52 protein-coding genes and 2 pseudogenes (2 of these 54 running past the window's edge) are annotated in these 56726 nt (G+C 63.5%); 26 read left to right on the top strand and 28 right to left on the bottom strand.

What is annotated here, in order from left to right; all coding sequences use genetic code 11:
- Window positions 1-540, top strand: the 3' portion of a protein-coding gene (gene ubiB, locus NKI46_RS02210; protein ID WP_023755055.1) for a 2-polyprenylphenol 6-hydroxylase. The gene continues 1035 nt to the left of window position 1, outside the view; the window shows 540 of its 1575 coding nt (coding positions 1036-1575); its start codon lies beyond the left edge, outside the window; it ends in the stop codon at window positions 538-540.
- Between the two features lie 67 nt (window positions 541-607).
- Entirely contained in the window at window positions 608-2074 is a 1467-nt protein-coding gene (gene coaBC, locus NKI46_RS02205) for a bifunctional phosphopantothenoylcysteine decarboxylase/phosphopantothenate--cysteine ligase CoaBC (RefSeq protein ID WP_023735051.1), read from the top strand.
- 120 nt (window positions 2075-2194) lie between these two features.
- Here coaBC and NKI46_RS02200 read toward each other — a convergent pair whose 3' ends face one another.
- The 8 genes from NKI46_RS02200 to NKI46_RS02165 all read right to left on the bottom strand — a co-directional run bounded on the left by NKI46_RS02200 (window position 2195) and on the right by NKI46_RS02165 (window position 8392).
- Window positions 2195-3631 carry an MFS transporter gene (locus NKI46_RS02200; RefSeq protein ID WP_352744515.1) on the bottom strand — a complete coding sequence of 479 codons (1437 nt, stop codon included), beginning with the start codon at window positions 3629-3631 and terminating at the stop codon, window positions 2195-2197.
- A 193-nt stretch (window positions 3632-3824) separates the two neighbouring features.
- Window positions 3825-4304, bottom strand: coding sequence for a DUF992 domain-containing protein (locus NKI46_RS02195; RefSeq protein WP_023671135.1), 480 nt, complete (start codon window positions 4302-4304; stop codon window positions 3825-3827).
- Window positions 4305-4393: 89 nt separating this feature from the next.
- Window positions 4394-4867, bottom strand: coding sequence for a DUF992 domain-containing protein (locus NKI46_RS02190; RefSeq protein ID WP_023671136.1), 474 nt, complete (start codon window positions 4865-4867; stop codon window positions 4394-4396).
- A gap of 259 nt (window positions 4868-5126) precedes the next feature.
- The gene (locus NKI46_RS02185; protein ID WP_023700994.1) at window positions 5127-5981 is read right to left on the bottom strand and encodes a tetratricopeptide repeat protein; all 855 of its coding nucleotides are present in this window, start codon (window positions 5979-5981) and stop codon (window positions 5127-5129) included.
- 203 nt (window positions 5982-6184) lie between these two features.
- Window positions 6185-6463, bottom strand: coding sequence for a 30S ribosomal protein S21 (rpsU, locus tag NKI46_RS02180; RefSeq protein ID WP_023671138.1), 279 nt, complete (start codon window positions 6461-6463; stop codon window positions 6185-6187).
- Window positions 6464-6639: 176 nt separating this feature from the next.
- Window positions 6640-7026, bottom strand: a complete 387-nt coding sequence (locus NKI46_RS02175) for an SET domain-containing protein (RefSeq protein WP_023671139.1) — start codon at window positions 7024-7026, stop codon at window positions 6640-6642.
- Between the two features lie 105 nt (window positions 7027-7131).
- The gene (locus NKI46_RS02170) at window positions 7132-7890 is read right to left on the bottom strand and encodes an SDR family oxidoreductase (protein ID WP_023671140.1); all 759 of its coding nucleotides are present in this window, start codon (window positions 7888-7890) and stop codon (window positions 7132-7134) included.
- Window positions 7891-8023: 133 nt separating this feature from the next.
- Entirely contained in the window at window positions 8024-8392 is a 369-nt protein-coding gene (locus NKI46_RS02165) for a YrdB family protein (RefSeq protein WP_352744512.1), read from the bottom strand.
- A gap of 198 nt (window positions 8393-8590) precedes the next feature.
- Between NKI46_RS02165 and NKI46_RS02160 the strand changes: the two genes are divergently transcribed.
- Genes NKI46_RS02160 through NKI46_RS02135 form a run of 6 tightly spaced genes read left to right on the top strand, consistent with a single transcriptional unit; the run spans window position 8591 to window position 14440 of the window.
- The gene (locus NKI46_RS02160; protein ID WP_352744509.1) at window positions 8591-9844 is read left to right on the top strand and encodes a sarcosine oxidase subunit beta; all 1254 of its coding nucleotides are present in this window, start codon (window positions 8591-8593) and stop codon (window positions 9842-9844) included.
- Window positions 9844-10266 carry a hypothetical protein gene (locus NKI46_RS02155; protein ID WP_023671143.1) on the top strand — a complete coding sequence of 141 codons (423 nt, stop codon included), beginning with the start codon at window positions 9844-9846 and terminating at the stop codon, window positions 10264-10266. Before NKI46_RS02160 ends, NKI46_RS02155 begins: the two co-directional genes overlap by 1 nt.
- Before the next feature lie 12 nt (window positions 10267-10278).
- Window positions 10279-10590 (top strand): sarcosine oxidase subunit delta, encoded by a 312-nt coding sequence (locus NKI46_RS02150; protein WP_023683197.1) that lies wholly within the window; start codon window positions 10279-10281, stop codon window positions 10588-10590.
- Window positions 10587-13580, top strand: coding sequence for a sarcosine oxidase subunit alpha (locus NKI46_RS02145; protein WP_352744506.1), 2994 nt, complete (start codon window positions 10587-10589; stop codon window positions 13578-13580). Before NKI46_RS02150 ends, NKI46_RS02145 begins: the two co-directional genes overlap by 4 nt.
- Window positions 13573-14157, top strand: a complete 585-nt coding sequence (locus NKI46_RS02140) for a sarcosine oxidase subunit gamma (RefSeq protein ID WP_352744503.1) — start codon at window positions 13573-13575, stop codon at window positions 14155-14157. The genes NKI46_RS02145 and NKI46_RS02140 overlap by 8 nt, the downstream gene beginning before the upstream one ends.
- A gap of 52 nt (window positions 14158-14209) precedes the next feature.
- Window positions 14210-14440 (top strand): hypothetical protein, encoded by a 231-nt coding sequence (locus NKI46_RS02135; RefSeq protein ID WP_023691851.1) that lies wholly within the window; start codon window positions 14210-14212, stop codon window positions 14438-14440.
- Window positions 14441-14580: 140 nt separating this feature from the next.
- On the opposite strand, the gene NKI46_RS02130 is transcribed toward NKI46_RS02135, so the two are convergent.
- Window positions 14581-14814, bottom strand: coding sequence for a DUF680 domain-containing protein (locus tag NKI46_RS02130; RefSeq protein WP_023671148.1), 234 nt, complete (start codon window positions 14812-14814; stop codon window positions 14581-14583).
- Window positions 14815-14998: 184 nt separating this feature from the next.
- Complete coding sequence (locus NKI46_RS02125) at window positions 14999-15643, bottom strand: TetR/AcrR family transcriptional regulator (protein ID WP_023671149.1); 645 nt, start codon at window positions 15641-15643, stop codon at window positions 14999-15001.
- 247 nt (window positions 15644-15890) lie between these two features.
- Between NKI46_RS02125 and NKI46_RS02120 the strand changes: the two genes are divergently transcribed.
- A complete protein-coding gene (locus tag NKI46_RS02120; protein WP_023691850.1) occupies window positions 15891-16592 on the top strand; it encodes a hypothetical protein in 702 nt (233 codons plus the stop codon).
- 250 nt (window positions 16593-16842) lie between these two features.
- On the opposite strand, the pseudogene NKI46_RS02115 reads toward NKI46_RS02120, so the two are convergent.
- The 3 genes and pseudogenes from NKI46_RS02115 to NKI46_RS02105 form a co-directional block, all read right to left on the bottom strand.
- Window positions 16843-17878 (bottom strand): annotated as a pseudogene (locus tag NKI46_RS02115) (phosphotransferase family protein).
- Window positions 17875-18390, bottom strand: coding sequence for a MaoC family dehydratase (locus NKI46_RS02110; protein ID WP_280791431.1), 516 nt, complete (start codon window positions 18388-18390; stop codon window positions 17875-17877). Before NKI46_RS02110 ends, NKI46_RS02115 begins: the two are co-directional and overlap by 4 nt.
- Window positions 18387-19202: an SDR family oxidoreductase gene (locus NKI46_RS02105; RefSeq protein WP_023710918.1), complete on the bottom strand. Its 816-nt coding sequence runs from the start codon at window positions 19200-19202 to the stop codon at window positions 18387-18389. The genes NKI46_RS02110 and NKI46_RS02105 overlap by 4 nt, the downstream gene beginning before the upstream one ends.
- Window positions 19203-19329: 127 nt before the next feature.
- Between NKI46_RS02105 and NKI46_RS02100 the strand changes: the two genes are divergently transcribed.
- Together NKI46_RS02100 and NKI46_RS02095 are read left to right on the top strand one after the other, a co-directional pair.
- The gene (locus NKI46_RS02100; RefSeq protein WP_352744500.1) at window positions 19330-20571 is read left to right on the top strand and encodes an acyl-CoA dehydrogenase family protein; all 1242 of its coding nucleotides are present in this window, start codon (window positions 19330-19332) and stop codon (window positions 20569-20571) included.
- Window positions 20572-20786: 215 nt separating this feature from the next.
- Window positions 20787-21824, top strand: a complete 1038-nt coding sequence (locus tag NKI46_RS02095; RefSeq protein WP_023737616.1) for a zinc-binding dehydrogenase — start codon at window positions 20787-20789, stop codon at window positions 21822-21824.
- 181 nt (window positions 21825-22005) lie between these two features.
- Here NKI46_RS02095 and NKI46_RS02090 read toward each other — a convergent pair whose 3' ends face one another.
- From NKI46_RS02090 to NKI46_RS02080, 3 genes are all read right to left on the bottom strand, one after another.
- Window positions 22006-25137, bottom strand: a complete 3132-nt coding sequence (locus NKI46_RS02090) for an efflux RND transporter permease subunit (RefSeq protein ID WP_023737617.1) — start codon at window positions 25135-25137, stop codon at window positions 22006-22008.
- Window positions 25134-26297, bottom strand: a complete 1164-nt coding sequence (locus NKI46_RS02085) for an efflux RND transporter periplasmic adaptor subunit (RefSeq protein ID WP_352744496.1) — start codon at window positions 26295-26297, stop codon at window positions 25134-25136. The genes NKI46_RS02090 and NKI46_RS02085 overlap by 4 nt, the downstream gene beginning before the upstream one ends.
- Window positions 26298-26468: 171 nt before the next feature.
- Entirely contained in the window at window positions 26469-27296 is an 828-nt protein-coding gene (locus tag NKI46_RS02080; RefSeq protein WP_023737619.1) for a MurR/RpiR family transcriptional regulator, read from the bottom strand.
- A 147-nt stretch (window positions 27297-27443) separates the two neighbouring features.
- Between NKI46_RS02080 and NKI46_RS02075 the strand changes: the two genes are divergently transcribed.
- The 15 genes from NKI46_RS02075 to NKI46_RS02005 all read left to right on the top strand — a co-directional run bounded on the left by NKI46_RS02075 (window position 27444) and on the right by NKI46_RS02005 (window position 44250).
- Complete coding sequence (locus NKI46_RS02075; RefSeq protein ID WP_023686445.1) at window positions 27444-28262, top strand: N-formylglutamate amidohydrolase; 819 nt, start codon at window positions 27444-27446, stop codon at window positions 28260-28262.
- 17 nt (window positions 28263-28279) lie between these two features.
- Window positions 28280-29824, top strand: a complete 1545-nt coding sequence (locus NKI46_RS02070; RefSeq protein ID WP_023691842.1) for an amino acid permease — start codon at window positions 28280-28282, stop codon at window positions 29822-29824.
- 78 nt (window positions 29825-29902) lie between these two features.
- Complete coding sequence (locus tag NKI46_RS02065) at window positions 29903-31459, top strand: amino acid permease (RefSeq protein ID WP_023691841.1); 1557 nt, start codon at window positions 29903-29905, stop codon at window positions 31457-31459.
- A gap of 80 nt (window positions 31460-31539) precedes the next feature.
- A complete protein-coding gene (locus NKI46_RS02060; RefSeq protein ID WP_023701008.1) occupies window positions 31540-32910 on the top strand; it encodes a glutamine synthetase family protein in 1371 nt (456 codons plus the stop codon).
- Between the two features lie 113 nt (window positions 32911-33023).
- Entirely contained in the window at window positions 33024-33479 is a 456-nt protein-coding gene (locus NKI46_RS02055; protein WP_023671165.1) for a DUF7662 domain-containing protein, read from the top strand.
- Entirely contained in the window at window positions 33476-33895 is a 420-nt protein-coding gene (locus tag NKI46_RS02050) for a type II toxin-antitoxin system VapC family toxin (RefSeq protein ID WP_027049802.1), read from the top strand. The genes NKI46_RS02055 and NKI46_RS02050 overlap by 4 nt, the downstream gene beginning before the upstream one ends.
- A gap of 13 nt (window positions 33896-33908) precedes the next feature.
- Window positions 33909-35294 carry an aldehyde dehydrogenase family protein gene (locus NKI46_RS02045; RefSeq protein ID WP_023756310.1) on the top strand — a complete coding sequence of 462 codons (1386 nt, stop codon included), beginning with the start codon at window positions 33909-33911 and terminating at the stop codon, window positions 35292-35294.
- A gap of 18 nt (window positions 35295-35312) precedes the next feature.
- Window positions 35313-36485, top strand: a complete 1173-nt coding sequence (locus NKI46_RS02040) for an iron-containing alcohol dehydrogenase (RefSeq protein WP_023755042.1) — start codon at window positions 35313-35315, stop codon at window positions 36483-36485.
- Window positions 36486-36726: 241 nt separating this feature from the next.
- Window positions 36727-37833: an ABC transporter substrate-binding protein gene (locus NKI46_RS02035; protein WP_023671169.1), complete on the top strand. Its 1107-nt coding sequence runs from the start codon at window positions 36727-36729 to the stop codon at window positions 37831-37833.
- Window positions 37834-37896: 63 nt separating this feature from the next.
- A complete protein-coding gene (locus tag NKI46_RS02030; protein WP_023671170.1) occupies window positions 37897-38811 on the top strand; it encodes an ABC transporter permease in 915 nt (304 codons plus the stop codon).
- Window positions 38808-39599, top strand: coding sequence for an ABC transporter permease (locus tag NKI46_RS02025; protein ID WP_023671171.1), 792 nt, complete (start codon window positions 38808-38810; stop codon window positions 39597-39599). Before NKI46_RS02030 ends, NKI46_RS02025 begins: the two co-directional genes overlap by 4 nt.
- A 30-nt stretch (window positions 39600-39629) precedes the next feature.
- On the top strand, window positions 39630-40694 hold the full coding sequence (locus tag NKI46_RS02020) for an ABC transporter ATP-binding protein (RefSeq protein ID WP_023683214.1): 1065 nt from the start codon (window positions 39630-39632) through the stop codon (window positions 40692-40694).
- Window positions 40695-40846: 152 nt separating this feature from the next.
- Window positions 40847-42400: a cation:proton antiporter gene (locus NKI46_RS02015; protein ID WP_352744489.1), complete on the top strand. Its 1554-nt coding sequence runs from the start codon at window positions 40847-40849 to the stop codon at window positions 42398-42400.
- An 88-nt stretch (window positions 42401-42488) separates the two neighbouring features.
- Entirely contained in the window at window positions 42489-43397 is a 909-nt protein-coding gene (locus tag NKI46_RS02010) for an endonuclease/exonuclease/phosphatase family protein (RefSeq protein WP_023671173.1), read from the top strand.
- A gap of 7 nt (window positions 43398-43404) precedes the next feature.
- Window positions 43405-44250, top strand: coding sequence for an EamA family transporter (locus NKI46_RS02005; protein WP_023755041.1), 846 nt, complete (start codon window positions 43405-43407; stop codon window positions 44248-44250).
- A 12-nt stretch (window positions 44251-44262) separates the two neighbouring features.
- On the opposite strand, the pseudogene NKI46_RS02000 reads toward NKI46_RS02005, so the two are convergent.
- The 12 genes and pseudogenes from NKI46_RS02000 to NKI46_RS01945 all read right to left on the bottom strand — a co-directional run.
- Window positions 44263-45481 (bottom strand): annotated as a pseudogene (locus NKI46_RS02000) (MFS transporter).
- A gap of 89 nt (window positions 45482-45570) precedes the next feature.
- Window positions 45571-45888, bottom strand: a complete 318-nt coding sequence (locus tag NKI46_RS01995; protein WP_023683219.1) for a Dabb family protein — start codon at window positions 45886-45888, stop codon at window positions 45571-45573.
- Between the two features lie 20 nt (window positions 45889-45908).
- On the bottom strand, window positions 45909-47537 hold the full coding sequence (locus NKI46_RS01990; RefSeq protein ID WP_352562637.1) for a GMC family oxidoreductase: 1629 nt from the start codon (window positions 47535-47537) through the stop codon (window positions 45909-45911).
- A gap of 12 nt (window positions 47538-47549) precedes the next feature.
- On the bottom strand, window positions 47550-48311 hold the full coding sequence (locus tag NKI46_RS01985; RefSeq protein ID WP_023825461.1) for a 3-ketoacyl-ACP reductase: 762 nt from the start codon (window positions 48309-48311) through the stop codon (window positions 47550-47552).
- The gene (locus NKI46_RS01980; RefSeq protein WP_352562636.1) at window positions 48308-49810 is read right to left on the bottom strand and encodes a GMC oxidoreductase; all 1503 of its coding nucleotides are present in this window, start codon (window positions 49808-49810) and stop codon (window positions 48308-48310) included. The genes NKI46_RS01985 and NKI46_RS01980 overlap by 4 nt, the downstream gene beginning before the upstream one ends.
- Window positions 49811-49815: 5 nt before the next feature.
- A complete protein-coding gene (locus NKI46_RS01975) occupies window positions 49816-50931 on the bottom strand; it encodes an ABC transporter ATP-binding protein (protein WP_023671180.1) in 1116 nt (371 codons plus the stop codon).
- Between the two features lie 4 nt (window positions 50932-50935).
- Entirely contained in the window at window positions 50936-51880 is a 945-nt protein-coding gene (locus NKI46_RS01970; RefSeq protein WP_023704034.1) for a carbohydrate ABC transporter permease, read from the bottom strand.
- A complete protein-coding gene (locus NKI46_RS01965; RefSeq protein ID WP_023737628.1) occupies window positions 51877-52827 on the bottom strand; it encodes a carbohydrate ABC transporter permease in 951 nt (316 codons plus the stop codon). Before NKI46_RS01965 ends, NKI46_RS01970 begins: the two co-directional genes overlap by 4 nt.
- Before the next feature lie 256 nt (window positions 52828-53083).
- A complete protein-coding gene (locus tag NKI46_RS01960; protein ID WP_023737629.1) occupies window positions 53084-54337 on the bottom strand; it encodes an ABC transporter substrate-binding protein in 1254 nt (417 codons plus the stop codon).
- A gap of 58 nt (window positions 54338-54395) precedes the next feature.
- A complete protein-coding gene (locus NKI46_RS01955) occupies window positions 54396-55907 on the bottom strand; it encodes an aldehyde dehydrogenase family protein (protein WP_023737630.1) in 1512 nt (503 codons plus the stop codon).
- Window positions 55908-55917: 10 nt separating this feature from the next.
- Window positions 55918-56694 carry an enoyl-CoA hydratase/isomerase family protein gene (locus NKI46_RS01950; RefSeq protein ID WP_023737631.1) on the bottom strand — a complete coding sequence of 259 codons (777 nt, stop codon included), beginning with the start codon at window positions 56692-56694 and terminating at the stop codon, window positions 55918-55920.
- Window positions 56687-56726, bottom strand: partial view of an acyl CoA:acetate/3-ketoacid CoA transferase gene (locus tag NKI46_RS01945; protein WP_023737632.1) — the end only. The gene runs 1562 nt beyond the window's last position; the window shows 40 of its 1602 coding nt (coding positions 1563-1602); its start codon lies beyond the right edge, outside the window — the gene reads right to left on this strand; the stop codon is at window positions 56687-56689. Before NKI46_RS01945 ends, NKI46_RS01950 begins: the two co-directional genes overlap by 8 nt.

The following is a 56726-nucleotide window of genomic DNA, read 5'->3' as shown; positions in this document are numbered from 1 at the left end:
GGCTACGTGCCGCGTCAGCACAATGTCGCGGCTTTCGCGCAGGCCATTCGCGCGATCGGCGAGCCGATCCATGGCCAGCCGGCTGAAACCATCTCGATGGCGAAGCTTCTGACGCTGCTCTTCGAGGTCACCGAACTGTTCGATATGGCCACGCGGTCGGAACTGATCCTGTTGCAGAAGACCATGGTGGTGGTCGAAGGCGTCGCGCGCACGCTCGACCCGGCCTTCAACATGTGGAAGACGGCCGAGCCGGTGGTCGGCCAGTGGATCGCCGGCAATCTCGGGCCGAGCGGCCTGCTGATGGACGCGCGCGACGGCGCCAAGGCGCTGCTGGCGCTGGCCCGCCAGGCGCCCGATCTTGCCGCCCGCACCGAGCGGCTGTCGCGCGAGATCGATTTTATGGCGGAGCACGGCCTCCGCTTCGACGAGGCGACATCGCGCGCCATCGGCAAGGCCGAAGCCCGTTACACCCGCTCGGGCCGGCTGGCGCTGTGGGTGATCGCGCTGACGCTGGTTTACATCGCGTGGAAGCTGCTCTGATCGCTTGCAACGCTAGCAACGGTGGTGCTAGCGTTGCAGTCGCGCTATTGATGTCGCGGAGCAAGTCATGGGCACCATTACTGTCCGCAATCTAGCTGACGACGTGAAGCAGAAATTGCGTGAGCGCGCTGCGGCGCGCGGGGTGTCGATGGAGGAAGAGGCGCGTGATGCGCTTGCCAAAAGCGTGCTGTCGGCGGAAGCCGGCATGCCCGAGAGCGAAACCCTCTATGCAACAATCCGCCGCTTGGTTGAGCCTCATGGAGGTTTTGACATCGATCTGCCCGAGCGAGGTCAATCCACAAAAACGCACAAAACCCTCGACGGCAAGCGCATCCTGCTGATCATCGGCGGCGGCATCGCCGCCTACAAGGCGCTGGACCTGATCCGCCGGCTGCGCGAGCGCGGTGCGGCGGTGCGCGTCGTGATGACATCGGCGGCGCAGGAGTTCGTCACCACGCTTTCGGTCGGCGCGCTTTCGGCCGACCATGTCTTCAGCGAATTGTTCGACCGCAATGACGAGCACGATGTCGGCCATATCCGCCTGTCGCGCGAGGCCGACCTTCTGGTAGTGGCGCCGGCCACTGCCGATCTGATGGCCAAGCTCGCCAACGGCCATGCCAACGATCTGGCCTCGACGGTGCTGCTCGCCACCGACAAGAAGGTGCTGATGGCGCCGGCGATGAACCCGAAAATGTGGTCGCATGCCGCGACGAGCCGCAACCGGGCGACGCTCGCCAAGGATGGCATCGCCTTCGTCGGCCCGGCCAAGGGCGAAATGGCGGAAAGCAACGAGGCGGGCGAGGGCCGCATGGCCGAGCCGCTGGAGATCGTGGCAGTGATCGAGGCACTGCTCGACAGCAGGCCGAAGCCGCTGGCCGGCCGCAGGATCATCGTCACCTCGGGGCCGACGCATGAGCCGATCGACCCGGTGCGCTACATCGCCAACCGCTCTTCGGGCAAGCAGGGCCATGCGATTGCGGCAGCGCTGGCAAGACTGGGCGCGGATGTACGCCTGGTCTCCGGTCCGGTTGGCATTGCCGATCCGGCCGGCGTTGTGACGACGCATGTGGAGACCGCGGCCGAGATGAAAGCGGCCGTCGAACAGTTGTTGCCGGCGGACGCCGCGGTCTTCGTAGCTGCCGTCGCCGACTGGCGCACCGCTGGCACGGCCGGCGAGAAGATCAAGAAGGTGGCGGGCCAGGGCCCACCGGCGCTGCAAATGATCGAAAACCCCGACATTCTCGCCGGCGTCGGTCATCACGGGCAACGCCCGGGGCTGGTTGTCGGCTTCGCCGCCGAGACGCAGGACCTGATTGCCAATGCCGAGGCCAAGCTGAAGAAGAAGGGCGCCGATTTCATTGTCGCCAACGATGTCTCGCATGAAAGCGGCGTCGGCCCCACCGGCGTCATGGGCGGCGACCGCAACAAGGTGCGCATCGTCTCGAAGGACGGTGTCGAGGAATGGCCTGAGATGGGCAAGGACGAGGTGGCGGCGCGGCTCGCCGCGCTCATCGCCGAGCGTTTGCAAGCCTGAGCGGCCGCCGGTTCCGCAATCGGGCAGGCCATGGTCTTGCTGGCAGCCTTGTGGCCGAGGGCATTTGACGCCGACAGTGCCGGCGGAATGCTGTCGCCAAATTCTCGATCGGCCGTGCCCTCAGCCTGGCGCCGGTTGCGGCCGGCGTGCCTTCAAAGCCATCTTCAACGCCGCCAGGCAACCGACAATGCCGAGTGGCACGAAGGCCAGGTACAGCCAGCCGGCGACGTGCGCTGCTGCCTCGCGGTTCAGTCCGTCCGAAAAGCCGCTGGCATTGGCGATGATGCCGGCCATGGCGGCGCCCACGGCGTAGCCGATGCGCTGCATGGTCGGCACGGCGGCCGAGGCGATCGTCTGCTCGCCGTCGCGGGCCGAGGCGACGATGATGCGGGTCAGGAAGGGCCATGACACGCCGAAGCCACCGCCTTGCAACAAAGCGCAGAGCAGGATCAGCGGGATCGAGCCGGCGGGGATGGCATAGGCGAAACCGGCGAGGCCGGCTGCAATCATCAGCGCGCCGATGACGAGGATCTGCCGTTCGCGCTGCAGCGGCGCATTGGCGACGGCGATCGACAGGATCGACCAGGCGATCGATTCGGCGGCGATGATGTAGCCTGTGGTCAGGATCGGGATGCCGTGCAGCGTGGTAAGCAGAAGCGGCCCGTAGATGGAAAAAGAGACTGTCGCCACCGAGAAGGCGGCAACCATGCTCATGCCGCTGCCGACCGGCGAGCGCCATGAGAACAGGCCCGACGGGAACAGTCGCGATTGCGGCTTCATGGCGTCAACGAAAACGAACAGCGCCAGGCCGGCGAGGCCGAGGACCAGCAGCAGCGACGAGCGCAGCAAGGCGACGTCGACGCCTGCGGTGGCGATCAGCACGACGGCGATGGCGAGGCAGCCAAGTGCTGCAAGGGGGAAGGGCGGCGAGGTGCCGGCGGCGGCTTGCGGCTTCGTCGCTTCCGGCGTGTTCAGGACGATGAAGCTTGCCGATGCCATGGCGATGCCACCCAGCACGAAGACGCCGAAGGCCCAGCGCCAGGACAGGAGCTCGACCATGATCGCGCCGAGCATCGGGCCGCTGAAGGCGGCGACGCCCCAGATCGCCGACATTATGCCGAACAGCTGTGGCCAGATGCTGCGGTTAAACAGCCGCTCGACCGAGACGAAGGCCAGCGACACCAGCGCACCGCCGCCGAGACCCTCGACCAGACGGCCGCCAAGAAACACCGGCATGGACGGCGCGGTGGCGCAGATCAGTGCGCCCACGGCATAGAGCAGGGCGGCGACCGTGACGTTGGAGCGTAGAGCGACATAGCTGACCAGCCGCCCGGCCGCTGCGCCGGCGACAATGGCGCCGAGCTCGTAGACGGCCAGCGACCAGCCGACGAACTGCACACCGGCGAGGTCCCCGACCATGGCCGGCATGACCGTCGCCACCATCGTTTCGTTGGTGGCGTGCAGCAGGATGCCGAGGCTGATGAAGCAGAAGCGCGCGAGGTCGCCGCTTGCCCACAATGCCCGCCAGTCGACCTTGTTGCTGGTGATTTCAGTCATTCTTTTACCCTGCCTTTGCATATCTCGATGCCGGCGCATGGCGCCAGAAGCCAGTCGGGCTTTCCGGCGGGGCCATGCGCGCTGTTTCAGTCAGGCGAGTTGTAAAACCTCAAGCGCAGTTGAGCTCAAGTGGCTTTTTATCGAAGTGCAAACGGTCGAGATTGGCCGGAAGCCTCTCCGCTTGATGCGCCGGTCAGTTCTCAATGCTGCGCAGCTGAAACTGGCTGACGCCGATCGCAATGTTGATACCGGTCTGCGTCTGCAGGCTGAGCGGCTGCAGGGTGAAGGCCTGCGAGGAGCCGCCGACCAGGAGATTGGCGCCGGCGCCGACCGCCGCGGTCACTTCGGCGCTGGCGCCGATATAGTCGCCGGCCAACGCGCCGGGCGCATAGATGTTCCTCAGCGGCGTCAGCACCAGCCATTGCATGACGGTCTGCTTGGTGGTGCCGATGTCGAGCCCGTATTTGTTGACGGCGCCGAAATAGGCTTCCGGCGAAAAGCTCTTGTCGGCCGGCGTGAAGGTGCAGCTCAGATCCTTGCTGGAGCCGAAGATGAAGCCGGTGCCGCCGCCGATGGCGCAATCGAGCACACCGAGTTCGATACCCTGGCCTTGCGCTTGGGCCTGGGCGGTACAGATGATGGTGATAGCGGCGGCGATGGCTGGTTTCAGCACGGCGGATCCCCCAAAAAGCATGCGGCGCGAAACAGTAACCTGTTCCGCGCCGCGCGTAGAGGGATCAGTCGATCCTTATTTGCCGATGCTTATTTGAACGAGTGGATCAGCTCCAGGGAGGTTACGGCGACCGCTACATTGACGCCGGTCTGCGCCTGGACGCTGAGCGGCTCCAGCACAAAGGCGCCGTCCAGCCCGCCGACCAGCAGATTGGCGCCGCCGCCGGTCACCACGCTCGCCTCGGCGTTGACGCCGTAATAATGGCCGGCAAGGTCGCCCTCGTCATGGCCGCGGGTGGCGGCCAGAACCGCCCACACCAGCTGGCCCTGATGCGTCTGGCCGAGATCGACGCCGAGCTTGGAGATCATCCCCGTGTATTTCTCGGACGGCCCATGGTGATAAGGGCGGAACGTGCAGTCGACGCCCTTGTTCGACGTGATGACGTAACCGACGCCGCCGTCGATGGTGCAATCGAGCGTGCCGAGCTGAAGCTTGCCGGCGCTGGCGGGAACGGCAAGCAGCGTCGTGGCAAGTGCCGCGGCACAGATGATTTTCTTGATCATGGGTCAGTCCTTTCGAAAATGCCTTCAACAACGGTTGAATGGCCCGGAGCGTTCCGCTGAAAACTTGGCGCGATCAAGGCAGGGGTTAACGCTTTGCCCCCGGTGGTTAAGATTGGGTGATAGTGGGGTTTTCTGGATACGCAATCTCAAGGGGAAGCGCTCTGCGCTTTCCCTTGGGAGAAACCGCTCACGCGGCGCACTGCATCAGGAATAGAACGTTGTTATAAAAGGCCGCCGATGGCGGCGCGCCGGCTGCATCTCAGCCGGCGGTGGCGCCCGATGTGCGCGACAGGCCGTCCTTGGCCGGCTGGTAGGTCGGGTCGAGATGGACGGCTTCGCGGTAGGCCTTCGAGGCCTTGACCTTGTCGCCGCGGCGCTCGTAGATCAGCGCCTGGTTGGACCAGGCTTCGGCGTTCTTGCCGTCGAGCTTGATGGCCATGTTGAAGTCGGAGAAGGCGTTGTCCTCGTCATTCATGGCGAGATAGGAGAGGCCGCGGCCGTTATAGGGTTCGGCCGCGTCCGGCGCCAGGGAGATGGCGGTCGAGAAATCCTCGATGGCAAACTTGTGCTGGCCCTGGCTCTGATAGATCAGGCCGCGATTGTGATAGGCGCGGGCATCCGTGGTGTCGAGCTGGATCGCCTTCTGGAAATCGTTGAAGGCCTGCTGGGTCTGGCCGGCCTTGCGATAGAGGTTGCCGCGGCCGATATAGGCGGCGTCATAATTTGCATTGATCTGGATCGAGCGGTTGTAGTCGGCAAGGGCGGCCGCCTGGTTGCCGAGGAAGCGCTGGATCAGTGCCCGGTTCGAATAGGCCTGGTAGAAATTCGGGTTGAGCTGGATGGCGGTGTCGAAATCCTTCAGCGCCGCCTGGTACTGGCCGCCACGGCCATAGGCCGAGCCGCGCACATTGTAGCCTTCCGGATCCTGCGGATTGCGCTGGATCACCGCCGACAGCGAGGAGATGTTCTCGCTTGAGCCTTGCGCCTTGTCGATGTTGTTGAATTCGCCGGTCGGAACGCTCTGGCAACTGGCAAGCACCAGGCCGGACATCAGGGCTGCCGCCAGGGCCAAACCGCGCATTGTGGTTCTGCGCTCTACGCCGATTGCGTTCATGTCTGCCCTGTCCTCACTTCAGCCGCGCCGTCCAGGTCCCCCTCCGGGCCGGGTCACAGATTGTCGTAACAAAATCTAGAACGCCGTTTGCGCGTTCAAGGGAACGGCCTCCAACAGAATGGCGGCGCTCCAAACAAAAAGGTGGCGGCGATTCCGCATCGCGCCACCTCAGAGTATCCTTCGAAAAGGACGAAAAATTGGCGTCAGAACCGCGGCGGACGCGGAGCACCACCAGGACCACCGGCGGCGCCGGCAGCAACCGGGCGCGGCGTCATCGGCAGCAGGCCTTCGCGCTGGGCGCGCTTGCGGGCCAGCTTGCGGGCGCGGCGAACGGCTTCGGCCTTTTCACGGGCGCGCTTCTCGGAAGGCTTCTCGTAATGGCCGCGCATCTTCATTTCGCGGAAAATGCCTTCGCGCTGCATCTTCTTCTTGAGAGCGCGAAGCGCCTGATCAACGTTATTGTCGCGGACGAGTACCTGCACGGGCAATCCTGTCTTTCGGGTTTGATATCAACAGGCAAGTGACCATAGTCACATGCCTCCGCGGCGCTTTACACCACGAATTGTGGCGGCTGATAGCAGAATCAGGCCGCGCTGTCCACACTGGAAATGAAGGACAACCGCCAATTTGCCACGGCAGCCCCGAGATAGGGCGCCAACTAGGCGCTGGCCAGATGGAGCCGTGCGAAATCCTCGAAGAATTCGCCGTAATCGCAGGTAATTTCCTCGCCGGCTGATATATCTCGAGTGGCGGTGGCGCCGCCATATTGCGAAAAATCCGTGTTCGGCCGCTCGGCGTGGTTCATGAAGCGGCCATTATCGACTTCATAGACCATGAAGCCGGGACGGTCGGGGCTCGGATAGGCATAGCGGTCGAGCAATTCCTTGAGGTGCGGCGGCGCCGCCTCGTATTTGTCCATCGGGATCAGCCGGTCGAAATCCGGATCGAGCCGCCAGATCGAGGCGCCCTTCCTGATCGGCTCGGCGGCGAACACGCCGACGCCTTCGATTGCGCTCTGGGCGACATAGGTCCTGATCAGCAGCATGTCCGTCCTCCTCACCCGAAACCGAATCGCCAAATCGCGTGGAAAAAGCAAGTCCGGTTTCGGGTTCTATGGCTGATCGGCGCGGGCGATGACCCGCGAAATGCTTCACGTCCGGGTGATCGAGACGCCGCCATCGGCAAACAGCGCCGATCCTGTGGTGAAGCTCGACGCATCCGATGCCAGGAAGAGCGCAGCGCGGGCGATCTCTTCAGGCACAGCGACACGTTTCAAGGCATGCAGGTTTTCCACGAAAGCGCGTGATTCCGGCGTCTTGAATGTTGCCGACGGGGTGTCGGTGCCACCCGGCATCAGCGCGTTGACCCGCACGCCCCTGGGGCCGTATTCGGCGGCCAGTACCTGCGTCAGGCCGATCAGTCCGGCCTTGCTCGCGGCATAGCTGGTCATGCCCGGCATGCCGACTGTGTGACCGACGAAGGTCGAGGTGAAGATCAGCGATCCGCCGCCGCGTTCGACCATCGCCGGCACCTGGTATTTCGCGCCGAGAAAGGCGCTGGTCAGATTGGCGTCGAGCGTCTCGCGCCATCCGTCCAGCGACAGTTCCGAAATCGGACCCATCGTTCCGACGGAGCCGACATTGTTGAAGGCGATATCGAGCCCGCCGAATTTTTCGACGGCGAGATCGACGAGGGCTTTTGCATAGGCTTCGTCGCGGACATCGCCGGCAAGCGCGACTGCCGTGCCGTCGGCGTCCTCGATTTCGACGACCAGCGCATCGAGTTCGGCCTGGCGGCGGGCGGCGATGACGACCCTGGCGCCTTCTTCGGCGAAGAGTTTTGCGGTGGCGCGGCCGATGCCGGAACTGGCGCCGGTGACGATCGCTATTTTATTGGTGAGTGCGAACATTTTTTGCATCCTTTCATCGCGCCGGCTGTGCCGGCACCCGGGATGTTGATCGCAGTTCGGGACGGTGCTAGCCACCCGATACGTGCTCGACTTGCTGAATGGCTTCGCAGCGGCACAAGCGCCGCGCGCCGGACTATTGCTTCAGCAGCCAGCCGAGGCGATCGAGCGAAAATGCGTAGCTGATGGCGATGAGCAGCGTGATGACAACGCCCTTAGTCGTGTGACCGGCGGCATAGAATCCGGCTGCACCGCCAAACAGGATGGCCAGTTCAAGCACCAGCCTGACTGCGCCTGGTACAGGAACCGGCGCGCGTCCGGACCGGCTCGGATCGCCGCGCACCGCGAAGGTTCCCCACAGCGCAGCTGCAATGAACGGCAAGGCCAAGGCGAAGAGCCAGCGCCACCATCCGCCGGAGAGGCTCCAGCCGGCAAAGCCGAGGCCAAGCAAGGCGGCAAGTTCCAGCAGGAAACGCAAGGTCAGATTCCACCAGGCGTTGCCCATATCCGTCCTCCAGAGTCTCGCGATCGCCAGTGTGTCCGAACGCAGCCATGCCTGCCAGCCCGGGTCTTTTCCACCGCGGCGCAAAACGGCAAGCGCCGTCGCAAACAGCGCAAGGGTGGAAGCGCCGTTTCGCTAGTGATACACCTCGCGCACCGGGGCTGCGTAAAATACCCCACCGCCATTTGCGAGGCTGGAACGTTGAAAAAATATTCGGTATTCGCCATCGCCCGCGAGGCCATGCGCGGCCACAAGGGCTGGGAGGAACAATGGTCCTCGCCGGAACCGAAGAAGGAATATGACGTCATCATCGTCGGCGCCGGCGGTCATGGCCTGGCCACCGCCTACTATCTCGCCACCGTGCACGGCATCACCAATGTCGCGGTGCTGGAAAAGGGCTGGCTAGGCGGCGGCAACACCGGGCGCAACACCACCATCATCCGCTCCAACTACCTTTACGACGAGAGCGCCGGCATTTACGACCATGCGCTGAAGCTGTGGGATGGGCTCTCCCAGGAACTCAACTACAACGTCATGTATTCGGCGCGCGGCGTCATGATGCTGGCGCACAATGTGCACGACATCCAGGTGCTGAAGCGCCATGTCCATGCCAACCGTCTCAACGGCATCGACAATGAATGGCTGACGCCTGAGCAGGCGAAGGTATTCTGCCCGCCGCTCAACATTTCCAGGCAGGCGCGCTATCCCGTCGTCGGCGCCGCCTTGCAGCGGCGAGGCGGCACGGCGCGTCACGATGCGGTGGCCTGGGGCTATGCGCGCGGCGCTTCGGCGCGCGGCGTGCACATCATCCAGAATTGCGAGGTCACCGGCGTCAAGCGGGCGGCCAATGGCGCGGTCATGGGCGTCGACACGACGCGCGGCTTCATCGGCGCCAAGAAGGTCGGCGTGGTGGCTGCAGGCCACTCCTCGGTGATCATGAACATGGCGGGCGTGCGCATGCCGCTGGAAAGCTATCCGCTGCAGGCGCTGGTGTCGGAGCCGGTCAAGCCGGTGGTGCCTTGCGTGGTGATGTCGAACACGGTGCACGCCTACATCTCGCAGTCCGACAAGGGCGAGCTGGTGATCGGCGCCGGCACCGACCAGTATGTCTCCTATTCGCAGACCGGCGGCCTGCACATTTTGCAGCATACGCTGGACGCCATCTGCGAGATGTTCCCGATCTTCACCCGCATGAAGATGCTGCGCTCGTGGGGCGGCATCGTCGACGTGACGCCCGACCGTTCGCCGATCCTGGCCAAGACGCCGGTATCAGGCCTCTACGTCAATTGCGGCTGGGGCACGGGCGGCTTCAAGGCAACGCCCGGCTCAGGCCATGTCTTTGCCCACACGATTGCCAAGGACGATCCGCATCCTATCAACGCGCCCTTCACCATCGAGCGCTTCCGTACCGGCCGCCTCATCGACGAGGCAGCGGCGGCGGCGGTGGCGCACTGATGATGGTGGAGTTGGCTGTAGCGGTGCCGCTGGTGCTGGCGGGGGAGCAGGACCTGTTCCACTTTCCGTCACCGGACGAAGTGCGCACGCAGCCGATCAGCCGCGCCGGCAACGAAGCCAATTGGCCGTTTTCGATCGACGCCGGCATTCTGGGATGCGTGTGGAGTGGTGGCCAGAAGGTGGTCATCTTCATGGAGAACAGGCCCTCCGATCTCGGCGAGGACGACACATTCGAGCCGCGCAGCGTCATCGTGACGACCGATCCGTTTCAGCTCACGATCGGCAACATGGCGTATCGCGAGCTGTTTCGCCCCGCCGCAAGTGTAGAGGAGCGCATTCGGCTCGTCGCGCCTTTTGCGGCGATGGGCCAGAGGCTTTGCAACCAACCGGCCGGCGCGCATGTCGGCCACGGCGAATTGTAGGAACGAACGATAATGCTTCTCATCCGCTGCCCCTATTGCGAGGAAGAGCGCCCGGAGCTCGAGTTCCGTAACGCCGGCGAGGCGCATATTGCGCGTTCGGCCAACATGGCGGGCGAGAGCGACGACGATTTTGAAAAGTTCTTCTTCATCCGCTCGAACCCCAAGGGCATCATCTATGAGCGCTGGCGCCACATCCATGGCTGCGCACGCTTCTTCAATGCGGTGCGCGACACCGTCACCGACAAGTTCGTCATGACTTACAAAGCCGGCGAGCCGAAACCGTCCAAGCTGCCCAAAAACTCCAACGAAATGGCTTCCAAATGAGCGGCGCGTTCCGCATTCCGAGCGCCGGCCGTCTCAGCCAGGCGAAGACCGCGCGGTTCTCTTTCGACGGCCAGTCTTACACCGGCATCGAAGGCGACACGCTGGCCTCGGCGCTGCTTGCCAATGGCGTGCATTTGGTGGGACGTTCGTTCAAGTATCACCGTCCGCGCGGCTTCCTGTCGGCCGGAGCGGAAGAGCCCAACGCGCTGGTCGAGGTCAAGCGCGACGCGGCACGCAAGGCGCCCAACATCCGCGCCACGGTGCAGGAGCTCTATGACGGGCTCGTCGCCAACTCGCAAAACCGCTGGCCGTCGCTCGCCTTCGACGTCGGCGCGGTCAACGACATTGCATCGCCGCTGTTTTCGGCCGGTTTCTACTACAAGACCTTCATGTGGCCGAAGGCGGCCTGGAAGAGTCTCTACGAGCCGAAGATCCGCGCCGCGGCGGGTCTCGGCGTTTCGCCCGACAAGCCAGATCCCGACCATTATTCCTCGCGCTATGCGCATTGCGACGTGCTGGTGCTGGGCGGCGGTGCGGCCGGCATCGCGGCAGCGCTTGCCGCTGCCGAAACCGGCGCGCGTGTCATCCTCGTCGACGAGCAGGCCGGCTTCGGCGGCAGCCTGCGTTTCGAGAGCGGCGCCAGGATAGACGGCCATGACGGCTTTGGCTGGGCGCAAGCAGCGGTAGCCAAGCTTGCCGCCATGGACAATGTCCGTGTGCTCTCGCGCACGACGGCGTTCGGCTATTACGCGCAGAATTTCGTCGGCCTGGTCGAGCGGGTCAGCGACCATCTGCAAAACCCCGGCCACGATTTGCCGCGCGAGCGCCTATGGCAGGTACGCGCCAAGCGCGTGGTGCTGGCGACCGGCGCCATCGAACGCCATATGGTGTTTGCCGACAATGACCGGCCCGGCATCATGCTGGCCTCGGCGGCGCGGACTTATCTCAACCAGTACGGTGTCGCGGTCGGCAAAAATGTCGGCGTCTACACCGCCAATGACTCGGCCTACTCCGCCGCGATCGACCTGAAGAAGGCCGGCGTCAACGTGGCGGCGATCGTTGACCTGCGCGACCATCCGACCGGACCTGTGATCGACGAGGCGAGGGCGCTCGGGATCGAGGTCAATTTCGGCCGCGCGGTGATCCGCGCCGGCGGCAAGTTGCGCGTGACCTCGATGACGGTGCAGCCGAAGAATGGGGGCGGCGAGCGCACCATTCCGGTCGACGCCATCCTGATGTCGGCCGGCTGGACGCCGTCGGTGCATTTGTTCTCACAGTCGCGCGGCAAGGTCGCCTTCAATGACGAGACCAAGCGCTTCGTGCCGGGCATCTATGCGCAGGACTGCGTTTCGGTCGGCGCCTGCAACGGTACGGATGGGCTCTCGGCGTCGATCGACGAAGCCTATGCGGCCGGCGCCAAGGCGGCGAAGGATGCGGGCGGCAAAGTGGCCAAGGGCGTTAAGCCGAAGGTCGACGCGTCGGAAAGCTGGTCGCGCGGCATGCTGGGCGCGGCGCCCGGCGCCGGGCCGGACAAGACGGTCAAGGCCTTCGTCGATTTCCAGAACGACGTCACCGCCAAGGACATCCGCCAGGCGGTGCATGAAGGCATGCGCTCGATCGAGCACGTCAAGCGCTTCACCACCAACGGCATGGCGACCGACCAGGGCAAGACCTCCAACATGCACGGCCTGGCGATTGCCGCCGAGACGCTGGGCAAGCCGATCCCCGAGGTCGGGCTGACCACGTTCCGCGCACCCTATACGCCTGTCACTTTCGGCGCGATCGTCAGCCATTCGCGCGGTCCGCTGTTCGACCCGACACGCAAGACCGCGATCCATCCCTGGGCGGAAGCTCAAGGCGCGGTGTTCGAGGATGTCGGCCAGTGGAAGCGCGCCTGGTATTTCCCCAAACCCGGCGAGGACATGCACAAGGCGGTCGACCGCGAATGCGTCGCTGTGCGCAGCAATGCCGGCCTGTTCGATGCCTCGACGCTGGGCAAGATCGAAGTGGTCGGACCGGATGCGGCCAGGTTCATGGAACTGCTCTACACCAATCCATGGGAGAAGCTGGAACGCGGCCGCTGCCGCTATGGCATCATGCTGCGCGAGGACGGCTTCATCTATGATGACGGCGTCGTCGGCCGACTGGCGCCGGATCGTTTCCATGTGACGACGACAACCGGCGGCGCGCCGCGCGTCATGAACCACATGGAGGACTATCTCCAGACCGAGTTCCCGCATCTCAATGTCTGGCTGACGTCGATCACCGAACAATGGGCGGTCATCGCCGTGCAGGGGCCGAAGTCGCGCGACATCATTGCACCGCTGGTCGAAGGCGTCGACATGTCGGACGAGGCGCTGCCGCATATGTCGGTGCGCGAAGGCAAGATCTGCGGCGTGCCGACCAGGCTGTTTCGCATGTCGTTCACCGGCGAGCGCGGTTTTGAAGTCAACGTGCCGGCCGATCACGGCCAGGCCGTCTGGGAAGCGCTGTGGGCCGAGGGCCAAAAGCATGGCGCGACTGCCTACGGCACCGAGGCGATGCACGTGCTGCGCGCCGAAAAGGGCTACATCATCGTCGGGCAGGACACGGACGGTACGGTGACGCCGAACGATGCCGGGCTCGACTGGGCGGTCGGCAAGAAGAAGACCGATTTCGTCGGCATTCGCGGCCTGACGCGGCCCGATCTGGTCGCCAAGGGCCGCAAGCAGCTGGTCGGCTTGAAGACCAAGGACCCGAAAGTGGTGCTTGAGGAAGGCGCGCAGATCGTCGCCGACCCGAAGCAGGCGATCCCGATGAAGATGATCGGTCACGTCACATCCAGCTACTGGTCGGAAAATTGCGGTCGCTCGATCGCGCTGGCGCTGGTTGCCGGCGGGCGCGACCGGATGGGCGACACGCTCTATGTGCCGATGCCGAACGGGATGATCGAAGTGGAGGTTACCGGCATGGTGTTCTTCGACGAGACGGGAGGGCGCCTCAATGGCTAAGGCTGCTGCAAAGAAGACGGCCCCAGCTGCAGCGCCGTCGGTCGAGCGCCGCCCGGCCCTGGCTGAACGCGTCGTTTCCGCAACGGATGTCAAGGTCGAGGTGCTGCCGCCGGCGGAGCGCATGTCGCTGCGCGCGCCGGAGGCTTCCGTCGCGGCGCTGTCGAAGGCGCTCGGCCTGACCTTGCCGAAGCAGCCGAAAACTTCGGCGTCGAAGACAGGGCGCACGGCGCTGTGGCTTGGCCCTGACGAGTGGCTGGTTATCGATGAGGCTGGCAAGGATCCGCTGGCCGATCGTGCTGGGGCTGCCGCATTGCATTCGGCGGTCGGCATCTCGCACCGCAACGTCGCCTTCGCCGTCACCGGCCCGGCGGCTGCCGCCGCGATCAATGCAGGCTGCCCGCAGGATTTGTCGCTCGAGGCTTTTCCGGTGGGCGCGGCGTCGCGCACCATTCTCGGCAAGTGCGAAATCCTGCTGTTGCGCACGGCAGCCGACGCTTTCCGGGTCGAGTGCTGGCGTTCCTTCTCGGACTATGTCTTTACTTTCCTGTCGGAAGCAGCCAGCGACGCGGCGGCGTAGGAACGTTTGACGGGTCAAGCCGTTCTGCTTCCCCCATCAGGGAGAACATACGATGCCGTCGAAAGCGCCGCCGAAGTCAGCTGGCAAGACGTCCGCCGTGCGCTCACTCGAACATGAGCAGCATCACGAGGTGACTGCCGAAGAAGAGGAACTCGAGGAAGGCCTCGAGGACACGTTTCCGGCCAGCGATCCGGTGTCGATCACCTCGACCGCCATCCCAGGCGCGCCGGCAAGACCCGGCAAGGCCAAGACGGTGCCGGGTCGCAAACCGCGCAAGAAATAACCCGTTCGGCTACGCCAGGTTTGAACTCAGGAAAAGCCGGCTTGCGCTGAGGAAATGGGGGCGCTGAGGAAAAAACGGGCGGCCGGGATTATCCTGCCGCCCTTAAATTAATCGTTGTGCTGTGGTCGAGCCCGATCAACTTAGAACGTGCTCGGCACGATCCATGGGTTGATCTCGATGCCGAGACGCGGGCTCTTGGCCTTGACGTCGGACTTTTCGACCGAGCCGGTCACGGCGCAATCGAGCTTGGCATTGGTCGTGGTGTCGACGCAGGTGGCGGCGGGGGCCTGCTTGGTCGAGTGTGTGTTGTTGGCGGCGAAAGCCGAGCCGGAGAGAGCCAGCACGGTGGCGAGAGCGAGAAGGGTCTTGTTCATGTCTGTCTCCATCGGTTAAATTCTTTTCGTACATGTACGATACAACGTACACATACGCCCACCGAGATGGGTTTTCAAGTCGAAAAGCGTACGCGTACGACAAATTTTTTTGAATGCCGAAAATTGCGGCGCACTGACACAGCCGAAGCTCAGGCCGGACGTTGAATTGGAGGGGCGGGGATGCTCAGCAGTCGACCGGGGTCTCGGTCAGCGGCGGCACATTCTGAGTGCTGAGCGTGGCGAGTGTGAAATCGCACATCCGCGTCACGAAAGCCTGCGGATCCCCGAAGGGGTAGAACGGGAACGTGATCAAAAGCGAGATGGTGCCGTGGCCGACTGCCCAAAGCATGGTGGCGATGGCGCGCGGATCGCCCTGCAGCTTGCCTGCAGCAACGCAGGCCTCGACCCTGGATATCAGCGCTTTCATCGCCGGGTTGGCCTCTTCCATGTCCTCATAGCTTCTGCCTTCCGGCAGCTTGGTCTTTTCGGTCATGAACACGGTGCGGTATTCGTTGGGGTTGCCGAGCCCGAAGGCGGCATATTCGGTCATCACCGCACGCAAGGCCTCGATCGGATCGTCGGAAGGATGCTCCTCGATGCGGCGGGCAAGTGTTTCGAAGGCATCCTCGGCCAGCGCAAACAGGATGTCTTGCTTGTCGGCGAAGTAGGAATAGACCGACATCGGAGCATAGCCGACCCGCTTGGCCAACTTGCGGATGGTCAGGCCTTCATAGCCCTCTTCCTTGACGAGCTTGTGGGCTGCGTCGAGCAGTTCGGAACGCAGTTCGGCCTTTTGTTTCTCGCGGCGTTTCTGAACGCTCAGTGGCAAGATCCGGTGCCTTTGGTTGGTTGTGCATGACTGAATATATACGCTGTACGGAAACGGGCAAGGGCGCTGTCAGGGACATCAAAAAGCGACCTCAAGCTTTCTCTCGAATAGTCGTGCCCGTCTGGTCCATTTCGCCGGCATCTATGTCACAGCATGTGTAACCTGGGCGCACGCAGGCAACATCGGACTGTTACAAACAAAGCCTATTTGGCGGCTCTGCAAGAAATTTCGGTTTTCGGGGGCCTCTATGGCTGCGATAGAGCTTTCGTCCGGGCTGCCGGGCGCACATCCACTTTCTCATGGCGCAAGGCTGGCGCTCAGGCGAGTCGTGATAGTCGCATGGCTGGCGATCGCAATCGGCTTCGCCATGGAAGCGCTTATTCTGACTGCCGGATTTGCGGCAGGTTCGCACCCGGCCCCGACCCAGGTTCTGATAGACTTGGCGCAAGGCGTGACCTGGTCATTCTTCGTCTGCGCCGGCGTCAGCCTCGGCACGGCGATCACCAAGGTGCGAGCCTCGCTTGGCGGCCTTATCGCCATGATCTCGGGGCCGCTGGCCATGGGCATCGCCAAAGGTACGCAAAAGGTGATGGTGAGCGCGCTTGATGTATCGGCAAAGCCCGTGATCCTGTCGCTCACCACGCTCGGTATGTTGCGGGCGATCGAGTATGGCTTGCTGGGCTGGATGCTGGCTTCGCTGGCATCCAAGGAAAAACCTCGCTCGCTGCATTTCATGCTGGCGGGTGCCTTGGCCGGCGCGGTGTTCGGCGGCGGGATCACGGCGCTGACGATCGAGACCGCCGCAGCCAAGGACATTGCGCTGGCATTGCCGCAGGCTGTCGCCACCGGCCTCATTGAGATCGTGTTTCCGATCGGATGCTCGCTGGTCGTCTACATCGCCCTGCAAGTCAGCCGGCACATGAAGTTCATTTCCAGCGATGCGCGCTAGAGCCGGATGATTTCAGGTCGAATTGACCTGAATCTGAATCCGGCTCTAAATCAAATAGATAGAGCATGATGTCGTCCGAAAACCGCTTCACACTTTTCGGCATCATGCTCTGTCTACAGACGGTGATCGGTTTGCGTCCTGTTTCCAGGCCGGTTGCCACCGCCTCCGTGTGGGCTTGCTCCCCGGTCGGGGAACGGAACTGATCCGATCTGTCATCAAATCGCGCCGACCACACTATCTCATTGTCTACTCAGGTTCGGTCGATCAGCTTGGCGGCAAGGTGCGACAGCAGCTTCACCGCTTCGCCATAGGTCCTGGCCTTTTCGGGATTGGAGGCGTTGCCGTCGAGCGCCCGTTTGTAGACGCCCCTGACAGATGGCCGCCAAGCGGAAGAAGGAGAAGGCGAGGAAGAAGCTCCAATTGTCGATGCCGCCCAGCCCGCGCCGCCGGCAATAGGCGGCGACGTACGCGTCCTCGGAAGGAAGGCCGAGGGCGGCGCGGTCGACGCCGCCAAGACCGCGAAAGCCCGAGGCGTGCGGCAGGCGCCATTGCATGCATTGATAGGCGATGTCGGCGAAGGGATCGCCGAGTGTCGACAGTTCCCAGTCGAGCACGGCCAGCACTTTCGGCTCATTGTGCGCGAAGATCATGTTGTCCAGCCGGTAGTCGCCATGCACGAGAGATTTTCGGCCGTCATCGGCCGGCATATGCGTCTCCAGCCACGCGATCAGCAGGTCCATGTCGGCGACCGTGCCGGTCTCCGAGGCGCGGTACTGGCTGGTCCAGCGTGCCAGCTGGCGTTCGAAGTAATTGCCGGGTTTGCCGAAATCGCCGAGCCCGACCGCCTCGACATCGACGTCGTGCAGGGCGGCCAGGGTGGCGTTCATGGCATCGTAGAGGGCGGCGCGCTCATCGTTGCCAGCGGCCTCCGGCACTGCCGGATCCCAGAAGATGCGGCCGTCGAGAAAATCCATGACGTAGAACATGCGGCCGATCGGCGTCGCCTCCGCCGACAGATGCAGCATCGCCGGCACCGGCACGGCGGTGCCGGCCAGCGCCTTCATGACCGTGAATTCGCGGTCGACCTGATGCGCCGATTTCAGCAACTGGCCCGGCGGCTTGGCGCGCAGGACATAGCGGCCGCTGGCCGCGGTCAGCAGATAGGTCGGGTTCGACTGGCCGGATTTGAATTTTTCGATGGAATGAAGCCCGGCAAAACCCGGGATGTGCGCCTCGAGATAGGGCGCTAGTGCCGTCTGGTCCAGCGCGTTGGCGTCGCCGCTCATGCGGTCTCCGGCTCACGCTCGATCAGCGTCAGCGTCAGCCAGCGCGCCGTCAGCGCCGGCTTCTTCGAGCCTTCGATCTCGATGGTCACGTCATGCGCCGTCTGCACCCAGCCCGACGGCCTGACCTTGACGTCGGCCAGCACGAAGCGGGTGCGGATGCGCGCGCCGGTCTTCACCGGCGCCAGGAAGCGCAGCGAATCGAAACCGTGGTTGACGCCCATCTTGCCCTTTTCCAGCGGCGGCATGGTCTCGAAGGTCATCGCCGAGAGCAGCGACAACGACAGGAAGCCATGCGCGATGGTGCCGCCGAACGGCGTCTCGTTTTTGGCCCGCTCGGGGTCGCAATGGATGAACTGGTGGTCGTCGGTGGCGTCGGCGAACTGGTCGATCATGGTCTGTGTGACCTCGCGCCATGGCGAGACGCCGACTTCCTTGCCGACGCTGGCCAGAAGCACATCGAGACTGATCGGTTCCACTGCGGTGTCCTCCCCTCGCCGCCGACCGCGGCTCATTCCTTGAACAGTGTCAGCCCATGCTGCACCGACTGCCCGCCGTCGATCGGCAGGATGGCGCCGGTGACATAGGAACCGGCACGGCTGCACAAATAGAGCGTTGCGCCGCCGATGTCATCCGCCACGCCGATACGGCCGATGGGGACATGGCTGCCGACATGTCTGGCCTTTTCGTCGGTGCCCGTGGCAAAGGCGGTCATCCGGCTCTGGAAGGGACCGGGCGCGAAGGCGTTGACGGTGATGCGCCGCGCCGCGAGTTCGATCGCCAGCGTGCGCGTCAGGTGGTGAACGGCGCCCTTGGACGCGGTATAGGAATAGGCGTCGTCGGCCAGCGGCTGCGTGCCCATCACCGAGCCCAGATTGATGACGCGGGCCGGATCGGCATCGCTGGCCGCGGCTTCCAGCAGCGGCAGCAATTCGCGCGTCAGATGAAAGACGGCGGTGACGTTGACGGCGAACACCTTGGCCCAGCCGCTATAGGGAAAATCCTCCAGCGAGGCGCCCCAGGATATGCCGGCATTGTTGACGAGGATGTGCAGCTTCTCGGTGCGCGCCTTGACCTCGCTGACCAGCGCGGCAATGCCTGCTTCGCTCGAGACGTCACCGGCGAAGCCTTCGGCACTGCCGGAGCCGCCGAGCCCGTTCAACTCAGCGGCGACCTTGATGCAATCCTCGCCCTTGCGCGAAGCGATCATCACGGTGGCGCCGGCTTGGACCAAAGCGGTCGCCACCATGCGGCCGATGCCGGTCGCGGCTCCCGTCACCAGCGCTGTCTTGCCGGCGACTGAGAACAGTTCTTCCAGATAGCTCATCGCAATTCCTCCGCGCCTCTCTGCTCACGGTCTGGGGCGAAAGGGGCTCGCGTTGACAAGGCTACCCGAAGTACGGTCATCCTTGCCACGGGTAAAGTGCCCAGATGCGTGAAAGGGTTGGAGACCGATGGCGGACATGAATCTAGGCATGACCGAGCGGCTGAAGCCGATCCACGCCCGTGTCGCCGCCATGGTGCGCGATGAGATCATGCCGCTCGATCATGATTTTTTGAGTGAGGTCGGCAAGGGCGGCGACCGCTGGGTCTACACCGCGCGGCAGACCGAGATCCTCGAGGGATTGAAGAAGACGGCCAAGGAGCGCGGCCTGTGGAATTTCTGGCTGACCGGGTCCGAGCGCGGCTATGGTCTCTCGACGGTCGAATACGCCTACCTCGCCGAGGAGATGGGCAAGGCGCATCTCGGCGCCGAGACCTTCAACTGCTCGGCGCCCGACACCGGCAATATGGAGGTGCTGGAGCGCTACGGCTCGGACGACCACAAGCAGGCATGGCTTGAGCCGCTGCTCGAGGGCAAGATCCGCTCGGCCTATCTGATGACCGAGCCGGACGTCGCTTCCTCCGACGCCACCAACATCGCCATGCGCTGCGAACGGCGAGGCGACGACTATGCACTCAACGGTGAGAAATGGTGGGCGTCGGGGGCCGGGGGCCCGCGCTGCGCCATCTACATTGTCATGGTCCGCACCGGCGGCGAAGCCGAGCCGCAGCACCGCCGCCATTCGATGATCCTGGTGCCGTCCGGCACCAAGGGCGTGATCAAGCTTCGACCGATGCAGGTCTATGGCGATGACGGCGCGCCGCACGGCCACATGCACCTCCGCTTCGACAATGTCAGGGTGCCGGCCGGAAACCTGATCCTCGGCGAGGGCAGGGGGTTCGAGATCGCCCAGGGGCGGCTTGGCCCCGGCCGCATCCACCATTGCATGCGCGCCATCGGCCAGGCCGAAATGGCGCTGGAGCTGCTGTGCCAGCGCTCGGTGCGCCGCGAGGCCTTCGGCCAGCCATTGGCCAAGCTCGGCGCCAATTTCGACATCATCGCGGAGTGCCGCATGGAGATCGAGATGGCGCGGCTGCTCTGCCTCAAGGCGGCGTGGATGATCGACCAGGGCGATGCGCGCGCAGCCGCGCCCTGGATCAGCCAGATCAAGGTCATCGCACCGCGCGTCGCGCTCAAGGTCACCGACGAGGCAGTGCAGATGTTCGGCGCGCAAGGCATCAGCCAGGACACGCCGCTGGCACGCTCATGGACGCATCTGCGAACCCTGCGCCTCGCCGACGGGCCGGACGCCGTGCACCGCCGGCAGGTGGCGCGCACGGAGCTCAGGAAATACACGCAGGAAAAGGTCTGAGTGGATGAAAACCCTCATCGCCCGCGATCGCGCCGCTCGGCCACCTCGTCTATGCCGACAATCTGAAGGAGCTGGGTCGGCTGGCATCGCGCCGGCAAGGTTCGGCCGGTCATCGAAGGCACTTATCCGCTGGCCGATGCCGCCGCCGTGGTGACGCGCGTGCTTGGCCGTGGCGCATCCGGCAAGCTCATCCTCAAACTGTAAGGAGCCCCGCCATGGCGATCCCCTCAGACATGAAAGCACTGCTGCTGACCGGCGACGGCTACACCAGGACGCCCTCCGGCAGTGCGCTGGAGGCGATGGAGCCGTATCTCAAGCTTGGCAGCATCGGCGTGCCGACGCCCGGACCGAGCCAGGTGCTGATCAAGGTCAGCCTCGCCTCGATCAACCCGTCCGACGTCATGTTCATCAAGGGCCAGTACGGTCAGCCGCGCGCCAAGGGCCAGCCGGCCGGCTTCGAGGGTGTCGGCACGGTCGTTGCCAGCGGCGACGAGCCCTATGCGAAAAGCCTGATCGGCAAGCGCATCGCCTTCACCACAGGCGTCACCAATTGGGGCGCGTGGGCGGACTATGCAGTTGCCGAAGCTGCCGGCTGCATTCCGCTGCTCGACACGGTCCGCGACGAGGATGGCGCGGCGATGATCGTCAACCCGCTCACGGCGCTCGCCATGTTCGACATCGTCAAGGAGACGGGCGAAAAAGCCTTCATCATGACCGCCGGCGCCAGCCAGCTTTGCAAGCTGATCGCGGGTCTCGCCAAGGAGGCTGGGTTCCGGCCGATCGTCACCGTGCGCCGCGACGAGCAGATTCCGCTGTTGAAGGAGATCGGGGCTGCCCATGTGCTCAACGAGAAGGCGCCGGATTTCAAGGCAGCACTACGCGATGTGGTCAAGGCCGAGCAGCCGCGCATCTTCCTCGATGCCGTGACCGGGCCGCTGGCCTCGGCGATCTTCGACGCCATGCCGAAGCGCTCGCGCTGGATCATCTATGGACGGCTCGATCTGGACACCACTGTCATCCGTGAGCCCGGCCAGATGATCTTCCAACACAAGCACATTGAAGGCTTCTGGCTGGTCGAATGGATGCGCCAGTTCCGCGACAAGCGCGGCCCGGCGATCATGGAAGCACAGAAGCGCTTTTCGGATGGGCGCTGGTCAACCGACGTGACGGCGGTGCTACCGCTGGATGAGGCGATGGCGAAGGCCCCGGCGGAGCTGGCCAAGCCGAACGGGAAGGTGTTTATTAGGCCGTGACTTTCTACCCTCCCCCTTGTGGGGAGGGTCGACGAAAGAGCAATTTTGCTCTTTCATCGGGGTGGGGGTCTTGGCTCCTACCTCTGTTATTCGCGGGAGCGCTGCACCGACGTTAGTTGGCGCTGCACCCCACCCCGGACCTGCGGTCCGACCCTCCCCACAAGGGGGAGGGTAAGCGGAGCTATTCCGCCGGCTCGACATTGGCGTACGCCGCTTCCTCAAGCTCCCGCTTCAGCCTCGCTTCCTCATGCGCCTTCGGCGTGACGAAGCGGCCGAGCAGGAGGTAGGCGACCGGGGTCAGGAACAGCGTCGAGACGGTGGCGAGACCCAGCCCGCCGACGATGACCCAGCCGAGCGCGATGCGCGCTTCGGCACCGGCGCCGGCGGCCAGCACCAGCGGGACCCCGCCGAGGATGGTGCAGATCATCGTCATCATCACCGGCCGCAGGCGGATGATCGAGGCCTGCTCGATCGCCTCGCGCACGCCGAGGCCGCGGTCGCGCAGCTGGTTGGCGAATTCGACGATGAGGATGCCGTTCTTGGCCATGACGCCGACCAGAAGCACGAGGCCAATCTGGCTGTAGGCATTGAGGCTGGTGCCTGACAAAAGCAGCGCAAAGATTGCGCAGGCAAGGCCGAGGGGGACCGTCGCCATGATGATGACGGCGCTGACGAAGCTTTCGAACTGGGCGGCGAGCACCAGGAGGATGATGACCAGCGCGAAGCCGAAAATGGTGATCATGGCGCTGTTGGTCTCGCCGAGCGTCGCGGCTTCGGCCAGCGGCAGGACGCGGCTGCCCGGCGGCAGCAGCGGGGCGGCGATCTGCTCGGCAACGCCGAGCGCGTCACCCAGTGCGAAATTGCCGTTCAGGTTCGAGGTGATCGCCACCGAAGGCTGCTGCTGTTCGCGGGTCAGCGACGGCGGCACGGCGCGCTCGGTCAGCGTGGCGATGGTCGACATTGGCACGAAGCGGCCGTCGGCGGTCTTCAGGAAGATGTTTTCCAGATCGGTCGGATCATTGATCGGGTTGGTGGTCGAGACCAGCTTCACGCCATAGCTGCGGTCGGCGATGTAGACATCGACGACATCGTTGCCGTCGAGCATCGCCTGCAAGGTGTTGGCGAGACCCGATATGTCGATGCCGAGATCGGAGGCGCGCTCGCGGTCGATGGCCACCGCCAGCTGCGGCTGCGTCGGGTCGATGGAAAGCCGCGGCGTCTCGAAGCGCGGATCGGCCTGCATCCGGGCGATGATCTTCACCGCCGCGTCGCCGAGCGCCTTGCGGTCGTTGCCGACCAGCGCGAATTGCAGGCCGTTGCCGGCGCCGCGAATGCCGAGGCTATTGGCCTGCACCGGGAAGATGCGCACGGATGGCACCTGCCGGGTCAGCTGGCTTATCTGCGCCATGATCTCCTGCTGGCTGCGCGTGCGCTCGTCCCACGGCGCCAGCGTCATCACCATGAAGCCGGAATTGTAGGCGCCGTTCTGGCCGGCGTTTTCGAAGGTCGAGACGATCTCGCCGGAATCGCGCAGCGGCTGGATCAGCCGCTCGATCTTCTGCATCTGCTGCGTGGTGTAATCGAGGCTGACGCCTTGCGGCGCGTTGATGCGCAACAGCACGACGGCGCGGTCCTCGCTCGGCGTCAGTTCCTGGCGGATGGTGCCGAACAGGCTGAAGGCGACGCCCGCAAACAGCACCGCGACCAGCAGCACGATCCACGGCGCGCCGAGGCAGGCATGCAGGGCGCGTTTGTAGGCCGCGTTCAGCGCACCGCCCATGCGCGCGCCAATGCCGTGACCGCCTTCATGGTGGAGCGATGCGCCGGTCAACATGCGCGAGGCCAGCATCGGGCACAGCGTCAGCGCCACCACGCAGGAGAGCAGCACCGACATGGCGAGGACGAAGCCGAATTCGCGAAACAGGCCGCCGGTCTGTCCCGGCAGGAAGGAGATCGGCACGAAAACGGCAACGAGCGTCAGCGTCGTAGCGATGACTGCGAAGAACACTTCTTGGGCGCCGAGCACGGCGGCGGCACGAGGCCCCATGCCTTCGTTGCGCCGTCGCACGATGTTTTCCAGAACGACGATGGCGTCGTCGACGACAAGGCCGGTTGCCAGCACCAGCGCCAGAAGCGTCAGGATGTTGATGGAGAAGCCGGCGAGATAGATGGCGGCGATGGTGCCAATCATGGCGACCGGCATTGACAGACCAGGGATCAGCGTCGCGCGCCAGTCGAGCAGGAAGATGTAGATGACGATCAGCACCATGGAGATCGACAGGCCGAGCGCGATCTCGACCTCGTGCACGGCGCCGTTGACGAAGACTGCGTCGTCGCTGGTGATCTTGATCGACATGCCCTTGGGCAGGTTTTCCTGCAGCTTGGCGACGGCTGCCTTCACTCCGGTGGAAATATCCAGCGTGTTCGATTCCGCCTGGCGGATGATGCCAAGGCCAATGCCGGTCTTGCCGTCGGAGCGCAACGAGGTCTGGCCGATGTCGGGACCGAGCGTGACGGTGGCGACGTCGCGGATGCGCGTCGTGCCGCCGATGATGATGTTTTCGAATTCTTCCGGCGTCGTCACATCGGCCGTGGTGCGGACGATGAGATCCTGGTTGGTGGTGGTGATCGAACCGGCTGGTGAATCGAAAGCGACCGAGGCAAGCGCTGCCCTCAGATCGGCCACAGTGAAGCCGAGGCTGGCGAGCTTGTTCTGGTCGACATCGATGCGGAAGATCTTGTCGCGGTCGCCATAGACCTGAACGTCGGCGACGCCAGGCACGGCAGCCAGTTCGTCCTCGATCTGGTCCTGGACGATCACCGTCATGTCCTGCACCGACATGGTGTCGGAGGTGACGGCCAGTCGCATCACGGCATCGGAATTCGCATCGGCCTTGACGATGCGCGGCGGGTCGGCGGTCTCCGGTATCATGTTGGCGACACGGCCGACCGCGTCGCGCACGTCGGAGGCGGCGACGTTCAAATCGACGCCGTCGTTGAACTCGATGGTGACGCGGCTCTGGCCGAAGGAAGAGGTCGACGAGATCGACTTGACGCCGGAGACGCGCGCGACCGCACCCTCGATGGTGTCGGTCAGTTCACGGTCGACGGTTTCGGCGGCGGCACCCTCGAAAGCCGTCGACACGGTGACCACGGCGCGGTCGACATCGGGCAGTTCGCGGATTTCGACGCCGTAGAAAGCGGCAAGGCCGGCCACTGCGATCAGCGTGTTCAGCACGAAGGCCATGACCGGCCTGCGGATGAAGAGAGCGGTGAAGCCGGTTTCGCTGGCGGTGCTGACAGGCGCGGTCATGAGCCTTCGGCCGCGTCCGCGGCGCGCTGATCCTGGCCGGCGATGCGGACCGCGCCGCCTTCGCTGACGCTCTGGGTGCCCTCGGTCACAACCATGTCGCCATCCTCGATCTCGGCGTCGATCAGCACCGTCTCGGTGTTGCGCTGGATGATGCGCACGGGAACGCGCCTGGCCTTGCCGTCCTCGATCTGCCAGACATAGGCGCTGTCGGAACCCCACAGGATCGCCAGCGGGCTGACGGCCGGGTAGGTGTCGCCGGGGAAGCGCATGGTGATGCCGAACGACATGCCGGCGCGCAGCGAATCCGCTGGATTGGCGATTGCAGCCTTGACCAGCAGAGTGCGGCTCTTTTCGTCGATGTGGTTGTCGATGGCCGACACAGTGCCGGTATAGGCCTTGCTCGGATTGGCGATCGGCGTCGCCGACAGTTGCGCGCCGACCTTGACGGCGGCGGCGAAGCGCTCGGGCACCAGGAAATCGACCAGGATGGAGGAGCGGTCGTCAAGCGTGGCGATCGCCGACTGGCTGGTGACGTAATTGCCGGCCGATATCGGCAGGATGCCGACCGTGCCGGCGATAGGGGCGACGATCGAACGACGCTGCAAGGCGAGTTCGGCATCCTGCAGCGCCAGTTTGGCGCCGGCCAGCACCACTTGGGCATCGGCGACGGCGACCGGAGTCGCGGCGTTGGAGGCCCTCAATGATTTCACCCGCTCGAGCTTGTCATGGGCATCCTGCAAGGCGAGCTTGGCACGATCTTGCGAGATCACCTCGGTCTCGGAATCGAGAACAGCGATGATCTGCCCCTTGTCGACGCGGGTGCCGGACTGGACGAGGAATTCAACCAGCCGGCCGGAGCTGTACGGGTTAACCGTCACCGAGGCGTTGGCGCGGCCGGTGCCGATCGCCTGCAGGCGATCGTTGATGGTGGCGGTGGCCGCAGGCAAGGCGACGACATTTGCCGGGCGGCCGGCAGCGTTGCGGCCGCCTGCCTGTTTTGTCGTGTCGACCGCACCGGTTGTGGCGGGCGCCGAAGCATAGGTCCAGTCGATGCCCCAGCGTGCCAGAACCTCCGGCGCGCCCGGGAAGAATCGCGCCCAGGCGAGGACAGCCGCGGCCAGGACCACAAGCGCAAAAACGATCTGTTTCCAGGCGACCATCGACACTCCGGTTGGCAAAACGTCTACCGGTTTCACCAAGCAAAAAAACGCGCAGCGACGCACCCGGTATGTGCGAAGCCGCCGCAATATCATGGCTTTATGGCAATTCTGCCGCTTCCATGCACATTAAATCTGCGTAATTTTGCGCACCTGCGGCCGGGATTGAGCGTGTCAGCGCAGGCTTTCCAGGTCGCGGATGCGCCTGGCGCTGTCGGCCTCGAGCTGCCTGGTGACGGCGCCGATCAGCGTCTCGGCGACAACGAACAGAGCGGCGGAAGAGTCCCACGCCGAAGGCACGGCGGTGCGTCCGGCAATGACATGGCGGGCGAAGCGGGCGATCGGCGATAGCCACTGGTCGGTGAACAGCACGATCTGAACGCCGCGCTGATGCGCGGTCTCGGCAAAGCGGACCAGACTGTCCTGGTAGCGCCTGATGTCGAAGATCACCAGCACGTCGCGCTTGCCCATGTCGATCAGCCGGTCGCGCCAGATGCTCTCCTGGCCGGCGATGTGATAAACGTCGGGCTGGATGATGGCGAGGTGGGCGGCCATGTAGCGCGCCAACGGATCGGTGAAGCGGCCGCCGATCAGGAATGTCTTGCCGCGCCGTTCGGCGAGCCTTGCGGCGATCTCGGCAAGCTGTCTGTCGGAGAGATGCCTGAAGGTCTCGCGCATATTGTCCAGCGTCGCCTCCAGCATCGGCGACACGGCACTGCTGCCCGGCGAGGCCGGGTTGAGCGTGCGCGATGCCGGCGACTGCAATTGCGCCGCCAGTTCGTCCTGCAGCGCCGACTGGAACTCGGGATAGTTCTGGAACCCTAGCCTCGAGACAAAGCGCAGGATTGTCGGCGACGATACGCCGGCGGCGGTCGAGAACTCGGCGACTGTCTTCAGCCCGATCAGCGGATAATTGGCGATCAGCGTTTGCGCGGCGCGGCGCTCGCCGGCCGGCATCGTGCCGATGCGGTCCGAAATCAGTTCGGCAATGCTGGAAATCATCGTTTTCCCCACCCCTGAGCCCGTCCAGACCGCTTCCCCGAAATCGCGTTTGACAAAGCCGGACAAACTGTATGAAATCATCCACAGGGACGCAATGAGGCAAAATACGTAACATAAGATACAGCGCTCCCCAGGGGACGGCAGACTATGGAGAGAGCACGGCCCGCCAGCCTTGCATCGTCTGATACCGTAGGGGTGACGAACCCCGGCGGGTCCAGCCCTTTCGTGCTGACCTGCGACCACGCTTCCAACTTCCTGCCATCCGAATTCGGCACGCTTGGCCTGCCGGCCGAAGATCTCTCCCGCCACATCGCCTGGGACCCCGGCGCGCTGCCGGTGGCCCGCCGCATCGCGACCGCCCTCGATGCGACGCTCATCGAAACCCGCATCTCGCGCCTGATCATCGACTGCAACCGTCCGCTCGACGCACCGGACCTGGTGCCGCCGGTCAGCGAGACGACGGCCATTCCGGGCAATGCCGGCCTGTCGGACAGTGAGCGCGCCGAGCGCATCGCTTTGTCGTGGCGGCCGTTCCACGACACGATCGCATCGATCATCGACGACCGGCAGGCGCGTGGGCAGGAGACCCGGCTGGTGTCGGTGCATTCCTTCACCCCGGTCTACAAGGGCAAGAACCGGCCCTGGCATATCGGCATCATCCACGATGACGACCGCCGGCTGGCGTCGCCGCTGATAGCGGCGCTGCAGCGGCTCTCCGGCGTCAGTGTCGGCATCAACGAGCCCTATTCGCCGGCCGACCGCGTCTATTTCACTTTGGAGCGCCATGCACGCTCGCGCGGCCTTGCCTGCGCAATGATCGAAATCCGCAACGACGAGATCTCCGGCGAGACCGGGCAGCGGAAATGGGCGGATCTGCTCACAGGCATTTTTTCTGACCTGGAACCCGAGGAGGCCAAGGGTTCCCGGCGACACGCAGTGGGAAAGTCAGTTCAATCGGCCAGCTAGAAAAACAGGGGACGAAAATGGCAGGACCGGACAAATCAGACGCTGAAAGATCGGAGGATGTAAAAACCCTCCATAGCATGGGCTATGCCCAGGAGTTGGCTCGCCGCATGAGCGGCTTCTCGAACTTCGCTATTTCCTTTTCGATCATTTGCATTCTGGCGGGCGGCATCACGTCCTTCCCGCTGGCCATGGCGACCGGCAGCGGCTTCGAGGCGACTGTCGGCTGGGTCATCGGCGGCGTCTTTGCACTTGTCGTTGCCGCGTCCCTTGGCCAGATCGGCTCGGCCTACCCAACGGCCGGCGGTCTCTACCACTGGTCGTCAATTCTCGGCGGGCGCGGCTGGGGCTGGGCCACGGCCTGGATCAACCTGCTCGGCCTGGTCTTCGTCGTCGCCTCGGTCAATGTCGGCGTCTACGCGCTGTTCAAGGACCTTGTCTGGTCCGGCGTGTTCGGCAACGACGTCTCCGCGTGGGGCTATCAGGAGCAGGTGATCGGCGTTGTGATCATCACGGTCGCACAGGCGCTGATCAACCATTTCGGTATCAGGCTCACCACCATGCTGACGGATTTCTCGGGCTACCTCATTCTGGTCGTCGCCGTCGTGTTGACCGCGATGTTCCTGATCTGGGGCGCAAGCTGGGATTTCTCGCGGCTCACCACCTTCGTCAACAACACCGGTGATCCAGGCGCAGGCTACGTTCCGACCGCACGGACGGCACTCGTCGCCTTCCTGATCGGCCTGCTCTACCCACTCTACACCATCACCGGCTTCGACGCTTCGGCCCACACGTCCGAAGAGACCCACAATGCCCGCGTGGCGGTGCCGCGCGGCATGATCCATTCGGTCCTGTGGTCGCTGGTGTTCGGCTTCGTCATGGCCGTTTCGTTCGTACTGGCCAGCCCCGATCTGGCAGCGACGGCCAAGGATGGCGCTAATGCCTGGTTCAATCTCTTCAACAACCTGCCGGCACCATTCCTGCTGAAGAGCATCATTGCCATCGCAATCGTGCTGGCGAACTTCATCTGCGCTCTCGCCGGACTGACGTCGACCTCGCGCATGATCTTTGCCTTCGCGCGTGACGGCGGCCTGCCCGGTTCGTCGGTGTGGAAAACCGTCAGCCCGACATGGCGCACGCCGGTGGCGGCAATCTGGCTCGGAGCGGTGCTCGCGGTCGCAGCGACATTGTACTCGCCGGCTTTTGCCGCACTGGCGGCCGGCTGTGCATTGTTCCTCTACGTGTCCTACGCCATGCCCGTGGCCGCCGGCCTGCTTGCCGAGGGCAAGAGCTGGACCGAATTCGGCCCGTTCCGCCTCGGCATCTGGTCCAAGCCGTTCGCCGTCATCACGGTGCTTGGCGTTCTGGTGCTGATGTATGCCGGCATCCAGCCGCCCTTCGACATCCTGATCAACTATGCCATCGGCCTGATCGTTCTGCTCGTGGTGCTGTGGTTCGGCATCGAATCGCGCCGCTTCAAGGGCCCGCCGATCGGCGCCGACATTGCTCGCCGCGCTTCCGAGATCGCGGCCGCGGAAGCAGCCGTCGGCCAGACGGCAGGCTAACAGCAAAGACTAGATGCTCCGGCCGGCGCAAGCCGACCGGGGCAGGGCCGGCCAGTTAAGAATGCAAAGGGGACTACAATGGCAGCACCGGGTTATTCAGACACAGACAAGGCGGAAGACGTAAAGCACCTCCATTCCATGGGCTACGCCCAGGAACTTGAGCGGCGGCTAAGCCGCTTCTCCAACTTCGCCGTTTCCTTCTCCATCATCTGCATCCTGTCGGGCGGCATCAATTCGCTGGCGCAGGCAACGTCGGGCGCCGGTGGCATCGGCATCGGCATCGGCTGGCTGGTCGGCTGCTTCGTCTCGCTCACCTTCGCGGTCGCCATGTCGCAGATCAGCTCGGCCTATCCGACGGCCGGCGGCCTCTATCACTGGGGTTCGATCCTCGGCAATCGCGGCACCGGCTGGGTGACGGCCTGGCTCAACCTGCTCGGCCTGATCACCGTGCTCGGCGCCATCAATGTCGGCACCTGGACGTTCTTCATCGGCGCCTTCGGGCCGACGCTCGGCATCGAGGGTACGCTGACCAATCAGATGATCTTCCTGGTCATCATCACCGGCGCCCAGGCCCTGATCAACCATCTCGGCATCAAGCTGACTGCGAAGTTGACCGACTTTTCGGGCTACCTGATCTTCTTCGGCTCGATCCTGATTGCTGTCGTCTGCCTGTTCTCCGCCGAGACCTGGGATTTCAGCCGGCTCTTCACCTTCCACAACTACTCGGGTGAGGCCGGCGCCAGCGTCTGGCCGTCCGTCTCGAACGCCTGGGTGTTCGCTCTCGGCCTTCTGCTGCCGATCTACACCATCACCGGCTACGATGCTTCGGCACACACTTCCGAGGAAACCATCAAGGCGGCCTCATCGGTGCCGCGTGCGATGGTGATGTCGGTTATCTGGTCGGCGGTCTTCGGCTATTTGTTCCTGGCCGCCTTCGTACTGATGATCCCCAACATGGACGACGCCGCCAAGCAGGGTTGGAACGTGTTCTTCTGGGCCTTCGACCAGCGCGTCAGTCCCGGCCTCAAGGAGTTCGTCTACCTCGTCGTGTTCATCGCCCAGCTGTTGTGCGGCCTCGCAACCGTCACCTCGGCTTCGCGCATGATCTTTGCCTTCTCGCGTGACGGCGGCCTGCCGGGCTCGTCTGCACTGGCCAAGGTCAGCCCGACCTATCGCACGCCGGTGGCGGCGATCTGGACGGCGTCGGTCCTGTCGGTGCTGTTCGTCTGGGGTTCGACGCTGGTTTCGGTCGCCGGCACCTCGGCCTACACCATCGTCGTGTCCTGCACCGTCATCTTCCTGTTCCTGTCCTTCACCGTGCCGATCGTGCTCGGCATGGTGGCCTGGGGAACGCCGAAGTGGGACAAGATGGGACCGTGGAACCTGGGCCGTGGCATCTTCATGCTGTTCGGCGTTCTCTCGATCGTGTCGATGATCCTGATCTTCATCATCGGCATCCAGCCGCCGAACGACTGGGCGCTGTACATCACCGTCGGCTTCTTCATCCTGACGGCGATTGTCTGGTTCGCCTTCGAGCGCAATCGCTTCCAGGGCCCGCCGCTGGGGGACATCATCGCGGCACGTCAGGCAGCGATCAAGGCCGCCGAACAGGCGGTCGGCGAAACCGGCCACTGACGTCACCATCATGGCCATGGCCGGCGTGCAGCCGGCTATGGTTTCGTCCTCAACGACCAAGCACTGGAGTGCCAAAGGAAATGGCCGGAAATTTCTCGTTCGATCAGTTGAAGAAAGCGGTCTCCAGTGGCGAGATCGACACGGTGCTGGCCTGCATCGTCGACATGCAGGGGCGGCTCGCGGGAAAGCGTTTCCTGGCGCAGTACTTTGTGGATTCTGCTCATGACGAGACGCATGGCTGCAACTATCTGCTCGCCGCCGACATCGATATGGAGCCGGTGCCGGGCTACAAGGCGGCAAGCTGGTCGAAGGGCTATGGCGACTTCGTCATGAAGCCGGACCTTGCGACGCTGCGGCGGATTCCGTGGCTGGAAAAGACCGCGCTGGTGATCTGCGACGTGCTCGACCACCACACCCATGACGACCTTCCGCATTCGCCGCGCGCGATGCTGAAAAAGCAGGTCAAGCGGCTCACCGAACGCGGCTATATCGGCTACTTCGCCTCCGAGCTCGAATTCTACCTGTTCAACGAGACCTACGATTCCGCCCGCAAGAAGCACTGGCAGGGGCTCGACACCGCGTCGCCTTATATCGGCGACTACCAGATCGGCATCACCACCAAGGAAGAAGGCGTCATGCGCCGGCTTCGCAACGAGATGGAAGCGGCGGGCATCCCGATCGAAAACTCCAAGGGCGAATGGGGCCCGGGCCAGGAAGAGATCAATGTGCGCTATGCCGAGGCGCTCGACATGGCGGACCGCCACGTCATCCTGAAGAACGGCGCCAAGGAGATTGCCGAGTCCGAAGGCAAGTCGATTTCCTTCATGTCGAAATACAATTACGGGCTCGCGGGCAACTCCAGCCACATCCACAATTCGCTGTGGAGCGCCGATGGCAAGACGCCATTGTTCTTCGACAAGAAGGCGGACTGGACTTTGTCCACGCTTGGCCAGCAATGGGCGGCTGGGCAGCTCAAATACGCCAGGGAGTTTACCTGGTTCCTGGCGCCCTACATCAACTCCTACAAGCGCTTCCAGGCCGGCACCTTCGCACCGACCAAGATCATGTGGAGCGAGGACAACCGCACCGCCGGCTTCCGCCTGTGCGGTGAGGGCACCAAGGGCATCCGCATGGAATGCCGCATCGGCGGCGCCGACCTAAACCCCTATCTCGCTTTCGCGGCGCTGATCGCCGCCGGCCTTGCCGGCATCGACGAGAAGCTCGAACTGCAGAAGCCGTTCGTCGGCGATGCCTACCAGGCCTCGCGCCTGCCGGAGATCCCGAAAACGCTGCGTGACGCCACCGAGACGCTGGCCAAGTCGAAGATGCTGAAGCAGGCGCTCGGCGACGATGTGCTCGAACATTATGTCCACACCGCAAAGTGGGAGCAGTTCGAATACGACCGCCGCATTACGGATTGGGAACTGCACAGAGGGTTCGAGCGGTACTAAAACTTTATACAGCTTTAATGTTGACAATGTGGTGAAGTTAGTACCATATGGTACCTGTAAACTGCAGTGCGCTACATTGATAAACTGCAGTGCGCTACATTGAGGAGTTTGCAATGTCCAAATATGCGCCGCTCAAGGACTTTCTCATTGCCCAGAATGTCGATCGCGTTCCGATGTCGTTCGCCGAAATCGAGAGAGTGCTCAATCTGCCGCTGCCCGCATCGAAGCAATACCCTGCATGGTGGAGCAACAATCCGAGCAACAATCCCATGACAAGGGAGTGGCTTGAGGCTGGGTTCGAGACCGAATCCGTCAATATAGGGAGTGGGAAACTGGTATTTCGCCGCGTTCGCAAAGAGCCCATTTCGGCGCCGCCCAGTGGTAGCGTGCCTGCCGCGCCAAAGGAGGCGCGCGCGGATCGCCACCCCGGTTTTGGTTTCATGAAGGGCCTAATAACGATCGAAGCCGGATTTGATATCACCAAACCTTTCGATGACGAGCCATGGGACCGGGGCTATCTGGGCGGTGAGGCTGACGCGCGTGACGGCAAACTTGCGGTGCGTAAATGAGCGAAGGGCCAAACCTGCTTCTGGATACATGTGCGGTGATCTTTGTCGCCAACGATAGTCTGATCGATCCGCACGCAAGCCGGGAGATTTCGGAAGCGGCCTATGACGGCCGTCTGTATCTTTCACCGATGTCGGCATGGGAGATCGGAATCGGCGTAGCCAAGGGTCGGCTCAATCTGCCATTGGCACCACTCGACTTCGTGGAGCGATTCATCGAGCGAATGTCGGCAAAGCTCAGCGCTATCTCACCAGCCATTCTGATTGCGTCATCCAACCTGCCCGGTCCGCCTCATGGTGATCCCATCGATCGGATACTGATGGCAAGTGCGAGAGCGTTGGACATGGTTCTGGTGACGCGTGACGAGCCCATCCTTCGCTATGGCCGCAATGGCCATCTGCGCACCCTAGCCTGCTAACTTGGAGTATCCTTTGGAAACCGTAAAACTCAAATCGCCCATCGATGGTTCGATTTACGCCGAGCGGCCGATCGCGACCGACCAGGCGATCAATGCCGCGGTCGAGCGCGCCAAGGCGGCGCAGGAGAAGTGGGCGCTGACACCGATCGTCGAGCGCGGCAAATTTATGCTGGCGATGCTCGAAGCGCTGGTCGCGATGACCGACGAGATCGTGCCGGAGATCGCCTGGCAGATGGGGCGACCGGTGCGCTATGGCGGCGAGTTCGGCGGCGTCAGGGAACGCACCAATTACATGGTCGAGATCGCTGAAGCCGCGCTGAAATCCGTGCCGGCATCCAACCCGAAGGACGGCTTCCGACGCTATGTGAAGAAGGATCCGCTCGGCGTCGTCATGGTGATCGCGCCGTGGAACTATCCCTATCTGACCGCCGTCAACACCATCGTGCCGGCACTGATGGCCGGCAATACCGTTATCCTCAAACATGCGGCGCAGACGCTGCTGGTCGGCGAACGGTTCCAGCAGGCGTTCGACAAGGTTGGGCTGCCCAAGGGCGTGTTCCAGAATGTCGTGCTGAACCATGCCCAGACCGAGAAGCTGCTCGGCTCGGGCAAGATCGACCATGTCAATTTCACCGGTTCGGTCGGCGGCGGCCGCGCCATCGAGAAGGCGGCGGCCGGCACCTTCATGACGCTCGGGCTCGAACTCGGCGGCAAGGATCCGGCCTATGTGCTGCCCGACGCCAAGCTCGACCATGCGGTGGCCAATCTGGTCGACGGCGCCTTCTACAATTCCGGCCAGTGCTGCTGCGGCATCGAGCGCGTCTATGTGCATGAGAAGGTCTACGACCAGTTCGTCGAAGGTTTCATCGCCGAGACGAAGAATTATGTCGTCGGCAATCCGCTGGAACAGGAGACGACAATGGGGCCGATGGCGCAGGCGCGCTTTGCCGACCTGATCCGCGAGCAGAAGGCCGAGGCGCTGCGCAAGGGTGCAATCGCACACATCAATATGAAGGTGGCTAACGACAAGGCCGGCTCGCCCTATCTGGCGCCGGAAGTGCTGACCGGCGTCGACCACCAGATGAGCGTCATGCGCGAGGAAAGTTTTGGCCCGATCGTCGGCATCATGAAGGTGCGTAACGACGAGGAGGCTATCGCGCTGATGAACGACAGCCCCTACGGGCTGACCGCTTCGATCTGGACCGGCGATATCGAGCATGCGGTGGCGATCGGCGACCGCGTCGAGACCGGCACCGTGTTCATGAACCGCTGCGACTACCTCGATCCGGCGCTGGTCTGGACCGGCGTCAAGGACACCGGCAAAGGCGTCGCCCTTTCGGCGCTCGGCTACGACAATCTGACCCGGCCGAAATCCTTCCATCTGCGCGAAGCCATCTGATTTTTTGAAAGACAAGACATGTCCAAGCTGATCTCCAAATGGAACTACCCGACCACCGTCCGCTTCGGTGCCGGGCGCATCAAGGAACTGCCTGAGGTGCTCGCGGCCACCGGCATTAAGCGGCCGCTTTTCGTCACCGATCCGGGGTTGGCGAAACTGCCGGTCGTCGCTTCGACGCTGAAAATCCTCGACGACGCCAAGGTATCCTATGGCGTGTTCTCCGAGGTGAAGCCGAACCCGGTCGATTCCAACCTCACCGCCGGGATCGCCGTGTTCAAGAAGGGCAAGCATGACGGCGTCATCGCCTTCGGCGGCGGTTCAGCGCTCGATCTCGGCAAGCTGATCGCGTTCCAGGCTGGCCAGACGCGGCCGATCTGGGACTTTGAGGATGTCGGCGACTGGTGGACGCGCGCCAATTCGGATGCCATCGCGCCGATCATAGCCGTGCCGACCACTGCCGGCACAGGCTCGGAAGTCGGGCGTGCCGGCGTCATCACCAATGAGGCGACGCACACCAAGAAGGTGATCTTCCATCCGAAGCTTTTGCCGGCAATCGTCATTGCCGATCCGGAACTGTCGGTCGGCATGCCCGGCTTCATCACCGCCGGCACCGGCATGGATGCGCTGGCGCACTGCCTCGAAGCCTATTGCGCGCCGGGCTATCACCCGATGGCCGACGGCATTGCGGTGGAAGGTGTGCGCCTGGTGTTCGAGAACCTGCCCAAGGCCTACGCCAACGGCAAGGACCTTGTCGCGCGCGCCCACATGATGAGTGCGGCCGCCATGGGTGCTGCCGCCTTCCAGAAGGGTCTTGGCGCCATCCACTCGCTGTCGCATCCGATCGGCGCGCTCTACGACACCCATCACGGCATGACGAATGCGGTGTTCATGCCCTATGTCTTGGCCTTCAATCGCGACTCCATCGAGGAGCGGATTGCCCGGCTCGCTGCCTATTGCGGCATCAAGGGCGGGTTCAACGGTTTTGCCAAAGCGATCGTCAAGCTGCGCAAGGAATTGAAGGTGCCGCATGCACTGCCCGGCCTGATCAAGGGGCTCGACATGGACAAGAAGCGCAAGGGGCTGATCGCCGACATGGCGGTGGTCGATCCGACAGCCGGCGGCAACCCGGTCAAGCTGACCAAGAAAGCAGCGCTGACGCTGCTCGAAAACTCTATCGCCGGTACGGTCTGAGGCGGTTTCCTGTGCCGGAATTGATCTGGAAACGAGGGGAAAGGAAAGGGCAAAGGGGCAAGAGACAAGGCTATAAACCATTAGCCGGGAAATTAAGTGCAGGCTAATTGCTACAGCCTGTTAAAAAGAGTTAACTTTTCGTGCCGCCGGGCGCCTGTTTCAAAAAGCTTTCATCTGGCTGTCACACGAAATCGATACCGCATCGCAGGCGTCCAGGACGCCAGTTCAACGGAGAGAACACATGTTCAAGTTCACAGGGAAAGTGCTTTCCCTTTCGGCCGTCGCCCTCATGGCGACCTCTGCTATCTCGTCGGCCCAGTCCATGGATGAACTGGTTGCCGCAGCGAAGAAGGAAGGCCAGCTCACGACCATCGCGCTGCCCCATGACTGGTGCGGCTACGGCGCCGTCATCGACGGCTTCAAGGCAAAGTATCCTGAGATCACCATCAACGAACTCAACCCCGATGCCGGCTCCGGCGACGAGGTCGAGGCGATCAAGGCCAACAAGGACAACAAGGGCCCGCAGGCGCCCGACGTCATCGACGTTGGCCTGTCCTTCGGCCCGACCGCCAAGGCTGACGGCCTGATCCAGCCCTACAAAGTGTCGACCTGGGACTCGATCCCCGACAGCGCCAAGGATGCCGATGGTTACTGGACCGGCGACTACTATGGCGTGCTATCCTTCCTGGTGAACAAGGACCTCGTCAAGGAAGCGCCGGCTGACTGGGCTGACCTGCTGAAGCCGGAATTCGCCAACACCGTGGCGCTTGCCGGCGACCCGCGCGCCTCGAACCAGGCCATCCAGGCCGTCTACGCGGCCGGCATTTCCGGTGGTGCGGCTGCCGGCGAAGCTGCTGGCACTGCTGGTCTCGACTTCTTCAAGAAGCTTAACGCCGCCGGCAATTTCGTGCCGGTCATCGGCAAACCGGCGACCCTGGCACAAGGCCAGACGCCGATCCTGGTGACCTGGGATTACAATGCACTTGCCGGTCGCGACACGCTGAAGGGCAATCCGCCCGTCGACGTCGTCGTGCCGAAGACCGGTGTCGTTGCCGGCGTCTATGTGCAGGCGATCAGTGCTTTCGCACCGCATCCGAACGCTGCCAAGCTCTGGCTGGAGTATCTCTACTCCGACGAAGGCCAGATCGGCTGGCTGAAGGGCTATTGCCACCCGATCCGCTTCAACGATCTTGCCAAGAACGGCAAGCTCCCGGCGGACGTGATGGCCAAGCTGCCGCCGGCCGAGGCTTACGCTGCCGCGGTGTTCCCGACGCTGGACGAGCAGGGCAAGGCAAAGGAAGCCGTCACCAAGAACTGGGATGCCGTCGTCGGCGCCAACGTCAAGTAAGGCTTGAAACCAACCGGGCGGCCTCGCGGCCGCCCGGTGTTCCTCGGAGACGGTAGCCGGCGCATGACAGATATCTCGCTTTCCGATCACGCAGTTGCCGGGAAGACCGCGCCCCCCAGCGAGGCGCGTGCAATGCGACTGCCGACGCAGTGGCTCGGCGTTGCGCCATTCTTCATCTTCGCCATCATGTTCCTGATCCTACCCACGCTCTATCTGATGCTGGGTGCATTCCAGAACGATGCCGGCGAATTCACGTTCGAAAACATAGCAGCACTGGCGCAGCCATCGATTGTCGCCGCCTACTGGATCTCGCTCAAGGTCAGCCTTTCCTCGTCGCTGATCGGCGCCTTCGCAGGTCTCGGCATCGCCATCGCCATCGTGCGCGGCGGCCTGCCGGAGTGGATACGTTCGGCGACGCTGACATTCTCCGGCGTGGCTTCCAATTTCGCCGGCGTACCGCTGGCCTTCGCCTTCATCGCCACGCTCGGACGCCTCGGTCTCGCCACGGTGCTGCTCAACACCGTGTTCGGCCTCAACATTTATGCGCACGGCTTCAACATCCTATCGTTCTGGGGCCTGACGCTGACCTATGTCTATTTCCAGATTCCCCTAATGGTGGTCATCATCACGCCGGCGATCGACGGCTTGAAGAAGGAGTGGGGCGAGGCTGCGGCGACGCTTGGCGCCACCCAGACGCAATACTGGCGCATGGTGGTCATCCCGGTGATCTGGCCGAGTTTCCTCGGCACGGTCATCCTGCTCTTCGCCAATGCCTTCGGCGCCATCGCCACCGCCTATGCGCTGACCGGCTCTTCACTCAACATCGTACCGATCCTGCTCTATGCGCAGATACGCGGTGACGTGCTGCACAATGCCCATCTCGGCTATGCGATCGCCTTCGGCATGATCGTCATCACCGGGCTGGCCAATGTCTTCTACATTTGGTTCCGGACGCGCTCGGAGAGGTGGCTGAAATGAAGTCCGGAAAATTCTGGGCCTGGGTCGTCTTCGGGCTGGGCGCGGCCTATTTCTTCATTCCGCTGATCGCGACGGTGGAATTTTCCTTGCGCATGCGGCGCGGCGCTTATTCCTTCGACGCCTATCAGATCGTGCTTGGCGACCCTCGTTTTCAGGCGACCTTTGGCTACTCAGTGCTTGCCGCAATCTTCACCATCATTCTGGGCGTGTTGATCGTGGTGCCCGCCGCCTACTGGATTCGACTGCGCCTGCCGCAACTGCGGCCGATCGTAGAGTTCATCACGCTGCTGCCGCTGGTCATTCCCGCCATCGTCATCGTCTTCGGCTATATCAGGATGTACGGTTCGAATTCGCCGCTGCCGTTCCTGGCGACCGACATGGGCACAAATGCCTTGCTGGTCATCGGCTATGCAATGCTGGCGCTGCCCTACATGTATCGCGCGGTCGATACCGGACTGCGCACCATCGACGTCAGGACGCTGACCGAAGCGGCGCAGATCCTTGGCGCCGGTTGGGGCACGATCATTGGTCGTGTGATCCTGCCCAATGTGCTGATCGCCGTGCTGTCGGGCGCCTTCCTTACCTTCGCCATCGTCATTGGCGAATTCACCATGGCCAGCTTGCTCAACCGGCCCGCCTTCGGCCCCTATCTGCAAAACGTTGGCGCCAACCGCGCCTATGAGCCGGCGGCGCTTGCCATCATCGCCTTCGCCATCACCTGGGGCTGTATGTCGCTGATCCAGATCCTGTCCCGTTTCGCGCCGAGATCGGCGAACCGCCCGAACTGATCGACAAAGTACTGATCGAAAGAAAAAGCCATGGCCGAACCATTCCTCTCCATCCAGCATGTGCGAAAATCCTTCGGCGCCACCACCGTGGTCGAAGATTTCAATCTTGATGTCGAGCCGGGCGAGTTCGTATCCTTCCTTGGGCCATCGGGTTGCGGCAAGACCACCGTGCTGCGCATGGTCGCCGGTTTCGAAGAGCCGTCGGCGGGCAAGATCGTCGTCGCAGGCAAGGACATCACGAGGCTAAAGCCCAACCAGCGCAATGTCGGCATGGTGTTCCAAGCCTATGCGCTGTTCCCCAACCTGACGGTGGCGCAAAACATCGGCTTTGGCCTGAAGGTCGCCGGCATGCCCAAGGCGGACATCGACAGACGCGTGGCCGAGATGCTCGACATCATCAAGCTGCCGCAGATGGCCGACCGCTATCCCTACCAGCTTTCCGGCGGCCAGCAGCAGCGCATCGCGCTGGCGCGTGCCATCGCGCCGAAGCCGAAGCTGCTTTTGCTCGACGAGCCGCTGTCGGCGCTCGACGCCAAGGTACGTGTGTCGTTGCGCGAGGAAATCCGCTCGATCCAGAAGAAGCTCGGCATCACCACCATCTTCGTCACCCATGACCAGGAAGAGGCGCTGTCGATCTCCGACCGCATCGCGGTGATGTATGGCGGCAAGGCCGAGCAGGTCGGCACGCCGTTCGAGATCTACAACCGGCCGGCGACCAAGTTCGTCGCCAACTTCGTCGGCACGCTGAACGTGCTCGAAGGCAAGGTCACTGACGCCGCGGCCGGCACGGTGCAAGTCAACACGCAGGAAGTCTCGCTCAAGGGCAAGCTCAACGGCTCGAAGTCGGGCGACACGCTGTCGCTGGCGCTGCGTCCCGAGGCGATCTCGCTCGGACGCCAGCCCGGTCGCGATTCAAGCCTGTCGGGCGAAATCTCCGAAGTGCACTTCCTCGGCTCGGTCATTCGCGTTCGCGTCGGCATCGGCGGCAACACGGTGTCGCTCGACACCTTCAACAGCCCGGCCACACCACCGCCGGCTGTTGGCGAGAAGGCGGAGATATCGTTTTCATCGAGCGACATGCTGGTGCTGCACTAGTAAAAGCAGCATCCCAAGGGAACCGAGACGGTCGAATCAGGCCAGCGCGATGAACGGCCGTATCCTGCCAAGGTCGGGCGTTTGCTGGACAATCAACAGCATCTTGCCATCCAGCCACTGCCCATGATGCCGCTTCGCCGCTACGATGGGCCATGGCGCTATTCGAACTTACCCTCATCCTGCTTCTGGCTGCCGTCGCGCTGACGGCGCTGTCGCGGCGGCTGGAAATTCCCTATCCGTCCCTGCTGGCTCTGGCCGGCGTCGCGATTGCCTTCGTACCCGGTGCGCCGACGATCGAGATCGATCCGGAGCTGGCGCTTGCCCTGTTCATCGCGCCGGTGCTTCTCGACGCCGCCTATGACACGTCGCTGCGCGACCTCAAGCGCTACCGGCTGTCGCTCGCGTTGCTCGCGCTAGGCGCCGTGGTCTTCACCACCGTGGTGGTTGCCTTGGTCGGCTGGAAGATGGCCGGCCTGCCGATCGCGGCGGCAATCGCGCTTGGCGCCATCGTCGCGCCACCGGATGCGGTGGCCGCATCCGCCGTGCTCAGCCAGTTCAAGGTACCGCACCGCATCACCGCCATCCTGCAGGGCGAGAGCCTGCTCAACGATGCCACGGCGCTGCTGATCTACCGGCTGGCGGTTTCGGCGGCGCTTGGCACGATCATGCTCAGCAACGCCGTTCCGGTGATCCTGCTGGCAACGATCGGCAGTGTGATCGCGGGCTATCTGTTTGGCCGCGTCTCGCTGCTGGCGCTCGGCCGCATCGAGGATGCGGCGAGCAGCACGGTGGTGCAGTTTGCCGGAACCTTCGCCGTGTGGATCATCGCCGACAGGCTCGGCCTTTCCGCCATCATCACCATCGTCGTCTATGCCATGACCATTGCGCGCAGGGCGCCGCGCCAGTCGTCGGCGAGACGCCGCGTCAGCACCTATTCGGTCTGGGAGTCGGCGGTGTTCGTGCTCAACGTGCTGGCTTTCGTGCTGATGGGCCTGCAGGCACGCACGATCGTTGGCAGGCTGGCCGGCGACGGGCAAGGCGAAGCATTCCTTTTCGCCGCAACGGTGCTGGTCGTCGTTATCGTCGCGCGCCTTGTCTGGGTGGCGAGTTACGTCGCGATCATCCGGTGGCTTGCCCGCTTCGGCAGCCAAGAGGCAAGGCGGGAATTGCCGACGTTCGGCGGCGCCGTCATTGTCGGCTGGTGCGGCATGCGTGGGTTGGTGACGCTGGTGGTGGCCATTGCGCTGCCGGCCGATTTTCCCGGCCGCGACCCGATAGTGCTTGCCGCCTTCGCGGTGGTGCTGGGCACGCTGGTGCTGCAAGGCATGACGCTGAAGCCGCTGCTGCGCTGGATCAACTTCGACCCCGATAGAACCGTCGACAATGAGGTGGCGCAGGCGCGCGTCGCCATCATGCAGGCAGCACTGGACGTGCTGAGCCGCAAGACATCTGCGGCCTCCGCCGTCGTGCGCGAACAGTATGAAGCGCAGCGCCTGATTGCGGAAAACCCGGAGGACGCTCAGGCCGCGACCGAATACGACCGGCTGCGCCTCTATGCCATCAACCGCCAGCGCGACACGCTCGAGGAGTTGCGCAGCAACGGCACGATCGGCGACGAAGCCTACCACCGGCTGGAGGAAGAGATCGACTGGGCCGAACTGGCGGCATCGCCGGCGGGCCGGTTCCAGCCGCTGACCACATCATAGACGCTGGCCCAGTTCCGCCGTCGTGCCGGTACATTGCAACCCGTCTGCCGAACCGCTACTGCCAAAGCGAAATTGAGCCGGATAAGCAATGAAGCTGGTCAGCTACAACATCCAGTACGGGTTCGGCGGCGATGGCCGTTACGATCTTTCGCGCTGCACCAAGCTGGTCGACGGCGCCGATATCATCGCGCTGCAGGAGGTCGAGCGGCATTGGCAGCGCACCAATGAGGACGACCAGCCGGAGGTCCTGTCCAAGCTGCTGCCTAGCTATTACTGGGTCTATGGCCCGGCCTTCGACATGGACGCCAGTGAGCAGCGCGACGGCCGGGTCGTCAACCGCCGCCGCCAGTTCGGCACCATGCTGCTGTCGAAGCTGCCGATCGCCTGGTCGCGGCTGCACGCGCTGCCCATGCGCCGCACGCTGCGGCCGCTCAACACGCGCAACGCCGCGCTCGAATGCATGATCCGCACGCCGGCCGGACCGGTAAGGGTCCTGTCGCTGCATCTCGCCCATATCGCGGCGGAGGAGCGTCTGGAGCAGATCGACTATCTCTTGGCCGAGCATCGCCGCGCGCCGTCCGAGGGCGGCCCGTGGAGCGGCGCGGACGATGAGCCTTCGCGCAACTGGACCAGTGGCGAGGCCGAGCCGGAAAACCCGACAGCTGCGATCTGGATGGGCGATTTCAACATGGAGCCGGGCAGCGCCGAATACAGCCGCATCGTCGGCAGCACGCCCTATCATCGCGGGGCAGCTTATCTCGACGGCTTTGTTGATGCCGCTGCCGTCGCTAGCGAGCCGGCTGCCGATTTCCACACCCATGTGAAAACGATCGACGGGAAAGTGGCAAAACGCCGGCTCGACCATTGCTTCGTCGGCGGTATGTTCGCGGACCGTGTGCGCTCGGTCAGTGCCGATATAGGCGAGATCGCTTCAGACCATTTTCCGGTCCGGATCGATATCGATCTCGAAACGCCTTTGAGCTCAGGAGATCGGTGAGCCCTCAATGACGCTTTTCGTCTTTTTCGCGGTGCTTGCCGCCGCCGCCATGCACGCGATCTGGAACGCGCTGGTCAAGGTGCATCTCGATCGCTTCCTGTCGATCACGCTGATGACACTGGGCATGGGGTTTGCCGCGCTTTTCGTGCTGCCCTTCGTCGAGTTTCCGAAGGCCGAAGTGTGGCCTTTCATCATCGCCTCGGTGATTTTCCACATGGGCTACCGGACTTTCCTGATCGGCGCCTACAAGGCCGGCGATTTCGCCCAGACCTATCCGCTGGCGCGCGGCACGGCGCCGCTTTTGACCGCCCTCGGCGGCGTTGTCGTGGTGCAGGAGATGCCGGCGCCTTTCGCCATCCTCGGCATCCTGCTGCTGTCGGCCGGCACGTTGGTGATGTCGTTTCGCGGCGGCGCGCATCTGGAGCGGATCAATGTGCGGGCGGTCGGCTTTGCGCTCGGCACTTCGATCTTCATATCCAGCTACACGCTCTCCGACGGCAGCGGCGCGCGGCTGGCCGCAACGGCAACGAGCTATGCCGCATGGCTGTTCATCTGCGATGCCACGTGGGCGCTGGTGCTGTGCCTCATCTTTCGCGGGCCCAAGGCGCTGCCCGTGCTGGCGCGCGACTGGAAGGCAGGCCTGTTCACCGGCGTGCTCAGCGGCGCGGCCTACTGGATCGTCATGTGGGCGATGACCAAGGCGCCGATCGCCTCGGTGGCGTCGTTGCGCGAGACGTCGATCCTGTTTGCCATGATGATCTCGGTTTTCGCGCTCGGCGAGAAGATGACAGGCTGGCGCGGCGCCGCCGCGCTCGGCATCGTCGCCGGTGTCGTGGCCCTCAGACTGGGCTGAGAGCCTGATACTTCAGCCGAGCACCGTCATCACCTGTCCGCGCCGTTCCGTACTGAAGCGGATGACGACGATGATGCAGACGGCGACCACGCCGGCAAACAGCGCCAGCGCGTAGCCATAGCTGCCTCCAGACGTCTCGGCGATGCCGGCCTGGTAGGGACCGCCATAGGACGCCGCGAGATTGCCGGCCTGGTAGATGAAGCCGGGCAAGGTTGCCCGCACGGCGCCGGGCGACAGCTCGTTAAGATGCACCGGGATGACGCCCCAGGCGCCCTGCACCGCGACCTGCATGACGAAGGCGCCGATGGCCAGCATGAACGGTGTCGAGCTGAAGGCCCAGAGCGGAATCGAGGGCAAGGCAATCAGGCAGGCGAGCGTTATCGCGTTGACGCGGCCGATCTTCTCCGACAGTGCGCCGAACGCCAACCCGCCGACGATGGCGCCGATATTGGCGACGATGGTGATCCAGCTCACCGTGTGCGGGTCGAAGCCATGCTGCTTCTTGAGGAAGGTCGGGTAGAGGTCCTGCGTGCCGTGGCTGAAGAAATTGAAGAACATCATCAGCACGACCGCATAGACGGCGACGCCCCAGTGCTTCCGCAGCGTTTCAAGAAGGCCAGGTCTGACGGATTTCTGCGCCTCGACGAAGGCCGGCGATTCCGGCACATGCGAGCGGATGAAGAGCACGATAAGTGCCGGCAGGAAGGAGAGCAGGAACATGGCGCGCCAGCCGATCGTGTAACCGCCGATCGTCTGCTCGTAAAGCACGCCGTAAACCACGGCCGCCAGAAGGTAGCCGGTGGGATAGCCGCATTGCAGGATGCCCGAGACCATGCCGCGGGCACTGGGCGGAATGGACTCCATGGCGAGCGAACTGCCCAGCCCCCATTCGCCGCCCATGGCGATGCCGAACAGAGCGCGCAGCGCCAGGAAAATGCCGAGATTGGGCGAGAAGGCAGCCAGCGCGCCGATCACCGAATAGCTGACGATGTTGAGCATCAGAATGGGCTTGCGGCTCATATTTGTCGGCCAGCCTGCCGAAGAAGAAGGCGCCGATGAAGCGTGTCGCCAGCGTCAGGAACAACGCTTTGGAGACTGCCGGGACGTCAGTGTTGAATTCGGTTGCGATATCGGTGAGCAGGAACGTCAGAAGGAAGAAATCAAAAGCGTCGAGCGTCCAGCCGAGGAAGGAGGCAAGGACGGTTTTCTTCTGCTGCGCGGTGAGAGCCACGACGTTCCTCCTAAACGCCCCCGGGGAACGATATGTTCCTTGGGGCGCAAAAGAGAACAGGCGTCAGCCGGCTTTCGAAAGAAGCGCGGTCACTTTTTCGTAATGTCGAGATCGAACACCATCAGCCCGTCGGTGCCGCCTTCGAGCGCTGCGACCAATCGGGCGCCGGCGCGCTGATGCGCTTCATGCACGAGATAGGCGTCGCGGGCGGCGGCATCGCGGAAGTCGATGGTGAAGGCATGGCTGAAGCCGCGCGCGAACGGCTCCGGGCTGACATTGGTGCTGAAATGGACCGTGTCCATGCCGTCGACAACGGAGCGCAGTGCTTCGAGATCGGCGTGGATTGCGGTGCGCTCGGTGGCGGGCACATCGCTGCGGAAGCGTACGAAGACGCAGTGTCTGATCATTGGTTCGTTCTCCCAAGTGGCTATGCGGCCCGATTGCCGGAGAACACCGCCGGCGGCAGCGGCTCGCGGCCGAGGATGATGTCGGCGCCTTTTTCGCCGACCATGATGGTCGGCGCATTGGTGTTGGAGGAAGGCACGCGCGGCATCACCGAGGCATCGCAGACGCGCAGGCCCTCGATGCCGCGCAGGCGCAGGTCCGGTGTGACCACCGCCATATCGTCATGGCCCATGCGGCAGGTGCCCACGGGGTGATGGTCGGTCTTGGCGGTGCGGCAGGCATAGTCGATCAGCTCGTCGTCGCTGGCGAGCGATGGTCCGGGCAGCACCTCGCGCAACACGTAAGGTGCAAGCGCCTTCTGCCGCATGATCTCGCGCGCAAGCCTGAGGCCCTTGATCGACATGGCGCGGTCATAAGGGTCCGACCAATAGTTGGGATCGATCAGCGGGTGGTCGGCCGGGTCGGCGCTGCTCAGCCGCAGCGTGCCGCGCGAGCGCGGGCGCAGGAAGGCCGAGTTCAAGGTCACGCCGGGGTTCTTCAACCTCTCGACGCCGGCCTCGATGCCGGAGCCGAGTCCCAGATGGAACTGGATGTCGGGCGAGGCGGCGGTCGGATCGGCGTACCAGAAGCCGCCGGTCTCGAACAGGCTGGAGGCGACCGGCCCTTTCTTCAGCAGCAGATACTGCAAGCCGGCCCACGCGGTGCGGTGCAGCTTGGCGTAGTTGTCATAGGTGTGGTCGCCGGTGCATTCGGCGATGACGAACAAATCGAGATGGTCCTGCATGTTGGAGCCGACACCGGGCAGATCATGCACCGGCGTCACGCCGACCGATTTCAGGTGATCAGCCGGGCCGATGCCCGACTGCATCAACAGCTTCGGCGAACCGATGGCGCCGGACGAGACGATCACTTCGCGCTCGGCGCGCATGATGGTCTTCTCGCCGCCGGGTTTGTCGACGATCTCGACGCCGGTGGCGCGGCCTTTCTCGACGACGATGCGGGTGACCAGCACATCGGTTCGGACCGTCAGGTTCTTGCGGGCGCGGATGGGCTTCAAATAGGCGACCGAAGCGGATGAGCGCCGGGCGTCCTTCTGGGTCAGCTGGTAGTAGCCGACGCCTTCCTGGCTAGCGCCGTTGAAATCCGGGTTGAAGGGGATGCCCATCTCTTGGCCGGCGCGGAAATAGGCTTCGCAAATCGGCAGCGGCGAAATAGGGTTCGACACGCCGAGCGGCCCCTGGTCGCCGTGAAAATCGTTGGCGAAGCGCTGGTTGTTCTCGGCGCGCTTGAAATAAGGCAGCACGTCGCGATAGCCCCAGCCCGCGAGGCCCTCTTCCTTCTCCCATGCGTCGTAGTCGCGAGCGTTGCCGCGCGTGTATATCTGGGCATTGATGGACGAGCCGCCGCCGACCACCTTCGCCTGCGTATACCAGAAGACGCGGTCCTGCATGTGCCTCTGCGGCACGGTCGACCAGCCCCAGGAAGCGATGCCCTTGGTCATCTTGGCAAAGCCCGCCGGCATGTGGATGTAGGGGTGCCAGTCCTTGCCGCCGGCCTCGAGCAGCAGCACGGAATTCGCTGGATCCTCGCTCAGCCGGTTGGCCAGAACGCAGCCGGCCGGGCCGGCACCTACGATGATGTAGTCGGTCATAACCCTATCCACCTACAGTCGAGGCACGGAGAGCGCGCCGTCGACATTGATAATCGAGCCTGTGGAAAAGCCGAGCTTGCCGGCGGCAAGCGTCGCCACCACGGCGCCGATGTCCGATGCTTCGCCCCAGCGTTTTGCCGGCACCAGGCCGCTGTCGATAAGCGCGTCGTATTTGGCTGATACGCTCGCGGTCATGTCCGTGCGAATGATGCCCGGCCGCAGCTCGAACACGCCGATGCTTTCCGGCGCAAGCCGCAGCGCCAGGTTCTTCACCCACATCGAAAGGCCGGCTTTCGAGATGCAGTAGTCGGCGCGTTCCGGCGAGGCCATATCGGCGCTGACCGAGGTGATGGTGATGATCGAGCGCGGATGATTGCTGGGAGCCCCCAGCATCGCCTTGGCGACGGCCTGGCTAAGGAAGACTGTGCCGCGCAGATTGACGTCCAGCGCACGGTCGAAATTCTCGGGCTTCAGCTCCAGCAGATCGCCGCGCACCATGGCGCCGATGCCGGCATTGTTGACGAGGCAGTCGATTCGGCCGAACGCATGCGTGGCGGCGTCGATAAGCGATGCGTGATCGGGAAGGCTGGCAATGTCGCATCGGTGGTAAGCGAACTTTGAGCGGCGCGCGATGATGTTTTCAACAAGCCGTTTGGCGGGGTCGTTGGCCAGGTCAGCGACGAGAATGTCGAAGCCTGCATCGGCCAGCGCCTCGGCGCAGGCCAGTCCAATGCCGCGCGCGCCGCCGGTGACGATGGCTGCGGGGCGGGTCATGCTGCGAGGTCCGTTCGGCGAATATGCTCGGCCACGCGCAGCGCCTGTGCCGCAATCGACAGCGCCGGATTCACGGCGGCCGAGTTCGGCAAAAAACTGGCGTCGACAACGAACAGGTTCGGGTGGTCGAAGGCGCGGCAGAACGGGTCGAGCGGCGACGTCGCCGGATCGTCGCCCATTTTCACCGTGCCGCACTGGTGCGAGGGCGTGCGCTTGTCGAAGGGACGCGACAGCACGATGGGATAACCGCAGGCGCGGAAGTTCTCACGCATCACCCTGGTCAGCGCGTCCAGCGACTGCATGTTGGAGCGCCGCCATTGCATGACGATGTCCTTGCCGTCGACCATGATGCGGCTTTCCGGATCGGGCAGATCCTCGCACATCAGATACCAGTCGACGGCGTGACCGGCCATGTAATCGAGCGCGAATTTCGGCACGCGTTTGACGTTGGCCTTCAACATGTTGCCGTCGATCTTGCCGAGCAGCTGGACGTTGCCGAGCGGCTTGCCGCCTTTGCCGTCGGAGAGATAGTAGTCATTCAGCATCAGCGTCTTCTGGTAGACGCTGTCGTTCCTGCGGCGCGGATCGATCGCCAGCATGGCGCTCGAATTATGGTTCATGAAATTGCGGCCGACCTGGTCGGAGCGGTTGGCGAGGCCTTTGCCATCTGGTGAAGGCGAGCGCAGCAGGATGACGGCGGAATTGACCGCGCCGGCGGACAGGATGACCAGCTTCGGCCCGACTTTCTTCAGCTCGCCATTCTGACGGTAGTGAACGGCAGCGATGCTTTTGCCGTCGGACGACGCTTCGAGATATTCGACATGGCAGCCGGTGTCGAGTCGGATATTGCTGTCCTTAAGTGCGGCCGTCAGCGGTCCGGTCTGAGCGTCGACCTTGCCCTGGGCGGTGTTGGGGAAAGCATCCCAGCCGGTCTTGCCCTCTTTCAGCCAGGTGTCGATGTCGACGCCGAGCGGCAGCGAGGCCGGATGCAGGCCGAGGGCTTTCAACTCAGCGCGGGCGCGCGCAATCGGCGCCTCGTCGGGCACCGGCTTGAAGGCATAGGGGACCGAGTGGAACGGTTCGGTCGGGTCCTCGCCGAGTGAGCCGCGGACGCGAAACAGCTGCTCGGCTTTCGAATACCAGGGCTCGAATTCATCGTAGGAAAATGGCCATGCCGGCGAGACGCCACCGAAGTGCTCCATGGCGGCAAAATCCTCTTTGCGGTAGCGGATCAGCACCGCGCCGTAGAATTTCGAATTGCCGCCGACATAGTAGTAATTGCCGGGGTTGAAGGCGCCGCCGCCGGCCTCGCGCCACATCTCCTTCGGACGGTAGTGGCCATCGACGAAGATCGAGCGCGTGTCGCGGGCATGCGGCGTTGCCGGCAAGGGCTCGCCGCGCTCCAGCATCAGGACCGAGGCGCCGCTGCCGGCCAGGCCGGAAGCGATCGTAGCGCCGCCGATGCCGGAGCCGATGATGACGATATCGGGGCTGACCATCTCGATCAGCGGATGCGGTGTTCGGTCGCCGGATCGAAGAACACGGCCTTGGTCAGGTTGAAGGCGAGCGGCGTGCTGGTGCCCGGCTGGATGTTGGCGTCGGCCCGCAACCGCGCCACCACGCCCTTGCCGCCGAGGTTGGTCACCGCGAAAGTGTCGGACCCTGCCGGCTCGACCACTTCGATGTGCAGGTCGGCAGTGGCAATGTTGGAGGCGTTGCGTTCCGCACCTTCCGGATCGGTCAGCGCTTCCGGGCGCACGCCGAAGATGATCGGCTTGCCCTGGAACGCCGACAGGCCCGCCGGCGCATTGGCCATCGGCAGCGTAATGGGCTCGCGCGCCTCGCGCTCCAACACGACGGACAGCGCATTGCCCGACGTGGCAATGGTCGCCGGGATCAGGTTCATCGCCGGCGAACCCATGAAGTCGGCGACGAACAAATTGGTCGGGTTGTTGTAGATCTCGGCCGGGGTGCCGAACTGCTGCACCTCGCCGTCGCGCATGACGGCGATCTTGGTAGCCAGCGTCATCGCCTCGATCTGGTCGTGGGTGACGTAGACGATGGTTGTGCCAGTGGTGGCATGCAGGCGCTTGATCTCGATGCGCATGTCAACGCGCAATTTGGCGTCGAGGTTGGACAAAGGCTCGTCGAACAGGAACAGCTTAGGGTCGCGCACCAGCGCCCGGCCCATGGCGACGCGCTGGCGCTGGCCGCCGGAAAGCTGGCTCGGCTTGCGCTGCAGGAGGTGGCCGATCTGCAGGACCTTGGCCACCTTGTCGATCGCCTTTTGGCGTTCGTCGGCCGGCACGCCGCGCATCTCCATGCCGAAGGAGATGTTTCCGGCCACCGTCATGTTCGGATAGAGCGCATAGCTCTGGAACACCATGGCGATGTCGCGCTTGGATGGGTGCAGATCGTTGATGGCGCGGCCGTCGACGCGGATTTCGCCCTCGGTGATCTGCTCTAGGCCGGCAATCGTGTTGAGCAAGGTGGACTTGCCGCAGCCGGACGGGCCGACCAGCACCAGGAAGCCGCCCTTTTCGAGCTCGACATCGATGCCCTTCAGGATCTCGACATTCCCGAAGCGCTTCTTCAGCCCATCAATTTCCAGAAAAGCCATCAGATTATCCTTTGACCGCGCCCGCCATCAGGCCACGCACGAAGTAGCGGCCGGCGACCACATAGACGAGAAGGGTGGGCAGGGCTGCGATCATCGCCGCAGCCATGTTGACGTTGTATTCGACGACGCCTGTCGAGGTGTTGACGACGTTGTTGAGCGCCACCGTCATCGGCATCACGTCGCCGGAGCCGGCATAGGCGGAGGCGAACAGGAAGTCGTTCCAGATGTTGGTGAACTGGTAGATCACCGTCACCACGATGATCGGCAGCGAGTTGGGCAGCATGATGCGCCGGAAGATCTGGAAGAAGCTTGCCCCGTCGATCTGCGCCGCCTTCACCAGCTCGTTCGGAAACGCTTCGTAGTAATTGCGGAAGAAGAGGGTGGTGAAACCGATGCCGTAGACGACGTGAACGAACACCAGGTTCACGGTCGGATTGCCAAAGCCGAAGGTGAAACCGGTCGCGTTCTGCAGCTTGACGCCGAACCGGCCCAAGCTGCCGAGGATCGTTGCCATCGGCAGCAGTACCGACTGGAACGGGATGAAACAGGCAAACAGCATCAGCCCGAACACCAGCGTCGCCCCGCGAAAGCGCCATTTGGTCAGCACATAGCCGTTGAGCGCGCCGAGCAGGGTCGAGATGATGACTGCCGGAACCACCATCTTGATCGAGTTCCAGAAATAGCCCTTCATGCCGACGCAGGTCAGGCCCGAGCAAACTTCGCTCCACGCCTTTATCCATGGGTCGAAGGTCGGCGCCTGGGGCAGCGCCAGCATGTTGCCGTTCTGGATCTCCTCCATGGTCTTGAACGAGGTCACCAGCATGACGAACAGCGGCATCAGGTAGAACAACGCAAACAGCGCCAGCAGTCCGTAGATGACGATGCGGTTGAGGGTCTTGGTGCTCATGCCGCTAGAGGCCTGGCGGGCAGGGGTGGCAACGGCGCTCATTGCGGCTTCTCCCGCAGTTCCGAATAGAGATAGGGCACGATGATGGCGACGATGGTCATCAGCATGATCACGGCACTCGCCGAGCCGACAGCCATTTCGTTGCGCTTGAACGTGTACTCATACATGAAGTTGGACGGCAGCCAGGCCGAGCCACCGGGGCCGCCGCTGGTCAGCGCCACCACCAGATCGTACGACTTGATGGCGAGGTGGGCGAGCACGATGAAGGCCGACAGGAAGATCGGCCGCAGCAGCGGAATGACGATGCGGCGGTAGAGCTGGAAAGTAGTGGCGCCATCGATCTGCGCCGCTTTCATGATCTCACCGTCGATGCCGCGCAGGCCGGCCAGGAACATCGCCATGATGAAGCCGGAGGCTTGCCAGACGCCGGCGATGACCACCGTGTAGATGACGAAATCCTTGTTCTTGATCCAGTCGAAATGGAAGCTCGTCCAGCCCCATTGATGCAGGGTCTGCTCAAGGCCGAGGCCGGGATCGAGAAACCATTTCCAGGCGACGCCGGTAACGATGAAGGACAGCGCCATCGGGTAGAGATAGATCGGCCGCAACACGCCTTCGCCGCGGATCTTCTGGTCGAGCAGGATGGCCAGGAACAGGCCGAGCGCCAGGCACATGGCGATGTAGAGAAAGCCGAAAATGCCCATATTGACGATCGACGTGTACCAGCTCGATGGCGGGTCGGAGTCGAACGTCCAGCCCCATAGCCGTAGGTAGGCGCGCGGTCCGGTGATGACATAGGACGGAAAAGTCTTGGAATTGGTGAAGGACAGATAGACCGTCCACAGGATGAAGCCATAGACGAAGACGATGGTGATGGCGAAGCTCGGCGCCAGCACGATCTTCGGCAGCGCGTTCTGCAGTCGCGCGCGCACCGAGGGGCGCGACCGCTCCGGCGTCAGCTTGATCTGGGTTGTCGCTACACTGCTCATGAGGCTCCTCCCGTTTCGGGTTGTCCGTGCTCTGCCGTCAGGCGGCAAGGCGACCCCGTGCATACGGGTCTCTGGTCGGCATGGTGTTCAAGAGCGTTTTCACCGTTTCACGGAAACGGCGAACCTCTCTAACTCTTTCTTTTACGCAATTCCGGCCGGAAAACCGCTCACACTTTTCCTGGAATTGCGCCAGCTGGCCAATCCTTAGGTGAAACCTTCCCCGCCGAAGCGGGGAAGGTGTGTTTCTGGCTAGCGCTTACTTGGCGTCGTCGATCGCCTTTACCAGTTCGGTCACGGCTTCGTCCGAGGTCTTGATCTGACCATGGACGAATTTCGAAACGACGTCCTTGTAGGCATTGGCGACTGCCGGAGGCGCGCCATAGCCCTGGGCAAGCGAGCCGAACAGCGTGCCGCCTTCGTTGGCAGCCTTCAGGTCGGCGATGCCCTTCTTGCCGCACGCGTCGAAGTCGGTGTCCGGAACGTCGGTACGGGCGGGAACCGAACCCTTGACGACGTTGAAGGCCGACTGGAAGCTCTTCGACAGGGTGGCGGTGGCCAACGCGACCTGGGCGGCCTTGCGGTCGTCCGGAACGTTGAACATGCCGAACATGTCGGAGTTGTAGACCACCGAGCCTTCCGTGCCCGGGAAGCGATAGCACAGGAAGTCGGTGCCCGGCGTTTTCTTGGCGGCGTTGAACTCGCCCTTGGCCCAATCACCCATCACCTGCACCAGGGCATCGCCCTTGATGACCATGGCGGTGGCAAGGTTCCAGTCGCGGCCCGAGAAGTTCGGGTCGACATAGGTGACGAGCTTGGCGAGGTTATCGAACGACTTCTTCATCGTGTCGGACTTGAGGGACTCGTCGTCGAGGTCGTTGAAGGCCTTCTTGTAGAACTCAGGCCCGCCGGTCGACAGCACGACCGAGTCGAACATGGTGGCTTCCTGCCAGTTCTGGCCGCCAAGGGCGAGCGGGATAACGCCAGCCGCCTTGGCTTTGTCGAGCAGGGCGACGAAGTCGTCGAAGGTCTTTGGCTCGGTGCCGCCGATCTTGTCCATCACCGCCTTGTTGATCCACAGCCAGTTGACGGAGTGGACGTTGACTGGAGCAGCGACCCACTTGCCATCATAGACGGAGAACTTTTGCAGGGCTGCCGGAACCGACTTGTCCCAGCCTTCCTTCTTCGCCGTCTCGGTCAGGTCGCCCATGACGCCGGCCGCCGCATAATCGAGCACGGTGTAGCCGAGCATCTGCGACGCGGTCGGGTAATTGCCGGCCGCGACCATCGCCTTCAGCGCAGTCATGGCGGCGTCGCCGCCACCACCGGCCACCGGCACGTCCTTCCAGGCATAGCCTTCCTTGGCAAGGTCGCCCTTGAGGACGTTGAGAGCAGCCGCTTCGCCGCCCGACGTCCACCAATGCAGCATCTGCACTTCCTTGACGTCCTCGGCATGGGCCGAGAAAGCAAAGGCCGTCGCCAGAGCCGTTCCGATAAACAGTTTGCGCAACATGTTCTACCTCCCTTGTTGCATTACATGACCGGTGGAAGCCCACCGGGTTCTTCCAAACTCAGCCGACCCACCAACCGGTGCGCTGGCCGCGATGAAACTGGATTGTCTTTTCCTCGGTATAATCCTCGACAGCGCGTTTGCCGAGTTCGCGTCCTATGCCGGACTGCTTGTAGCCCCCGAATGGCAACTCGGGAAAGCCTTCCATGAATGTGTTCACCCAAACGGTCCCCGAACGCACACCACGCGCCACCGACATACAAGTGTCGATGCTGGCGCTCCACACCCCTGCCGACAGACCATAGGGCGTGTTGTTGGCGATGTGCAACGCCTTTTCAATCGATCCAAAAGTCAGCACGGAGAGCACCGGGCCGAACACTTCCTCGCGCGCAATAGCCATGTCTTCGGTAACACCGCGGATGATGGTCGGATCGAGGTACTGGCCGGCATTGGACGCCAGCTGGCCGCCACCGCAATAGACATTGCTGCCGTCTTTTGCTGCCACCGCGACGTAACCCGCGACCTTGGTCAGATGATCGGCTGATATCATCGCGCCGACCTTGGTTCGGTCGTCGAGTGGGTCGCCGACCGTTACCTTGGCGGTGAGGGCCTTGACAGTGGCGAGGAAATCGTCGGCGATGGCTTCATGCACGATCAGCCGACTGCCGGCATTGCAGCATTCGCCGGCATTGAAGAAGCCGCCGAAGACAGCCGCGTCAGCGGCCGCCTCGAGATCGGCATCGGGGAAGACGATCTGGCCGTTCTTGCCGCCGAGCTCCATCGAGACTTTCTTCAGCGACTGCGCGGCGGAAGCCATGGTCATCTTGCCGACGCGGGTAGAGCCGGTGAAAGAAACCATTTCCACCAGCGGATGGCTGACCATCGGCCCCCCGACATCGGCGCCGAGGCCGGCCAGGATGTTGACGACGCCCGCGGGCAGGCCGGCCTGCATCAGGATGTCGCCGAGCACGAAGGTCGAGGCCGAGGTCATTTCGCTCGGCTTGACCACCGCGGTGCAGCCGGCGGCGAGCGCGAAGGGCAGTTTCTGGCTGACGATCAGGAACGGGAAATTCCACGGGGTGATGATCGAGACGACGCCGATCGGCTCGCGCAGGACCACGCCCAGCATGGCGTCGCCGAGATTGGCGTAGCTTTCGCCGTGCAGCGTGCGGGCGAGCGAGGCGGCATAGCGCCAGATGTCGATGGCGCCGCCGATCTCGCCGCGCGCCTGGGCGATCGGCTTGCCGGATTCCAGCGCATCGAGTCGGGCGATGTCTTCGAGCTGGGCCTCGATCAGGTCGGCCGTCTTGAGCAGGATGGCGGCGCGCTCGGCCGCCTTCGTGCGCGGCCACGGGCCGGTCTCGAATGCCTTGTGCGCGGCCTGCATGGCCGCCTCCACCTCGGCCTCGCCGGCCCGCGCATAGCGCGAAACGGTGAAGCCATGGCCGGGGCTGTTGCGCGCCAGCGTGCGGCCATCGCGGGCATCGACATGCTTGCCGTCGATCAGGAGCTTGTAAGCCTTCGGCGCCTTGGACGCCTCGGCTGGCATGGAAATGTTGAGCGGTGCGTTCATCGTGCTTTCTCTAGGATCTCGAAAAGGCCGGCTTCTGCTTGGCCTTGAAGGCGCTCACGCCGGCTTTGAGGTCGCCGGTCAGCGCAATGAAGCCGCTGGCGAGCGCCTCGGTGGCGGCCGCACTTTCCTCGCCTTCGGCGACTGCGATCATCAGCTTGGCGGCTTCCGTTGCGAGCGGCCCGCGCCCGGCGATCTTTTCTCCCCACGCCTTCGCCTCGGCCAGCGCCTGGCCGGTCTCGACCACACGATCGACAATGCCGAGGGCGAGCGCGTCGGGGGCGGCAAAGACCTCGCCGCCGAGCGCCATGCGGCGCACGATCTGCGCACCGAAGCGGCGCACGGCGCGCTGCGTGCCGGACCAGCCGGGGACGACGCCGATCGATGTCTCGGGAAAGCCGAGCTTCACCTGTGTTTCGGCCACACGGAAGTCGCAGGCGACCGCCAGTTCCAGCCCGCCACCCAGCGCATGGCCGGAAAGCACCGCGACGGTCGGCTGCCGCAGCCGCGCCAGTCGGTCGAAGACGCGGTGGCCGTAGCGCACCCATTGCACCTGAAAGTCGGCAGCGCTCATCTCGCCCCAGGCCTCGACATCGCCGCCGGCGCAAAAGCCTTTGCCTTCGCCGCGGATCAGCACGACGCGCACGCCTTCAGCCATTTCGGCCTCGTCGAGCGTTGCCTCGAGCGCGCGCAGCATCGGAATGTCCAACGCATTGAACTTTTCCGCCCGGCGCAGCGTGACGATGCCGATGGCGCCGTCCTGTTCGAAGGTGACGAGGCGCTCAGCCATGCGCGCCTCCGAGCGAAGCGCCGCCATTGAGC

Origin of the sequence: Mesorhizobium sp. M0615 (assembly GCF_040320805.1) — a bacterium.
Taxonomy (GTDB): Bacteria; Pseudomonadota; Alphaproteobacteria; order Rhizobiales; family Rhizobiaceae; genus Mesorhizobium.
This window is presented reverse-complemented; position numbering and strand designations above follow the sequence as displayed.

Excerpts from the sequence above, each read along its gene's own strand:
- NKI46_RS02105 (WP_023710918.1), bottom strand. The coding sequence starts at position 19,202 with ATGAGCTATCTGGAAGAACTGTTCTCAGTCGCCGGCAAGACAGCGCTG.
- NKI46_RS02050 (WP_027049802.1), top strand. The coding sequence starts at position 33,476 with ATGAGCGAAGGGCCAAACCTGCTTCTGGATACATGTGCGGTGATCTTT.
- NKI46_RS02150 (WP_023683197.1), top strand. The coding sequence starts at position 10,279 with ATGCTTCTCATCCGCTGCCCCTATTGCGAGGAAGAGCGCCCGGAGCTC.
- NKI46_RS01975 (WP_023671180.1), bottom strand. The coding sequence starts at position 50,931 with ATGGCTTTTCTGGAAATTGATGGGCTGAAGAAGCGCTTCGGGAATGTC.
- NKI46_RS02190 (WP_023671136.1), bottom strand. The coding sequence starts at position 4,867 with ATGATCAAGAAAATCATCTGTGCCGCGGCACTTGCCACGACGCTGCTT.
- NKI46_RS02090 (WP_023737617.1), bottom strand. The coding sequence starts at position 25,137 with ATGACCGCGCCTGTCAGCACCGCCAGCGAAACCGGCTTCACCGCTCTC.
- NKI46_RS02055 (WP_023671165.1), top strand. The coding sequence starts at position 33,024 with ATGTCCAAATATGCGCCGCTCAAGGACTTTCTCATTGCCCAGAATGTC.
- NKI46_RS02080 (WP_023737619.1), bottom strand. The coding sequence starts at position 27,296 with ATGATTTCCAGCATTGCCGAACTGATTTCGGACCGCATCGGCACGATG.
- NKI46_RS01960 (WP_023737629.1), bottom strand. The coding sequence starts at position 54,337 with ATGTTGCGCAAACTGTTTATCGGAACGGCTCTGGCGACGGCCTTTGCT.
- NKI46_RS02165 (WP_352744512.1), bottom strand. The coding sequence starts at position 8,392 with ATGGGCAACGCCTGGTGGAATCTGACCTTGCGTTTCCTGCTGGAACTT.
- NKI46_RS02030 (WP_023671170.1), top strand. The coding sequence starts at position 37,897 with ATGACAGATATCTCGCTTTCCGATCACGCAGTTGCCGGGAAGACCGCG.
- NKI46_RS02010 (WP_023671173.1), top strand. The coding sequence starts at position 42,489 with ATGAAGCTGGTCAGCTACAACATCCAGTACGGGTTCGGCGGCGATGGC.
- NKI46_RS02065 (WP_023691841.1), top strand. The coding sequence starts at position 29,903 with ATGGCAGCACCGGGTTATTCAGACACAGACAAGGCGGAAGACGTAAAG.
- coaBC (WP_023735051.1), top strand. The coding sequence starts at position 608 with ATGGGCACCATTACTGTCCGCAATCTAGCTGACGACGTGAAGCAGAAA.
- NKI46_RS01970 (WP_023704034.1), bottom strand. The coding sequence starts at position 51,880 with ATGAGCGCCGTTGCCACCCCTGCCCGCCAGGCCTCTAGCGGCATGAGC.
- NKI46_RS02040 (WP_023755042.1), top strand. The coding sequence starts at position 35,313 with ATGTCCAAGCTGATCTCCAAATGGAACTACCCGACCACCGTCCGCTTC.
- NKI46_RS02155 (WP_023671143.1), top strand. The coding sequence starts at position 9,844 with ATGATGGTGGAGTTGGCTGTAGCGGTGCCGCTGGTGCTGGCGGGGGAG.
- NKI46_RS02020 (WP_023683214.1), top strand. The coding sequence starts at position 39,630 with ATGGCCGAACCATTCCTCTCCATCCAGCATGTGCGAAAATCCTTCGGC.
- NKI46_RS02100 (WP_352744500.1), top strand. The coding sequence starts at position 19,330 with ATGGCGGACATGAATCTAGGCATGACCGAGCGGCTGAAGCCGATCCAC.
- NKI46_RS02110 (WP_280791431.1), bottom strand. The coding sequence starts at position 18,390 with ATGAGCCGCGGTCGGCGGCGAGGGGAGGACACCGCAGTGGAACCGATC.
- NKI46_RS02075 (WP_023686445.1), top strand. The coding sequence starts at position 27,444 with ATGGAGAGAGCACGGCCCGCCAGCCTTGCATCGTCTGATACCGTAGGG.
- NKI46_RS02120 (WP_023691850.1), top strand. The coding sequence starts at position 15,891 with ATGGCTGCGATAGAGCTTTCGTCCGGGCTGCCGGGCGCACATCCACTT.
- NKI46_RS01990 (WP_352562637.1), bottom strand. The coding sequence starts at position 47,537 with ATGACCGACTACATCATCGTAGGTGCCGGCCCGGCCGGCTGCGTTCTG.
- NKI46_RS02170 (WP_023671140.1), bottom strand. The coding sequence starts at position 7,890 with ATGTTCGCACTCACCAATAAAATAGCGATCGTCACCGGCGCCAGTTCC.
- NKI46_RS02200 (WP_352744515.1), bottom strand. The coding sequence starts at position 3,631 with ATGACTGAAATCACCAGCAACAAGGTCGACTGGCGGGCATTGTGGGCA.
- NKI46_RS02070 (WP_023691842.1), top strand. The coding sequence starts at position 28,280 with ATGGCAGGACCGGACAAATCAGACGCTGAAAGATCGGAGGATGTAAAA.
- NKI46_RS02060 (WP_023701008.1), top strand. The coding sequence starts at position 31,540 with ATGGCCGGAAATTTCTCGTTCGATCAGTTGAAGAAAGCGGTCTCCAGT.
- NKI46_RS02140 (WP_352744503.1), top strand. The coding sequence starts at position 13,573 with ATGGCTAAGGCTGCTGCAAAGAAGACGGCCCCAGCTGCAGCGCCGTCG.
- NKI46_RS02175 (WP_023671139.1), bottom strand. The coding sequence starts at position 7,026 with ATGCTGCTGATCAGGACCTATGTCGCCCAGAGCGCAATCGAAGGCGTC.
- NKI46_RS01980 (WP_352562636.1), bottom strand. The coding sequence starts at position 49,810 with ATGGTCAGCCCCGATATCGTCATCATCGGCTCCGGCATCGGCGGCGCT.
- NKI46_RS02145 (WP_352744506.1), top strand. The coding sequence starts at position 10,587 with ATGAGCGGCGCGTTCCGCATTCCGAGCGCCGGCCGTCTCAGCCAGGCG.
- NKI46_RS01985 (WP_023825461.1), bottom strand. The coding sequence starts at position 48,311 with ATGACCCGCCCCGCAGCCATCGTCACCGGCGGCGCGCGCGGCATTGGA.
- NKI46_RS02185 (WP_023700994.1), bottom strand. The coding sequence starts at position 5,981 with ATGAACGCAATCGGCGTAGAGCGCAGAACCACAATGCGCGGTTTGGCC.
- NKI46_RS02015 (WP_352744489.1), top strand. The coding sequence starts at position 40,847 with ATGGCGCTATTCGAACTTACCCTCATCCTGCTTCTGGCTGCCGTCGCG.
- NKI46_RS02085 (WP_352744496.1), bottom strand. The coding sequence starts at position 26,297 with ATGGTCGCCTGGAAACAGATCGTTTTTGCGCTTGTGGTCCTGGCCGCG.
- NKI46_RS01955 (WP_023737630.1), bottom strand. The coding sequence starts at position 55,907 with ATGAACGCACCGCTCAACATTTCCATGCCAGCCGAGGCGTCCAAGGCG.
- NKI46_RS01965 (WP_023737628.1), bottom strand. The coding sequence starts at position 52,827 with ATGAGCAGTGTAGCGACAACCCAGATCAAGCTGACGCCGGAGCGGTCG.
- NKI46_RS01995 (WP_023683219.1), bottom strand. The coding sequence starts at position 45,888 with ATGATCAGACACTGCGTCTTCGTACGCTTCCGCAGCGATGTGCCCGCC.
- NKI46_RS02095 (WP_023737616.1), top strand. The coding sequence starts at position 20,787 with ATGGCGATCCCCTCAGACATGAAAGCACTGCTGCTGACCGGCGACGGC.
- NKI46_RS02135 (WP_023691851.1), top strand. The coding sequence starts at position 14,210 with ATGCCGTCGAAAGCGCCGCCGAAGTCAGCTGGCAAGACGTCCGCCGTG.
- NKI46_RS02005 (WP_023755041.1), top strand. The coding sequence starts at position 43,405 with ATGACGCTTTTCGTCTTTTTCGCGGTGCTTGCCGCCGCCGCCATGCAC.
- NKI46_RS01950 (WP_023737631.1), bottom strand. The coding sequence starts at position 56,694 with ATGGCTGAGCGCCTCGTCACCTTCGAACAGGACGGCGCCATCGGCATC.
- NKI46_RS02130 (WP_023671148.1), bottom strand. The coding sequence starts at position 14,814 with ATGAACAAGACCCTTCTCGCTCTCGCCACCGTGCTGGCTCTCTCCGGC.
- NKI46_RS02035 (WP_023671169.1), top strand. The coding sequence starts at position 36,727 with ATGTTCAAGTTCACAGGGAAAGTGCTTTCCCTTTCGGCCGTCGCCCTC.
- NKI46_RS02025 (WP_023671171.1), top strand. The coding sequence starts at position 38,808 with ATGAAGTCCGGAAAATTCTGGGCCTGGGTCGTCTTCGGGCTGGGCGCG.